We start from the raw sequence: 57,671 nt of genomic DNA on the forward strand, positions 1-57,671 counted from the left end.
TTTGTACGGGCGGCAACGGCAGACGAAATAAATAAAATAGGGAATCCAACCACAGCAGATGTTAAACCGACGGAAAATATTCCTTCACCGATATTGGTCGAAGATAAATATACCGAGGAAACGTATTCTCGCCCTGACGTAAATTTTAAAGAAGATGGCTCGCAAGGGAACCTTTCTTACACTGCAACCCGAGTTTGCGCCCCGATGTACAATCATTATGTTGGTGATAAAACAAAACCGAAGCTGTCGGCTTATATTACCGACTGGTGCCAATATGATGCTCGTCTAGACGGCGGTGGTAGTAAAGAAGAAGAACGCGGGCGTGGTTTTGATTTAGCGACGTTGATGCAAAATCCCGCTACCTATGATCGACTGATTTTCAGTTTCCTCGGTATTTGCGGTGATATCGGCAATAAAAGTAAAAAAGTGCAGGAAGTCTGGGACGGATGGAATGCTCAGGCGCCGAGTTTAGGTTTACCTCAGATTGGTAAAGGGCATATTGTTCCGTTGGATCCCTATGGTGATTTAGGCACTGCTCGTAACGTGGGGTTGCCGCCTGAAAGCGCCGATACCAGTATTGAATCTGGCACATTTTTACCTTATTACCAGCAAAACCGTGCTGCTGGCCTATTGGGTGGATTGCGTGAACTGCAAAAGAAAGCTCATGCGATGGGCCATAAACTCGATCTGGCCTTCAGTATTGGTGGTTGGAGTTTATCCAGCTATTTCTCCGCTTTAGCGGAGAACCCGGATGAGCGCCGCGTTTTTGTTGCCAGCGTGGTTGATTTCTTTGTGCGTTTCCCAATGTTCAGCTGCGTGGATATCGACTGGGAATACCCCGGTGGCGGTGGCGATGAGGGAAATATCAGCAGTGATAAAGATGGCGAAAACTATGTATTGCTGATTAAAGAGCTACGCAGCGCATTGGATAGCCGTTTTGGTTACAGTAACAGAAAAGAGATCTCAATCGCTTGTAGCGGCGTCAAAGCGAAATTAAAGAAATCCAATATTGATCAGTTGGTTGCTAATGGTCTAGATAATATTTATCTGATGAGCTACGACTTCTTTGGCACCATCTGGGCCGATTATATTGGTCATCATACAAACCTGTATTCACCAAAAGATCCCGGCGAACAAGAGTTATTTGATTTATCGGCCGAAGCAGCGATTGATTATTTGCATAATGAACTTGGTATTCCGATGGAGAAAATTCATTTGGGGTACGCTAACTATGGGCGCTCAGCGGTAGGGGGGGATCTGACAACCCGTCAGTATACCAAGAATGGCCCAGCGTTAGGCACGATGGAAAATGGTGCTCCGGAATTCTTCGATATCGTTAAAAACTATATGGATGCCGAGCACAGCTTAAGTATGGGTAAAAATGGTTTTGTGCTGATGACTGACACGAATGCCGATGCTGATTTTCTGTTTAGCGAAGCTAAAGGCCACTTTATTTCATTAGATACCCCTAGAACGGTAAAACAAAAAGGTGAATATGCCGCGAAAAATAAATTAGGCGGCGTATTTTCCTGGTCTGGCGATCAGGATTGCGGGTTATTAGCCAATGCAGCCAGAGAGGGACTGGGTTACGTTGCCGATTCTAATCAGGAAACGATTGATATGGGGCCGCTGTATAATCCAGGCAAAGAGATTTACTTAAAATCAATTTCTGAAATTAAGAGCAAGTAAGCGTTTACAGCGCCAATTGTTATTTAATCGCGATTGATTTCTATTAATTATCTAGCCTATTAATTTAAATTAATTGAAAAATCAGATAGCGGAACGTGGCGGGTTGTTTTATTGCTTATTTAAAATGGCGTTATTTATAACCTGTCACGGTCTGGCAATGTTCGGCTATTGATTAATAGCTGACAGGAGTCTTTATGCAAAATTCACAGGAAATGGCTATCACGACCCTTTCATTGCCGAAGGGCGGAGGGGCAATTAATGGGATGGGCGAATCAGTGGGTCAAGCAGGGCCTGATGGAATGGTGACCTTTTCCATACCATTACCCTTCTCCGCAGGTCGTGGCGTAGCCCCGGCGCTTTCGTTGAGTTATAGCAGCGGTGCAGGGAATGGCCCTTTTGGTATGGGATGGCAATGTAGTGCGATGAGTATTAGCCGTCGTACTCAAAAAGGGGTTCCCCAATATAACGAAGATGACGAGTTTCTTAGCCCTTCCGGGGAAGTGATGGCTATCGCTTTAAATGATAGTGGTTTTGAAGATGTGAGAACGGCTAACCGTCTACAAGGTATCCCATTACCTTTCAGCTATAAGGTCACTCGTTACCAGCCGCGCCTTATTCAAGACTTCATCAAAATAGAATATTGGCAACCCGTTAAACAAACTGATGGCACGCCATTCTGGATAATTTATTCTCCCGATGGACAAACGCATATTCTGGGGAAAAATTCCCATAGTCGGGTGGCTAATGCTGAAAACCCATCGCAGATTGCTAGCTGGCTGTTGGAAGAAACGGTTACGCCTACCGGCGAGCATATTTACTATCAATATAGCGGCGAGAATCAAGTCAATTGTACTGATGCGGAAATAGCGCTTCATCCACAGGATAGTGCCCAGCGTTATTTAGCGCGGATTGACTACGGTAATATTTCCCCTCAAGCCAGTTTATTTGTTTTAGATGAAGAACTACCTAATCTCACCCAGTGGTTATTCCATTTAGTGTTTGATTACGGCGAGCGAGATATCTCTATTAATAAAATTCCTACTTTCGAGGGAGGAACCACCGGTTGGTTAGCCCGGCCAGATATGTTTAGCCGCTACGACTTTGGAATTGAAATTCGAAATCGCCGCTTATGCCACCAAGTATTGGGGTTCCATCGGCTGGAGGCCTTGAATGATCGAGATGTGACTGACGAAATTCCCGTTTTGGTGAATCGACTCACGCTAGATTACGACCTGAATAACAGCGTCAGCACCTTGGTAGCTGTCCGTCAGGTGGCGTATGAAACGGACGGCAGCCCAATCACTCAGCCGCCGTTAGAATTCGACTATCAGCGTTTTGATACAGGGAGTATTCCCGGCTGGCAGGAAATGCCGCAGCTTGAGGCTTTTAACGGCTATCAACCATACCAAATGATTGATCTGTATGGTGAAGGTACACCAGGCATTCTGTATCAGGAAACGCCGGGTGCCTGGTGGTACAAATCGCCGCAACGCCAAATTGGGGGCGATTCTAATGCCGTGACCTATGGGGCAATGAAAGCGTTGCCCAAAATCCCTCGCTTGCAAGAGGGAGCGACGCTGATGGATATCAACGGTGACGGTCGTTTGGATTGGGTGATCACTTCAGCGGGAGTACGAGGTTTTCATAGTATTCATTCGACAGGTGAATGGACACATTTTACACCATTGAACACCTTACCCACCGAGTATTTTCACCCGAAGGCACAATTAGCAGATCTGGTTGGCGCGGGATTATCTGATTTGGTGCTTATCGGGCCTAAAAGCGTGCGGTTGTATGCCAATCAGCAGGGGAACTGGGCTCCGGCGCAGGATGTCACGCAGGCAGAAAACGTCAGCTTACCGGTCATTGGAATCGATTCCCGTCAATTAGTCGCTTTTGCCGATATGTTAGGTTCGGGTCAGCAGCATCTGGTCGAGATCACGGCAGATAGCGTGAAATGCTGGCCAAATATGGGACACGGCCGTTTTGGCCAACCTTTGACTTTGGAAGGATTTAGTCAGCCGCAGACCAGTTTCAACCCCGATCGGGTGTTTCTGGCTGATATTGATGGTTCTGGCACTAACGACATTATTTATGCTCATTCGGAATGTCTAGAGATCTACCTAAACGAAAGCGGTAATCGCTTTAGTAAACCAATCTCTTTATTACTGCCGGACGGTGTGAATTTTGATAACACCTGCCAACTGCAAGCAGCTGATATTCAAGGATTAGGCATCGCCAGTTTGGTGATGACGGTGCCGCATATGTCACCGACTCATTGGCGCTGCGATCTGGCGTTGAATAAGCCTTGGTTATTGAATGTGATGAATAATAATCGGGGGGCGGAAACCTGCTTGTTTTACCGCAGTTCGGCTCAATTCTGGCTGGATGAAAAACAGTTGGTTGAGGCGGCGGGGCAGCAACCTGAATGTCATTTGCCATTTCCTATGCATTTACACTGGCGTAGCGAGATTTTTGATGAGATTACAGGTAACCGTCTCACTCAAGAACAAGAATATGCCCACGGTTCCTGGGATGGCCAAGAGCGGGAATTTCGTGGCTTTGGCCGGTTGATTCAGCGCGATACGGATGGTTTTGCCCAGGGAACGGTCGACATTCCTACTCATCCTTCCCGAACTGTTAGCTGGTTTGCTACGGGAATCCCTGAGATTGACACCACGCTATCCGCAGAGTTTTGGCGCGGAGATGATCAGGCATTCAGCCCTTTCTCACCTCGGTTTACTCGTTGGGAAAACGATTCAGAGGCTGGTTCCGATGTTGCTTTTATACCTTCAGAGCATGATGCCTTTTGGCTGAATCGCGCGATGAAAGGGCAACTTTTGCGCAGCGAACTGTATGGTGATGATGGCACTCCCGAAGCCGAGATTCCTTATTCGGTCACAGAAATGCGTCATCAGGTGCGGGCGTTGCCCACAACCGACGCCACAGTACCTTCGGCATGGTGTTCCACCATTGAAACCCGAAGTTATCAATACCAACGGGTGGCCGCTGATCCTCAATGTAGCCAACAAGTAGTCATAAAAGCGGATCGCTATGGTTCGCCATTATTAAGTGTGGCAATCAATTACCCGCGACGTAAAAAACCGGAAAAGTCGCCCTATCCTGATGATTTACCGGAAACGCTGTTTGATAGCAGCTACGACACGCAGCAGCAGCAACTGCATCTGACCAAACAACAGCAAAATTATTTTCATTTGACCAATGACGATAACTGGCTGTTAGGGCTGCCAAAAGAGCAACGAAACGATGGCTATCAGTACGATCAGGAACGCGCTCCGGCTAACGGATTTACGCTAGAAACGCTCATCGCGTCCAATAGCCTGATCGGTTCGAATCAGCCGTTTACCTATTTGGGCCAAAGTCGGGTGGCTTATCAGGGCGGTGTGGATGAACAACCGTCTTTGCAGGCGCTGGTGGCCTACGGCGAAACCGCTATTCTGGACGAGAAAACCCTACAGGCCTTTGTCGGCGTGCTGGACAGCAAAACACGCGATGAATTGCTGTTTTCCGCCGGTTATCAGTTGGCTCCGCGCTTGTTTAGGGTTGAGTCAGAGCCGGATGTTTGGGTTGCCCGTCAGGGTTACAGCGAATTCGGTGACTATTCGCAATTTTGGCGTCCTCTCAGCCAGCGTAGTACGTTGTTAACAGGGAAAACTACGTTGAAGTGGGATAAGCATTATTGCGTAGTGATAGAAACCCAGGATGCGGCTCAACTGGTGACACAGGCGCGCTACGATTACCGATTCCTTACCCCATATAGCCTGACGGATGCCAATGATAACCAGCACTACGTGGTTTTGAATCCGTTTGGGGAGGTGATTGCCAGCCGGTTTTGGGGAACGGAAGCGGGTAAAGACGCGGGATACAGCACTCCTCAAGCCAAACCTTTTGTGGTACCTGCCACGATTGAGGCAGCACTGGCGTTAAGCCCCGGAATTCCGGTGGCTCACTGCGCCATTTTTGAACCTGAAAGCTGGATGCAAAAACTGACGCAGCACGATGTTTCCGAACGAATGGCGGATAACGGTACTCTTTGGAACGCATTGCTGCAGGCGCGTTTTGTCACCGAAGATGGTTATGTCTGCGCGCTGGGTCGGCGGCGCTGGATGGCGCGCCATGGTTTATCGGTGCTGATGTTGACGCTACTGGCCGAGATTCCGCGTACGCCGCCTCATTCCCTTACTATTACTACCGATCGCTACGATAGCGATGACCAACAACAATTACGGCAACGTATTCTATTCAGTGATGGTTTTGGCCGCCTGCTACAAAGCGCTCAGCGTGTTGAAGCCGGTGAGAGCTGGCAACGCAGCGAAGACTCCTCGCTGGTGGTCAATGTTTCCGGCACACCAGCCTTAGTGGTGACGGATAATCGTTGGGCGGTTTCCGGACGTACGGAATACGACGGGAAAGGGCAAGGAATACGCGTTTATCAGCCTTATTTTCTGGATGATTGGCGTTATCTCAGCGATGACAGTGCACGCACTGACCTGTTTGCCGACACGCATATTTACGATCCTTTAGGGCGCGAATATCAGGTCATTACCGCGAAAGGTTACCGGCGTGAACGCCAGTATACCCCGTGGTTTGTGGTGAATCAGGATGAGAACGATACGGCAGCAAATCTGGCGATTTAGTTCCCATAAGAAAATTCGCCCTACATTGTCGTGGGGCGGATGAAAACGAGGAAATATGGTGTTGAAAGCCATTCCCTATCAAAAGGATAACCGAGATGAACCAGTTTGATTCTGCGCTCCATCAGGGCACGCCGGGGGTTAGCGTGCTGGATAATCGTGGCCACGTTATACGGGAGTTACGGTATTATCGCCATCCAGATACACCGCAGGAAATTGCTGAGCGTATAGCTTTTCATCAATATGATAGTTATGGGTTTATTTCTCAAAGTATCGATCCGCGTCTGGCGGAAAGACGAAAGCAGGATAGTTCGGTTAAGCCGAATTTGTCTTACTTTACGGCCCTTAGCGGCGAAGTTTTGCGTACTGACGGCGTTGATGCAGGCACAATCTTTTCCCTGAATGATATTGCCGCTCGTCCTGCCATTAGCATTTCCGCCACCGGCGTGTCACATACCTGGCAATATGAAGGTGAAAATCGGCCGGGGCGGGTACTCAGTCGCAGTGAAAGGGAGAAAGATCGAGAAGAGCGAATTATTGAGCGCTTTTACTGGGCTGGCAGTGATGCATCGCAAAAAGCGAACAATCTGGCGGGGCAATGCTTACGCCATTATAACAGCGCCGGGCTGAATCAAACGCTGAGTATTGCGCTCACTGGCACGCCGATATCGGCGTGCTTTCAGCCACTGCTGGAGAGCGCAGAGCCGGAATGGCAGGGGACGAATGAATCGGCGTGGCTGGAATTATTGACGCCGGAAATTTTCACCACTTACAACCGCGCCGACGCCAATGGGGAAACCTTGGTACAAACGGACGCCATGGGGAATATCCAACGGTTGGCCTACGATGTAGCCGGTTTTCTTAAAAGCAGCTGGCTGAGTTTAAAGGGCGGGCAAGAGCAGATCATAGTCAAATCGTTGACCTATTCGGCCGCCGGACAAAAGCTGCAAGAAGAGCACGGTAACGGTGTGCTCACCACTTATAGCTATGAGGCGGAAACTCAGCGTTTAATCGGTATCAGAACCGAGCGTCCAGCGGGGCATTTATCGGGAGCCAGAGTGTTTCAGGATCTGCGTTATACCTACGATCCCGTAGGTAACGTGCTGCGTATTACCAATGACGCGGAAGCGACTCGTTTCTGGCGTAATCAGAAAGTGGTGCCAGAAAATACCTACATCTACGACACTTTGTACCAATTAGTCAGCGCCAACGGGCGCGAAATGGCAAACATTCCGCAACAGAGTAGCCAACTTCCCACACTGTCTCCGATTGATAACAATGCATATACCAATTACATCCGCAATTATCACTATGATTCTGCTGGTAATTTGATGCAAATTCGCCATACATCGGCCGCAGCCAATAATAGTTACACCACCAATATAACTGTTTCAAAATACAGCAATCGTGCGGTATTAAGCTCACTAACCGACGATGTCGATAAAGTGGAGGCGTTCTTTGACGCCGCGGGACGGCAGAACCAACTATTGCCTGGTCAAACGTTAAGCTGGAATGCTCGCGGTGAACTGGCGAAGGTCACGCCGGTTGCGCGCGATGGGCAGGAATCTGACAGTGAAACATACCGTTATGATGCTAATAGTCAGCGCGTTAGCAAAATGGCTATTCAGCAGTCCAATAACAATACCCAAACTCGGCGAGTGCTCTATCTGGCAGGTCTGGAACGAAGAACAATTCATCAAGGTAATACGTTGTTTGAAACGTTACTGGTGGTGAAAATTGGCGAAGCTGGCCGGGCGCAGGTACAGGCAATGCACTGGGAGCTTGGGCAACCTACTGAAGTGGCTAACGACGAACTGCGTTACAGTTACGATAATCTGATTGGCAGCAGTGGGTTAGAGGTGGATGGAACCGGGCAATTGATCAGTCAGGAGGAATATTACCCCTATGGTGGTACTGCCGTGTGGATGGCGCGCAGTCAACGAGAAGCGAGTGATAAAGCCTATGGCTATTCAGGCAAGGAACGGGACGCCACGGGGTTGTATTACTACGGTTTCCGCTACTATCAGCCGTGGGCTGGCCGCTGGCTGAGTGCCGATCCGGCGGGTACGATAGATGGGCTGAATCTATTTAGAATGGTCAGGAATAACCCGATTGTACTCCATGATCCTGACGGCTTGGCTCCGGGTTTTTTTGAGCGCATCAGTTCATTTCGGAAGAAAGACACATTAACGATTTCATCCCTCAAAGGAACCGGGCCGTTTTATACCCGTTCAGAAAGCGAGATTGACATCGATTTTCTGTTCTCCAGACAGGATAGGGATAAAGACTTTCCGCCACAGAACCACAAGGAACTTTCTGCGGAAGATCGTCGAGAGGTGTTAGAAGTTTCCTCAGGTGAGAATATCACATCAGCCAATAAATCCTCTAAATGGTATGCAGGAACACATTGGGAAACTAAACCATTAAAAAATAATACTGATCTGGTGGTTCTTCACAACGGTGTGCAGGGTGCCGCAGGGATTAATATTAATCTGAATGATATAAAACCTGGCCGCTCCGTGCTGGTGACGGCTGGGACATTAACCGGATGTACGATGATTACCGGTGTTAAAGGGAATAATTTTTATGCTTTGCATGCCGGAACCGGAACCCCATCCGAAAATTGGGTAACCGGTGAACACGGAGTGACGGATAATTTCCGAATGCTGAATAAGTTAATTCCGGATGCCGGTATTGACCTGAATCCAGAAGCCGTGAATGACAGCTTATTAACGATATTGGATTATTTTGATAATGGAACTATCGCTTACAACGGTAAGAAAGGCAGTGAAATACATAGAGATGCAGATAATATTCTAAATTACCGAACCACAGGTTACGAAAATACCGTTGGTGTATCTTTCAGTCTATTAACAAAAGACAAAAATGGTGAGGTGTCGGCATCAACGTTATTAGAGCTTGGTGAGCTAAAACCGCATAAGAAACATAGAACAAGAGGCCAGTTTGGAATGACTGAACTGAAATACGAGGCCAGAAAGAATACCGTCGTTAAATTACGCTGAAGCACTAGCCTGCCTGATTTAATCATTTATTTAATAAGGCAGGCTATTTTTTCATCCTCACTATGTTGTTTTTATATTTTCAAACTGCGCTATCAAAAATAGCCATAAATAATATGGGGTGTCGAGCAACATTCTTTTAGTACGTAATCGTATAGTTCACATCTATCGAACGTATTCCCATTCATGTGCTCGTTTTTTTCATGTTTAACCAGGAGATATTTATGGACATACAGCTGTTTAGTAAAACCCCATCGGTCACGGTGTTTGATAACCGGGGCCTAAGCGTTCGCGATATCGCGTATCGCCGTCATCCTGATACACCTAAAGTGACGGAGGAATGTATCACCTATCATCAATTCGATTTTCGCGGTTTTCTGGCTCAAAGTTTAGATCCAAGACTAAATCATAAAGAGGTTACTAATTTTTCTTATCTAACTGATTTAAATGGAAATATCATATATACGCAAAGCGTTGATGCGGGTAACACGCTAGTTCTGAACGATACTGAAGGAAGATCCGTTATAGCGATGACCAATATTAGCAGAGGGGAGAATGGTAAGGACGACCTCAGTCTGGCCGTCACCCGAACCTTTCAGTATGAAAATGCCCCGTTGCCAGGCCGTCCACTGAGTGTAACCGAGCAGGTGAACGGCGAAAACGCGCGGATTACAGAGCATTTTGTGTATGCGGGCAATACGCCGCAGGAGAAGAATCTGAACCTCGCCGGGCAGTGCGTCAGTTATTATGATGCGGCCGGCCTGATACAGACAGACAGCGTGTCATTAACGGGTAAACCGTTATCGGTTAGCCGTAAGCTGCTGAAAAATTTGGATGATACGAACATCTTGGCCGATTGGCAGGGGAACGATACTTCCGCCTGGAATAGTCTGCTGGCGACAGAAATCTATACTACTGTGACTCGCACGGATGCGGCGGGTGCGGTGCTGACAACCATTGACGCAGTGGGCAATCAGCAACGCGTGGCGTTCGATATTGCGGGCCAACTGTCAGCGAGCTGGCTGACGCTAAAAGGAGGGCAGGAGCAGGTTATCATAAAGGTGTTGACGTACTCTGCCGCTGGACAGAAGCTTCGAGAGGAAGGCGGTAACGGTGTGGTAACCACTTATACTTACGAGGCGGAAACTCAGCGTTTGATCGGTATTAAAACCGAGCGTCCGAACGGCCATGCCGCCGGTGCGAAGGTGCTACAGGATTTACGTTATGAATACGATCCGGTAGGAAATGTTCTCAGCATCACTAATGACGCAGAGGAAACGCGTTTTTGGCGCAATCAAAAAGTGGTGCCTGAAAATGCCTACCGTTACGACAGCTTATATCAATTGGTCAGCGCCAGCGGACGGGAAGTGGCGGGAGCTGGCCAGCAAGGCAGTGATTTACCTTCCCCTCTCGTTCCTCTTCCCTCTGATTCTTCGGTATATACGAACTATACCCGCACTTATACCTATGATTCCGCCGGTAATCTAATGCGCATCAGACACAGTGCGCCCGCGACCAATAATAATTACACCCTAAACATCACCGTGAGTGAGCGTAGCAACCGTGGCGTAATGAGTTCGCTAACGGAAAACCCTGCTGATGTGGATGCGCTCTTTACCGCAAGTGGAAGCCAAAAGTGCCTACAGCAAGGGCAGAGCCTGATTTGGACACCGCGTGGTGAGTTACGCACTGTGCTTTTAGTGGCTCGCGGCGAAACGGCGGATGACAGTGAAAGCTACCGTTATGACGGCAGCAGCCAGCGTATTTTGAAAATCAGTTCGCAGCAAACGAATCACAGTGCGCGGGTGCAACGGGCGCTATATTTGCCGGGGTTGGAATGGCGAACTATGACTGGCGGCGTGGCGGAAGCGGAAAACTTACAGGTTATCTGCATAGGTGAGGCGGGGCGTGCTCAGGTGCGTGTACTACATTGGGAGAGCGGAAAACCAGATGGAATAATCAACGACCAGATACGCTGGAGCTACGATAACCTCACCTGTAGCAGCGGTCTGGAAGTGGATGGCGATGGGCTGGTCATCAGTATGGAAGAATATTATCCCTATGGCGGAACCGCCGTGTGGGCAGCACGGAGTCATATAGAAACGGCATATAAAACAGTCCGATACTCAGGCAAAGAACGGGATGCAACCGGGCTGTATTATTACGGTTTCCGCTACTATCAACCTTGGGCGGGTCGTTGGCTCTCCGCCGATCCTGCGGGTACGGTTGATGGGTTAAATCTGTATAGAATGGTGAGAAATAATCCACTGCGGCTCACCGATCCGGATGGAATGGCTCCATTAGATTGGCTGGATTTGGATACGACTAATGCGTCTAGGGATATTGTTAAGGCCATTTACCAACTAAACCAGATAGACGGGCCTCATAGAGGCGTTAGAGATACTTATCAACGTATGACTGAAAGTACCGGAATGATTTTACAGGAGACCTTAAATAATGAGGCGGTGCTAAAAGGTATAAAACAGAAAGACAAAGAAAAAAAATCAAGAGGAATGAAATTTACCAATTCAAAATTAAAAACCTACGCCGCTCATGCGGGTGTTTTAAATACGCTGCAACCGGATCCGGTTTATAAAGATGGTTTTCTGAATCTTCCCGGAAGCTTGGGTAATAAAAATACCTTTCCCGGTGTGGAACTGATTGAGGATAAAGTGAAACCGTCACTGAGTCAGTATCATCCTGATAAACTAGGTAAAAGTCAAAGATGGAAGCCAGAATCGAGCCTGGGGTATTACCGAGTCGCAGATACAGAAGCATTTATCACTGGCATCCGTAGCCAATATAAATCATCGGGAACAGATCTTCATGCGGTGGTTGAAGGGCGAATTCGGGATCATCTTTTAGCAAATAATAATGTTTTACCTAAAATGGCCGGGATCGCCGGTTTACATGCAGAAGTACAGGCGCTGAATTATATTATTTCTAATCCTGATATTGAAGGTGGAAACGCCGAAAGGCTCAACGGCAGTTATATCTTTACCCAAAGGCTGGTTGGGGATGTGAATCAAGATTTCCCCGCCTGCTATAACTGTTCCGGAATTATATCCGGTCTGGAAAACGTCATGACCGGACGAGTCAACAATGATGTAAGACTAAAGCGTCGAAAGTCATTTTAGACCAGCGCGCAACGTTGAAATAGGGCCTGATGTGATAGGCATTATTTTTGTTCAAATCTGAATACGTAAGTTATACCGCTCCCAATATTGGGAGCGTTTAATTTTCGGGTATTATTATTCCCCTAAAAATGTAACGACCGTTGATATTTCTGGCGGCATGAGGGAGGGGGTAAACGTTTTACGAAGTCACCCAAGGTTAAATGGTGTTTTATTTGATCGGCCAGAAGTATTGGCAACGAATAGGATTGGGGGAATTAGGTGATGATTCTTGTTGGGAGTCGCAGCCAGTCTTTTGAATCCAGTCCTGCCGACGATATTTATTTGTGAAAATACATCGTGATAGATTGGCCTAACCAGCAGGTACGGAAAATATTAAAATGTTGCCGTAAGGCAATGCGAGCAGATCCTACAATTATTAATATTGAAGCTGTTATCGGTTAAAATAATGGTTCTAATTTTTGGTGGAGCCAAACCGTCTTGCTATATTAGGTTTTATGATTTTATGATTTTATGATTTTATGGTTTTATGGTTTTATGGTTTTATGGTTTTATGGCCGTATTTCTTATCGCCAGGCGTTACCACGACCAATATTAATGAATTTCGTAAATTTAAGGTGCCTAAAATATGTTCATTAGTTATTTTCATTAAAAATAACTACTACAATTAGAATCTCTCCTCACGGCAAAGTAGAGTTTATTCCCATCACTTCCCCGTAACCTTCAGTTACAACATTTGCGGAAAGTAAATAATTATATACCTCATGTCCATATTGGCCTACAAATTTGTAGAATGAAAAAATCGGATATTCTCAGGTGGTCGTAAAATTGGTGTGGCCGACGTATATTGCCGATTTTTGAAAGTATATTCCGCTTAAAAACGTTAGCTTCTTTCATGTTTATTACGAAGTTCGGGTTTATATTTTGGCAAGACCACCGCTATAAATATCTGTCTATTCATCTCATAATTTTCTTAGCCTTTTTTCAGGTACATATTATGCCTTTATACCCTTTAGTTCCCAATAATCGTCAGGTTTCAATTGAAACACAGTTAATTGCAAATGCCACTACGCCGGAAGAGCGCACCGAGGTTAAAAATCTGTTTGCCCAGATAAAGATGCTGCACAATGTTCCAGAATCGCAGACGGTGGTGTCATCAGGCCGGCCAAGTCTAAAAAATGTCTTGTTGCATGGATTGTTGGCACAAGGCGGTATGCCGTTAACATCCGAGCGGGCCGCTCCTGTGCTGATCGCAGGACACGGAGCTAATCCTATAGCCCAAACGCTGGGGCAGGTTCGAAATTTACAGCGGGAAATCGCAACCACTCCCACTCTTCTAACCGAAGAAACAAAGCTGCGTATGCCACGCTATGCGGTATTTCCACCTAAAACAACGCCTCAACCGCCGGTTCTGGATGACGTCAAAATTGTTAAGATGTTTGATTTTTCCTGTATGAATAACGGCGAAAATCTGACTTTTGCACAAATACTACGTCAAATTGGTAAAACTTTGAGGCAGCCAATTACCATGATGACGGTTGAAAGTAAGAATATAGATAGCTGGAATAAAGGCCAAGGGTGCCCTACGAATCAGGAAATAGAGAAAGCGACCAATATTACCGAGAAGATTGATTCTATTACTTCTCAGCTTTTAACTTTATTGCCCGGTAGCCAGCCTTTGGCTATTGCTCAATATATTGTCGGACCTTTGCTGGAACACGCGGCTAATGATCTTGAAGGAAAGCCTACTTCGCCAGAAGAGGAACTGAATTTATTACAGCAAGTGACTCAGCAAGCCAAATTCAGCATGAGTGCCAGCACGCATAGTGAACAGCAACGCTTATATACCAGGCCAATATCTGAACCGAAACTACCACAGGTAGAGCTGCCAAAGTTCTATCTGAAGAATGGAGTTAACCATATTAAACTGGCGCTCAATGGCAAACTTCATGATGTTCCTCTCGTTGAGCATAAAGGGAAAAGTTTCGCTGTGTTGCCTAAAGGAAAAAATGGCGGAGAACGCCGGCAGCAAGTCTATTTCAGCTACCTTTCGCAGGAGTGGAAAACGACTGGCGATGGTAAATTCATTCGCTTTAGTAAATTAGATCAGCGTGTGGCACATGAACTCTCCCTTCATTCTCGCCATCGCCATAAAACTGCCGACGGCAACGCCAACGTTTACAGCGTACGTAATCCTGTTTCATCTCAGCCTCAACGATTGCAGGCCATTGAACTCTATGGTCGATTGGTGCCTTATCGCTACGATTTGGCCAGTCATGAGCAATTTGTTTACGATGCTAGGCAGCCAGAATCCACGGGTCATAAAGTAGAATATGCGAATCAAGAATGGCACATTAAAGCACCGGTCTCTCTGGACGTGGTGCCTGAAGTGTCTACGGCCATGGGTAAATATGATATTCAACCGCTGCAGTTGAATGAAGCGAAGCTTTCTGCGCCAAACCATTTCGGTATTCAACGTACCCGTAACGGAAAGCAGGTGATTAAGATTGATGGAAAGCATTATTCAATTTCTCAACAAGGAAAGCAGTTGCTACTGGGACATAGAAATAATATTCCTATCGAGCTGACATCAGGGGAAGGGAGTAAGGTAAAGCTGGCATTGGCGAATACAGGAACGGCGGGTAATAAGGCATTTAATCTGGTAGATCTGCCAATAATTGGTAAATCCTTGAAGGTTCAAATGGCTCGTAAGGTTATTACCAAATCCTTGCCAATTGCTAAAGCTAAAATTGAACTGACTCTTGAAGCCATGGATAAGCCCGAACTCAGAGAACAGGTGAAATTAGCGCAAAAAGCGTATTTTGGCAGAGAGTTTCCGCTTAAACCACAGAATGAAATTATACTACGTAAGACGTTGAGTCATATCAAAAATGACTTAGAGCGTATTAGCCATCGTAATTTCAGTTTCGACAGTCAGGTAGGAGAGACAAATACGGTGGCCGAGTTGTCAAAAGATCAATACCGTCAGTTGGGTAGAAATCCTAATAGCAAAATAATCAATGTAGGTCGCGACGGTTTTCACACCTATTACAAAATGATGGGAAAAAGTAAGCAAGCGGTGGCCGATGTACTCATTCATGAGTTGTCTCACGGTGCGCCAAACTCACTTGATTTTGTGTATATAGGTACTCGGCAGCAGACGAAAGTCGGCAACGTTGATGTGTTCGAACTGATTAATCTCGGAAATAACAATCTCAATAACCCAGATGCGGGTCAGGCACCGCAAAGTGTATATGCGGGAAGCGATCTCAAGGATTTCAATAGTATTAATACTTCGGGTTCAAAAGGTTTGAAGAATGCTGACTCCATTGCACAATATGTTTCCTTTTTGAGTAAAGCAGAACGAAATCCTGACGCTTTTAATCAGGATTATCAGTCTCTGCTAACGGCAGCGGAAAAATCCAATGACTTCCAGCAGCGTGTAGAAGAAAGCGTGCCAGTCAGCCGCAGCCGTCGCGCGGTAGAGTCGATTCATCAGCCGCCGTCTGGTCTTCTGTTAGCTATAGAAAGAGATTCTGGGCGCTATCACCTCTATCGACCACTGTAGTGTTAATCCGAATGGCTAAGGTTATAATGCTGTCATGACTTCTCGCCGGATAATACATCATACTTTCTTGTTTATCCGGCGATGCCAAAAAATAAAGAGCTAAAAGATGACATTATTTATGTGGCAGATAATGAAGATGTATTGCCGATATTCAATAGTAAAAATACCTGCATAGCTTGATAAAGTCGAAAGTTTGAATTTTCGTGAATTAATACGACGAGAAGTCAGAGCTTTGCGGAGTATTTAACCCTATCGTTCGGTCTTTTCATTGTGAAGATTGAAATTAGAATGATTCCAATATAAGAAATAAAAAATGAATGGGAAATAGCAGGATTACTCACTATGGCGAAATTTTATTAGTTGGCTGCCGAAAATACGGCAGCACAATGTTAACTGATTAGATAAGACAAAATAGACATATATTTAATGGTTAGGCCTCTGGCATGGCCGAAGAGTGATGTGTTGATATTTTCCACTCATTGCCGTCCCAGGCATAAGTAAAGGTATAACGTGCTGAAACCGTTGATTTATCGGAAAAGGTAAAGGTATAGGTGCCAGTATCAACGGCTTTATTGCAGCCAATACGTATGGTTCGGCTATCAATTTTGCCAACGGGTTTTTTCTCCAGGAAATGCTCAAAATAATCGATACGTTCTGCGTCTGTCAGGCGTACCTTATTCGAAACCGTGGGCAGTAATACCGCATCGCTTAAGTAATTACCTGCCACTTTCTTAGCATCTCCGGTCTGCAAAGAGTCATTCCATTTATCAAATAACCGTTCAATTTGTACCGATTCAACCTTAGTGCAATTGGGAGCCGTTGTAGCCAAAGCGGAACCAGAAATCAGCAGCAGTGAGCCGAATAAGCCAAGTGATTTTTTCATATTTATTCCTTTCTTCAGTTAGTTTTTCCTCCTGTCAGAAGTAACAGTAATAACCTGAGTAAACAACATGGTTTTAATATAGTTACATTTATTTACTATAATTTAGGTAACTATGTAATTTTATATATTGAAGTGAAATAACATACTGATTAATTTACAGGGTATGAGTAAAAAAACAGGAATAAAAAACCTAATTATTTTTATTTCCGCCCATAAAACTCTATTGACATCGAGTTTTATGGTTCATTATCAATATATTTTTGATTGCCATGCTAGAATTCAATTTGGTTCGGTTAATCAATTGAGTTGCAGATTAATCATCATGATAATTAATGATTATTTTATTTGTTATACTCAGCATTTATAGAATGGAATATATATCTTTATTGGGCAGGCTAATTTGATGAGGGGGGTATTTTAGAATAAGACTTGATTGATTTCTTATATCGCTATCCTGTTTTTGCACTCTCTACAACCGAGTTACCTAGAAATTATGAAAAAAGTCATTATTGCTACTATTTTGATGCTGTTTTCATTCAGTGCATTGGATCAGGATGCGGATGTCAATAATTCAGGCGATGTATTATCTACATCAACAACGGCGGAGATAATCAAGAAAGACTGTTCTGGAAAAACGCTAAAGCCGTGGCCAGTTTTGCTTGACCACGACAAGGGAGACCTATGACGATGACGGAAGCGCTTGTCTAAGCTAAAACTGTGATGATTGATAAGGTGGTGTGGGAGTAGATAAAATAATGCGGTGAGTATCGGGAGCATGGATATTCAAGCTGTTGGGAATTGTTGTCGATTTGTGTATCTTCTTACTTGGTTAACTCGCAGCGTAGTTCAAGGATGATTTATATGAGTTTTAAAAATTTCTCTGTTTTAATGGTGTTGTATTTCAGTTTTATTTTCTCTCTGAACGCTGGTACGAATATCAGCCATGATTGGCACTATGTTCCTCCGGAACCCGCTTCTTCTTTGGCAAAGAGCGATCGATCGTCGCTAGATGAAGCGCTGGATAATCAAAAGAATAGAAAAGCGCTGAAGTGGGAGCTTAAAGAGCGATATCGAACGTATTCCGAGCAGAAAATCGATCGGGTAACAGGAGAAGTGGCAGAGGAAAAACAAGGGATAGTGTTTGAATAAATTTATTGAGATGAGATTGGCTCAAAATTTCACGATGAATTTTATCTTATCTAACTATAAATTATAGGTTTTTTTCTGATCTACGGTGTTTTGGCAACCGTTCGCAAGTTTTTAGCTGTGAATACTATTTACAGAGGGGTTCATGACTTTGAGAGCCTACGATAAGTCTTAAAGTAACCCTTGTTTATTGTACGTATATGTTTTGCCACATATACTGCCTGTCGCTAACCGCCATTAGCTCATTATGGAAGAGCGTACGACCATTTCAGTTGTAGGTTCGGGGTTCGAGACCTCGATGGCGGACCAAATAAATAAGCAAACTGGGTTTAAGTCGATGACGGGTACCCCTGAGATGTCCAGTTTGCTTACTCAGATTGATTTACGGCCTATTTATGGATTATTACCAACGGCTGTTTAAACAGTGCTCCGAATATTCATGCGGTCATCGTATAATGGCTATTACCTCAGCCTTCCAAGCTGATGATGCGGGTTCGATTCCCGCTGACCGCTCCAGCTTTAAATACCACTTCAGCCGTTTAACGGCTCCACGCAATCGAGAAACGGTAGGCCGTTAAACTCTGTTCTGACATCAGAGCGACATCTTCTTTATCACGGTGATAATGATCGACGGCGATATCGCCAGTGGTATTTTCAAATGTTTTTCCGAGAATTCGTACAAATTTATCCCAAACTGAAGCTCCTTTCACATCGAGATTCCAGGCTTCTTCTACCTGATTGGCAGCAGACGCAGAGACCCATAAAAAATGATTTGGAAAAACTTTAGTTTTTTTTCTCCATTATTTTTATACCTTTCGGCTGTCATTTTTAGTATTACAAGAATGGAGGCTAAACTACGTGGGTATGATTAAAATCGTAAATCCGAACACTTTATTTTATGCGCTACTGTGTTCACTTATCTCTCTCGCAAAAAACAACCTGCACAGCCTGTTTTTGATGACGAAGTTTATTTGTTATATAGAGAAAAATAGTATGGGTGAGACGTTAAAGCGGTGCGAAAGTGTTTTTTGCGGGTGTTGTTAAATGCCTTAGGGATCGAATTAACCTTTTGGAGTATAAAGTTGGTGATGTTTTCTCTTCAGAACAAAATGAGCTTTGGCGTGGAATATTTCACGTAATACCTTGCGTAAGATAATGATGGTTTTAGTGGAAAAAGGGCTGCTTGAAAAACATCATGGTTCCGGTATTTATATAAGAAAAAAATCTTCAGCCCAATGTTAATACGCTAAAAAATTTTTTGAGAATGCTCAGCAGGCGAGTAAAAGTTGTACCAATAAAGTGCTCTAGTTTATGGTGATAAAAGCCAATGCGGATATTGCTTCTCAGCTGAAAGTAAAAACGGGCGAGCAGGTTTATCACGCGATATTAAAACTATCGCTCCGATCATAATCCGTCAACTGGCTGTGAAAGTGAGCGATCTCCGCTGCTATTTTCATCATTGAAAATAGGAATGGCTTTCCCATGATCGATTATCTTAATTTTCTCCCTCCATGCCGGTTTTTCTGTTTTTAATCTATTCTCCTCTGTGTTTTTAATCCTGCTTTGATGGCAGGCTTAGTCATTTTTAACCTGATTGCACTGATTAAAGGAAAAACAGCTTATTAAATGGGTTTTGTGCACAAATAAAGTGCGACGAGGTACAGGGTTAATCTTTTTTTTGTATTTAAATTACTGATTTTTAAGCCAAATTATAATTGGCATTGTAATTGCTAAAACTATTTCATCTTGTATACCAGATGGGATACCAATCAATGCCTATATTAACTGTAGCGGAATGGGTCAGTTTTTATCATAAACAGCCTGAACGGCTGAACGCGGCGCTTCAGCACATGAGTAAAGAATGGCATAGCGATGATAATGCATGGATTTACTTGGCTAATGAGCAGGAAATTGGTTCGCAGGTCAATCGGCTGTTAAAGGAAATCAATTCCGGTGGAAAAAAGGCCAGTGATTTCCCCTTATTTGGCGTTCCCTTTGCGATAAAAGATAATATCGACGTTGCAGGTATGCCCACCAGCGCTGCTTGTCCCGCTTTTACTTATTTCCCCGAGGAGGACGCCACCGTAGTTACCCGCCTGAAAGCCGCAGGTGCGATAGCGATTGGAAAAACGAACCTCGATCAGTTCGCGACAGGATTGGTGGGAACCCGTTCCCCCTTTGGTACGGTTGCTAACGCTTTTAACGCGGACTATGTGAGCGGTGGTTCCAGTTCAGGCTCTGCCTCGGTGGTAGCTCGCGGTTTGGTCTGTTTTTCGTTAGGTACCGATACTGCTGGCTCTGGGCGTATTCCGGCTGGTTTCAACAATATCGTCGGGTTGAAGCCGACCAAAGGCTGGCTGTCTACGCGTGGTGTCGTCCCGGCCTGTCGGCTGAATGACTGTGTGTCTATTTTTGCTTTAAGCGTCGAAGATGCCTATTGCATTGCCGAACTGGCGGGAGGTTACGATCCGCTGGACGCCTATTCGCGCAGACATCCGCAAACTGCATCCGCTTGTTTCAACCCGATTCCGCGTTTTGCCGTGCCAGATAGACTGGAGTTTTTTGGCGACTTTCAGGCGGCAGTCGCATTTGACCGTTCGTTGACACGTTTAACCGAAATGGGGGCCGAGCTCGTTGCGATTGATTTCTCTGCGTTCCGGGCGTTGGCCGAACAGCTCTATCAAGGTGCCTGGGTAGCGGAGCGCACGCTGGCCGTTGGGGCGATTTTTCATGCGCAACCGGAAACCATGGATCCTCAGGTGCGCGCTATTGTCGCCAATGGCCTTAACTACAGTGCCTGCGATGCCTGGCAGGCGGAATATACTCGTGCGGAGCTGGCGTTACGCATCAATCAACAATTGAGTCACTTTGATGCGCTGGTTGTGCCGACGTCTCCCACCATTCGCACTCTTTCTGAAATAGCCGAACAGCCGGTGCGCTTCAACGCGCAGTTCGGCACTTACACTCATTTCGCTAATCTGGCGGATTTAAGCGCGCTGGCGTTGCCGGGATATTTTCGAGCCGATGGTCTCCCCGCCGGAATCACCTTGATCGCCCCAGCCTGGCAAGATCGGGCGCTGAGTCAGTTTGGCATTCTCTGGCAATCAGCGCTTTCGCAAAAAGTTGGTGCGATAGGGAAAGTGCTGGCCGCGGCTACGCCGCTAGCGGCCAGCTGTCACCATGTTCGCGTAGCGGTAGTGGGGGCGCATCTGCGCGGTCAGCCGCTCAATTCACAATTAACCCGTCGTGCGGCCACTTTTGTTGCAGAAACCCATACCGCCGCAGATTATCGCCTTTATGCCTTAGCCAATACTCAGCCTGCCAAGCCGGGGCTGGTGCGATCCCGTCATGGCCAGCGGATTGCGGTGGAGCTTTGGGATATTCCGCTGGCCCATTTTGGCGAATTTGTGGCGGAGATTCTGCCGCCTCTGGGGATAGGAACCCTTACGCTGGAAGATGGTTCCACGGCGAAGGGATTTATTTGCGAGCCTACGGCATTGAACGATGCCACGGATATCACTGCCTGGGGCGGCTGGAAAGCCTGGTTGGCCCGTGATCACCGAGCCTGAGGAGGCTATATGTTTAATTCGGTTTTAATTGCCAACCGTGGCGAAATAGCCGTTCGCGCGATTCGGACGCTAAAAAATATGGGAATAACCAGCGTGGCGGTGTATTCCGATCCTGATGCTAATGCCCAGCACGTTATCGATGCGGATATTGCCGTGGCGTTGGGTGGGGACAAAGCCAGCGACAGCTATCTGGATATCGACAAAATCCTTGCGGCGGCCAGACAAAGTGGCGCTGAAGCGATTTTCCCCGGATATGGCTTTTTGTCTGAACGTGCCGAGTTTGCTCAGGCCTGCGAAGACGCTGGCATTGTCTTTATCGGCCCCACTGCGGAACACATTGCCAGCTTTGGTTTGAAACATCGTGCTCGCGCCTTGGCCGCTGCGGTCGCCATGCCGATGACGCCCGGAACCTCATTACTCGCAACCCTGCGGGAAGCGCAAAGGGCGGCTGAGGACATCGGATATCCGGTGATGCTAAAAACCACCGCAGGGGGCGGAGGAATCGGGCTGATGCGCTGCGATAACGAGGGGGTTCTGGTAGAGGCGTGGGATAGCGTTAAGCGTATGGGGCAGCAGTTTTTCAGCGACGATGGTGTGTTTATCGAGCGTTTTATCGACCGGGCTCGTCATCTGGAAGTGCAAATTTTTGGCGATGGAAAAGGCAGGGTGGTGGCATTGGGAGAGCGGGATTGCTCGCTCCAGCGACGGAATCAGAAAGTTGTTGAGGAAACTCCGGCACCGAATTTACCGCAGGCTACGCGGGAAGCGTTGTATGCCTCTGCCATTGCCTTGGGGGAATCTGTTAATTATCGCAGCGTAGGAACGGTGGAGTTTATTTACGATGCGGCCAGCGATGCGTTTTATTTTCTGGAAGTGAATACCCGGTTACAGGTAGAACATCCGGTGACAGAAAGCGTCACCGGGCTGGATTTGATTGAATGCATGCTGAAAATCGCGGCGGGCGACGCGCTGGATTGGGAACGCATGGTTCAGCCACCGCGCGGCGCATCCATTGAAGTACGTTTGTATGCCGAAGACGCGCTGAAAAATTTCCAGCCCGCGCCAGGCGTACTGACCGAAGTCTGTTTCCCCGAAAATGTGCGCGTTGATAGCTGGGTTAGCAGCGGAAGTGAAGTCAGCGTGTTCTACGATCCCATGATCGCCAAAATTATTGTCCACGGTCAGGATCGCCATCAGGCGCTGGAGCGGCTGGTAATTGCCCTAAATACGACACGCTTGCATGGCATTCCGACCAATCTCGATTACCTGCGGCAGATTATCGGTCTTGCCGAATTTAAGGCTGGCGTGATGTGGACGCGTCTGCTGGATAGCGTGGTGTACCAGGCTCACAGTATCGAAGTGTTGGAACCGGGTACCTGGAGCAGCGTACAGGACTGTCCGGGGCGGTTGGGTTATTGGGATATCGGCGTACCGCCTTCTGGCCCGATGGATGATTTCGCTTTTCGTCTGGCCAATCGTATCGTCGGGAACCATCCATCATCGGCGGGAATGGAATTTACTCTGCAAGGCCCAACCCTGCGTTTTCATTGTGATGCCACCATTGCCTTGACCGGAGCCGACTGTCCAGCAGCGCTTGATGGTCGTGTCGTTCCCTATTGGCAGCCGCTGATCGTGAAAGCAGGGCAAATCCTGACGCTGGGGCGAGCCACTCGCGGCTGCCGTACTTATCTCGCGGTGCGTTACGGCCTGGATGTACCGGTCTATCTTGGTAGTCGCTCGACGTTTGCTCTGGGGCAGTTTGGTGGTCACGCCGGCCGTACCCTGCGCGTGGCGGACATACTGGCGATATCTCGGCCCGATCTGGCAGCCTGTACCACCCCTGCGCCGATTGCGCTGCCGCAAATACCGGAGCCAGCCCTGATCCCGCAGTACGGCGACTTGTGGGAGATTGGCGTGCTGAACGGGCCTCACGGTGCGCCAGATTTATTCACCGCCGCATCGATGGAAACCTTCTTTGCCAGCGAATGGCTGGTGCATTACAACTCAAATCGTTTAGGGGTGCGGCTGGTGGGGCCTAAGCCCGAATGGGCAAGAGCTGACGGTGGCGAAGCAGGGCTACATCCGTCCAATGTCCATGACTGCCAATATGCCATTGGTTCAGTGAATTTCACCGGTGATTTTCCGGTGATTTTGACTCAGGATGGCCCCAGTCTGGGGGGGTTTGTGTGTCCGGTGACCATTGCTAAAGCCGAACTGTGGAAAGTCGGGCAGGTTAAACCGGGCGACCGAATCCGTTTTCGCAGGGTGACGTTTGAGCAGGCGCAGTCTCTGGCGTCCGCGCAGGACGCGGCGTTGGCTGATTTACAGGCCATGTCGGCACCAGTCTCAACGGGAAAAGTATCACCCATTATTGAACCAATACATACGCGAAGTGCAGCGATACTGGCGGAATTACCGGCACACAATCAATGTCCTGCGGTGATTTATCGTCAGGCGGGCGATAACTACATTTTGATTGAATACGGCGATAACTTGCTAGATTTGGCGATGCGCCTGAGGATTTACCTGCTGATGCAGGCAATTACCCAAAGTGAAATAACGGGTATTGAAGAGTTGTCTCCGGGGGTACGTTCGCTCCAGGTGCGTTACGACAGTCAGCGTTTGACGCAAAGCCAATTAATGGCGCTGTTGCTGGGTTTGGAACAAACGTTGGAAGACGTCACTTCACTAAAAGTACCTTCCCGTATCGTGCATCTGCCTATGGCGTTTGAAGATAGTGCCACTCTGGCGGCCACCGAACGTTATCAACAAACCGTGCGGGCCGAAGCGCCGTGGTTGCCGAATAATGTTGATTTCATTCAACGTATCAATGGGTTATCCAGTCGTGAGAAAGTGAAGCAAATCCTGTTCGCCTCCAGCTATCTGATTCTGGGATTGGGAGATGTGTATCTCGGCGCCCCCTGCGCCGTTCCTCTTGATCCTCGTCATCGTTTACTCAGTTCCAAATATAACCCCGCGCGAACCTGGACGGCGGAAGGCGCCGTCGGTATCGGCGGGATGTATATGTGCATCTATGGCATAGATTCTCCCGGTGGCTATCAATTGGTTGGTCGTACGCTGCCTATCTGGAACAAATTCCTAAAAAATGAGCAATTTGGTGATGAACCCTGGCTGCTGAAATTCTTCGATCAGGTGCGTTTCTATCCGGTAACGGAAGAGGAACTCACCGCGTTTCGCCGCGCTTTTCGCGAGGGGCGAGCGCAGATACAAATTGAAGAGGTTGAATTCGATTTTGCCACTTATAGCCGATTTTTGATGGAAAACGCCGACGACATTGCGGCATTCCGCCAGCGTCAGCAGCAGGCATTCAACGGGGAAGTGGCTCACTGGCAGGCACAGGAAAGCGCAGCGGTCGAAAGCGCCATGCTGGCAGAGGCAGAGATAACCGAAGACCCGGATGGTCATTTGGTTAGCGCCGACCTGAACGGCAATATTTGGAAAATTCTGGTGGAACCGGGGCAATGGGTGAAGCAAGGAGAGCCGTTGATTGTCGTGGAGGCTATGAAGATGGAGCTGATGGTCGTCTCGCCCTACGACGGCACAGTGATGCGAATTCACTGCCAGCAAGGGCGGGCAGTCGAGCCGGGGGATGCGCTGCTGTGGCTGGATATTGCCAGTTGAAGATGCGTGTTATTGCCAAAATCGGAGACTCCAAATGATGTCGAATGCCAGAAATCAGCCACGGCCGGAAGGAATAGCTGAACGGGTTTACCGCTTACTGAAGCAGGAAATCTTCGATTTTCAGCTATTACCCGGCGATCGTTTTAGCGAAAACGAAGTGGCGGTGCGAATGAATGCCAGCCGGACGCCGGTACGTCAGGCGCTGTATGCGTTGGAACAAGAGGGCTACGTGGACGTTCAACCGCGCAGTGGATGGCAAATCAAAGCGGTGGATTTCGATTATCTGGAGGCGCTGTACGACCTGCGAATTGTGCTGGAGCTAGAGGCGGTGAAACGGCTGTGCGCCTTATCGTCGGCCGTTTGCCCGCCGCAGTTACAGCGCTTGACTGAATTCTGGATCGATGACCCACAGATGCCGAAAGGCAAAGATGTGGCGTCTCAGGATGAGGCTTTCCATATGACGCTACTGGATGCGGCGGGAAACCCTGAGATGGCGCGGGTTCATCGGGATATTACCGACAAGATTCGTATTGTGCGACGTCTGGATTTTACTCAGCGCTCGCGCATCAGTGCGACTTACGCCGAGCACGGTCAGATTCTGCTCGCTATTTTAAACCGCCAACTGCAAGAGGCGCAAAATCTGTTACACCGTCACATTTCCGTCAGTCAAAAAGAAGTTCGTCAAATCACGCTCCACATGCTGCATCAGGCGCGGCAGGAGAAATTGGGTTAATTAAGGCTCTCAGCAGACTTTTCAGGGGTGACTGCTATGCAACATCGTATCTTTATTAAAGCGTTGGCGTTATCCGCATCGGTTATCAGTCTCGGGCTGGCTTTTAGCGCTCACGCCGTCGACACCATCAAAGTGGGAATTATGCATTCCTTGTCCGGCACCATGGCCATTTCCGAGACGCCACTGAAAGACGTGGCTTTAATGACCATTGACGAGATCAATGCCAAAGGCGGCGTATTGGGTAAGAAACTGGAGCCAGTCGTGGTGGATCCCGCCTCCAACTGGCCGCTGTTCGCGGAAAAAGCCCGCCAGTTGCTGGCTCAGGACAAAGTGGCCGTAGTCTTTGGTGCCTGGACGTCGGTGTCACGAAAGTCAGTTCTGCCGGTATTTGAAGAACTGAACGGACTGCTGTTCTATCCGGTGCAATACGAGGGGGAGGAAATGTCGCCAAACGTATTCTATACCGGCGCAGCGCCTAACCAACAGGCTATTCCCGGGGTGGAATACATGATGAGCGAAGACGGCGGCGCGGCAAAACGTTTCTTCCTATTGGGTACCGACTACGTTTATCCGCGCACAACCAACAAAATTCTACGCGCCTTCCTGCATGCTAAAGGCGTTCAGGACAAAGATATTGCCGAGGTGTATACCCCGTTTGGCTACAGCGACTATCAGACCATAGTTTCAGATATCAAAAAATTCTCCGCCGGTGGCAAAACCGCGGTTATTTCGACCATTAACGGCGACTCGAACGTGCCTTTTTATAAAGAGCTGGCTAATCAAGGGCTGAAGGCGACGGAGGTGCCGGTGGTGGCCTTCTCGGTTGGCGAAGAGGAACTGCGAGGAATTGATACCAGGCCTTTGGTGGGGAATTTGGCGGTGTGGAACTACTTTGAGTCGGTGGACAATCCGATCAATAAAGCCTTTGTGTCCCAATGGAAAGCCTATGCCAAGGCGCGTAAATTGCCCAATGCGAGCACCGCAGTGACTAACGATCCGATGGAGGCGACATACGTAGGTATCCATATGTGGGCGCAGGCGGTAGACAAAGCGGGCAGCACCGATGTGGATAAAGTCCGTGCGGCAATGGCAGGGCAAACCTTCAAGGCGCCGTCGGGCTTTACGCTCACCATGGATGCCGGTAACCATCATCTGCATAAACCGGTCATGATCGGTGAAATCGAAAGTAACGGTCAGTTCAACGTGGTGTGGCAGACGGATAAACCCGTGCGAGCTCAGCCGTGGAGCCCGTTCATTCCCGGTAACGATAAAAAACCAGATACGCCGGTAAAAACCCGCGCCCACTGATTTTGTCACCGCCAAACTCGTCCCTCCCACTGTGGGAGAGGGTTATCCTTTCAGGGAGAACATAACCATGACACCTGCTCACGTGTTCCGATGTCTATTTTTGGTCATCTGGCTACTGCCCTGTTGCGCTAAAGCGGGAGACAGCGAGGATTTTGCGGTGGCGAACCGTACCCAGCAGGCGAAATTACTGCAAAGTTGGGCTGCGGCACCGCAGAAGGTTCGCATTCCGTTGCTGAAGGCGTTAGTACAGGAAAAACTGGTGGTCGATCGGCATCAGCGGCCCTTTAGCGAAACGGGTACGGCTTTGATTCCACTTGGTGAAGCCAAAACGCCGGTGGGGGAAACCCATAAAGTCCGTCTGACTAACCGCCTACGGGTATTGGCGAGGAGCGCGCTGGCAACTCATCAACTGATCAGTGACAGCGCCAATGACAGATTGAAAGCGGCGCTAGCCTTACAAAACCACGCCGATTCTGAATTATTGCCGCTATTGCAACAGCGTTTGCGTCTGGAAAGCGACGGCGGTGTGCGCGATGCGCTGGAGGCGGCGCTGGCTCGGTTGCAACTCGCCAGTCCGGATGCCGCAATACGACTCCATGCGGTAACTTTACTGGGATATTCCAGCGTTCCTTCTGCACAGGCATGGCTGGAACCTTTGGCTGATAAGCAGTGGGAAAGCGATCCGAAAGTGCGTGCCGCTGCCGCCGACAGCCTGACGAAAATACACTATCGGTTGAGGCTGGGAGATCTTCTCGGACAGGTCTTTATGGGGCTTTCGCTCGGCTCCATTCTACTGCTGGCTGCGTTGGGACTGGCCATTACCTACGGTTTGTTGGGCGTGATTAATATGGCCCACGGCGAAATGCTCATGCTAGGAGCCTACTCGGCCTGGCTGGTTCAGGGGTTCTTTCAACAATTTGCGCCCCACTGGCTGGCATATTATCCGTTGGTGGCGCTACCCGTGGCCTTTGTGATTACCGGCGGTATTGGCATGGTGTTGGAGCGCACCATTATTCGTCATTTATACGGTCGTCCACTGGAAACCCTGTTAGCGACCTGGGGTATCAGCCTGATATTGATTCAGGCTGTACGGATGCTGTTCGGCGCTCAGAACCTCGAAGTGGCCAATCCGGCTTGGCTGTCCGGCGGGATTCAGGTATTGCCGAACTTGGTTCTGCCGCTGAACCGACTGGCGGTATTGGTTTTTGTCATGCTGGTTTTACTGTTCACCTGGCTGCTGCTGAACAAAACCCGATTGGGCATGAATGTGCGAGCGGTGACACAGAATCGTGCGATGGCGGCCTGCTGTGGCGTTGCCACCGGACGAATAGATATGCTCGCTTTTGGGCTAGGTTCAGGCATCGCGGGTTTGGGCGGCGTAGCGCTTTCGCAGTTGGGCAACGTCGGGCCGGAGCTGGGGCAGGGCTATATCATTGACTCGTTTCTGGTGGTGGTGCTCGGTGGCGTGGGGCAACTGGCGGGTAGTGCGGTAGCCGCATTTGGGCTCGGGTTTTTCAATAAAATTCTGGAACCGCAGATTGGCGCGGTGCTCGGGAAAATACTGATTCTGGTGCTGATCATTCTGTTTATTCAGAAGCGTCCACAGGGGCTGTTTGCCGTGAAAGGGAGGGTTATCGACTAATGAGACAGCCAATCATGTCCGCCATTGCCCGTAAAGCGCCGCGGAGTATCAAATTACTGGGCAGTTTGATGGTTTTACTCATGGTGGCACTGCCGTTACTCGCACTGTTACCGAATATTCACCCAATGAATATTTCTACTTATACCCTGATGCTGGTGGGCAAAATTCTTTGCTACGCCATAGTGGCAATTGCGCTGGATTTGGTTTGGGGTTATGCGGGATTACTGTCCCTTGGCCACGGTATTTTCTTCGCTCTGGGGGGGTATGCCATGGGAATGTATCTGATGCGACAGGCGGCGGGGGAGGAATTACCGGCGTTTATGTCCTTTCTTTCCTGGGATCACTTGCCGTGGTTTTGGTGGGGAACTCAGCATTTTGCCTGGGCGATGGCGCTGATTGTTTTGGTGCCGGGATTACTGGCATTGGTTTTCGGATTCTTTGCCTTTCGCTCGAAAATCAAAGGCGTTTATTTCTCTATCATGACTCAGGCGCTGACCTACGCGGGCATGTTATTGTTTTTTCGCAATGAGACAGGTTTCGGGGGGAATAACGGGTTCACCGGGTTTACCACCTTACTCGGAATGCCAATCACCGCAACGGGCACCCGCATTGGGTTGTTTATTGCCACGGTATTGCTGTTGGTCGGCAGTTTAGGCATCGGTTTTATGCTGGCTCGCAGTAAGTATGGTCGGGTATTAACGGCGGTGCGTGATGCAGAGAATCGCCTGATATTTTGTGGTTACGATCCCCGAGGTTTCAAGCTGCTGGTGTGGACGCTTTCGGCAGTGCTATGTGGCCTGGCTGGTGCGCTTTACGTGCCACAGGTGGGCATCATTAATCCTAGTGAAATGTCACCCACTCATTCCATTGAAGCGGCGATTTGGGTTGCCTTGGGCGGGCGCGGCACGCTGATTGGCCCGGTTATCGGCGCAGGGTTGGTCAATGGAGCCAAAAGCTATTTCACCATGGCGGTACCTGAGTATTGGCAGTTATTCCTCGGTTTTATCTTTATCGCCGTCACGTTGTTTTTACCGCGCGGCGTGATGGGGTTATTCCGTAAAGGAGACAAATAATGCAACCCGACGAACCGCTGTTTACCCGCCAGCATTTGGCCGATCGCTATCGTGAGCAAACGGACCCGATTCTACAGCTGGAAAATATTAACGTCAGTTTTGATGGTTTTAAGGCCTTGACCAATTTGTCCCTCAACATTGGCGTGGGGGAGTTACGCTGCGTCATTGGCCCGAACGGCGCGGGGAAAACCACGCTTATGGATGTGATTAGCGGTCAAACCAAGCCTCAAAGCGGGCGTGCTTTTTACGATCAGTCTACCGATTTGACGAGTCTTGAACCGATAGATATTGCGCAAAAAGGTATCGGCCGCAAATTTCAGAAACCCACGGTGTTTGAGGCGCTGACGGTGTTTGAAAATCTGGAAATTGCACAGAAAAGCGATAAGTCGGTGTGGGCCTGCTTGCAGGCAAAACTCAGTGGCGAACAGCGGGATAGGATCGACGAAATGTTAATCACGCTGCGGCTATCCAGGGAGCGCATGCAACTGGCTGGTTTGTTATCTCATGGTCAAAAGCAGTTTCTGGAAATCGGCATGCTGTTGGTGCAAGAACCGCATTTATTGCTATTGGATGAACCGGTCGCCGGAATGACGGATGCAGAAACCGAATATACCGCAGAGTTGTTTCGCTCCCTGGCTGGGAAGCACTCATTGATGGTGGTGGAACACGACATGGGATTTGTGGAAAACATCGCCGATCATGTCACCGTGCTACATCAAGGGCAGGTTCTGGCTGAAGGTTCCCTGCGAGAAGTTCAGGCCAATGAACAGGTTATAGATGTTTATCTGGGGCGCTAAGGAGCAAATATGTTGCAGGTTAACGAACTGAATCAGTATTACGGCGGCAGTCATATTTTGCGCGGCGTCTCTTTTGAGGCACAAATCGGTGAAGTGACTTGCTTGCTGGGGCGCAACGGCGTGGGTAAAAGCACTCTATTGAAATGCCTGATGGGATTGCTGCCGGTTAAATCTGGCAGTATTAACTGGCAACAACGCAATATCACTCAGCGCAAACCTCACCAACGAGTTCAGGCAGGCATTGCTTATGTGCCGCAGGGGAGGGAAATTTTCCCACGTTTAACGGTAGAAGAAAATCTGCTAATGGGGCTATCTCGGTTTTCTGCCCGGGAGGCAAAGCAGGTACCCGAAGATATATATCGGCTGTTTCCAGTGCTGAAATCCATGCAATATCGGCGTGGCGGCGATCTTTCCGGAGGTCAGCAGCAACAACTCGCCATTGGTCGAGCGCTGGCCTGCAAACCGCAGTTGCTAATATTGGATGAACCGACGGAAGGTATTCAGCCTTCGGTGATTAAAGAAATTGGTGGGGTGATTAAACAGCTTTCATCTGAGGGCAATATGGCTATTTTACTGGTGGAACAGTTTTATGATTTTGCCGCCGAATTGGCGGATAGCTATCTGGTTATGTCGCGGGGATCGATTGTGCAACAGGGAATAGGCAGTGAAATGGCGCAGCAGGGCGTTCGAGGGCTGGTAGCGATTTAAATGTCTTCTTAATTGAATGCGAATATGTGAATCACAAAGGATTGAATCATTCCCAATGAGGGGGACGGAAAGTAAAGACAGTGAAGTATGAGTTCAGTTTAGTTATCTGATGAGTAAAACTATCATTTGCAGGCAAACCTGGCGATGGTCGATCTCTAATATAATATTACTGAGTTTAATTTACTATTCTGGCGCTAGTGTCCAATGACGCGCGTATCTCATACTGAGAATCAAATACAAACGCAGATACAATTCACCGGTTTACTGGAAATCAGATTATTGTGCGGGAAAATGTTGTTGCGCATTGCTACAACTATGAATACCAGATTACCTGATAATCATGCGGGTGAAGTGAGGTTACCCGGAAAAGTTGCAGCTATACGGATTGAGATGAAATTATATTAGCCCTAGCTGAAAATTTCTTATTGATGAATGGAGGATGAAAATCGAGCGGAATATGCGTTTTTTTTCGGCTAGAATGAATTGATATTGATAATATGGTTCGTTATTGCAACGATTAAGACGAAGCGATTAACAATTTATTTACATGTATTATTAAATGCTACAGAAGCCGAACTTGCACAAACGAATGTACTTCTGTAACATTTTTCTTTGTTATAGATATTTTTTTCCCTGGTGTTGGCTAATATTGCCCCCTGACTACGTACTACGTGTAGTCAGGTTTTTTTTATCACCCAATCACTAAGTTTCAAATTATACAGATGCAGACGCGATGCGATAGCTGTACTAAAGTGTGATCCGATACTGTACTTTTGGACAGAAAGACCACATGAAATTTAAAGGGATGCAGTTAGACTTTGGGAGAAGGAGAATGTTTTTTGGTGTAAAAAATGATGAAAGGATAATTGAGACTCTACGGGATTATATCGACAGAAAGCTAGCCAGCTACGATTCGCCCAGATATACCTACATGGTGATTGATAAAAAGAATCCCATTGATATATTCATGGTGTCAAGTTATCCAAATGAATGGGTTGATATCTACCGAACCCAAAACTACCAGCATATAGATCCCGTGGTTCTGACAGCGTTTAAACGCACCTCACCGTTTTCGTGGGATGAAAATATTACCATCCTCTCCGACTTGAAATCATCCAAGATTTTCGCTTTGTCGAAAAAATATAACATAGTCAATGGATTTACTTTCGTGCTGCACGATCACATGAATAACTTGGCTATGTTGTCGCTGATTATGGACCATAGTGATGGTAAAGAGCTAGAAGCTCAGATAATCAATGACTCAGAGCGGCTGCAAATGTGTCTGATTAATATTCACGAACAGATGCTGATGCTTGGACAAAGTACGGTGCGTACTACGAATGGGAAACCTGCGGACATCACGAGTAAAGCCATTTTCTCTCCGAGAGAAAATGAGGTGCTTCACTGGGCTAGTATGGGTAAAACCTATCAGGAAATTGCGCTGATTGCGGGCATTACGCCCCGAACAGTTAAACATCACATGGGCAATGTGGTGAAAAAGTTAGGGGTGATTAACGCCCGCCAGGCCATCAGGCTGGGAGTTGAACTGGAATTGATTAAGCCAGTTCTGAAATAACGGGCAGCGAAATTGGCCATGCTCGTAGCGCTGAGTCTGGCCCCTGTAAAAATGCATTTATCTGCGATGCCATCAATGCCTGATTGTGTAAGTCCGTTGGGAGATTGAGTAGATAAATACGTTCTTTTTCGCTGACGAATGCTTCTTTAATAATCTCTATCTGCCAGCCAGAGCGTTTAAGTATGGTTAGCATGGCGCGGCTAACTATAGTGTAAATACCCGTATGACCGTGGTGCCGGGTATAATTAATCATGGCAAGGAAGAGCACATAGCTTATAGGATAGCGGTTACCTAAAAGCAACTTTGCACGGGTTTTATCAACAAAAAATCGGCTTGATTCGATATAGTTATTGTCAGGTAAGGTAATATCGTCGAAGAGAGCGTTAAAAGTATGAGTTATCATATTCGGCCGGTTCAACTCAATAAAACGCACGCTGCAAATTAGCTGGCTTCCGTATATGCCGAGTAGATAACGAGTGTTTGGGTTATCATATTCGTCAAACTCCATGTCGTTGCTGCATTTTACAGCCCACTGTAGGCGATCTTTAAAGGTTTTTTTTCTCAGTCTGTAAAGATCCTCAGACCGCATATTCATCAGCTCTTCATAGCTGACATCGAAAATTTCTAACATTTAATTTCCTATTATTTAATACAGTTGAATTTCTATATAGGGTAATAAATTTTATCATCAGAAAAGCCGGTTGTCGCGATCAGGAATAGCGCTTTATCTATTTCTTGCTTATCGGCACAATCGGGTCAATATAATAATATTTTTTATTAGCGGAGCCGCAGTCGATGAACCATCGAGGCGATGCAAAAAACCGCGTGTTTACCTGTTTCACCGTTGATTTGTCGCCATACGGGCATTAATTCTGATGTTTATTTCATTGCCCAACGGCATGATGGTTACCCATATGGTTAAGTTTGGCATAGACAAATAGACCAAGGTTGATATCACCCTATTTCAGAGGTTATGGCAAAGCTTTACGGGCAGTACCATTACGACGTATCTGAAATATTAGATACGATTGGTTTATCTCACGTCCATCGCAAATACAATAACATTGGTCTGCGATGAGCTAAACGAATTTTACAAAGCTAGCTGCGAATAAAATTGTTACTGAAATTTGTTGCTACAATGTATCAAAATTTCTCCTGCGATAGGGAGCGGCACCGCCAATAATAAAATATTGGCCGGTATTATCGCTATTCCACCCAGACGATAATGAGAGTATATCTCACCCCATATTAACCAAAGCTATACCATTAGCGCACGCCATGCATAGGATAAAGGCACGACGAACAGTAATGCGGGTAAGAAATTAACTACGGAAAATATCTTGATCTGGGCAATACGTAATCCAACGGCGATCATTATAATACCGCCACAGGCTGAGAAATCAGCGAAGGCGATTTCATCCATATAGGGCATGATCCAAACGGCGAGGCCAAAAAGTAAGCTCTGAAGCAATAATTGTGGGACTGCGATAAATATCAGTGCCATTCCCAAAGAGATGGCAAAAATCATCGCTGTAAAGAAATCCATCATCGATTTGACCAAGAGTAATTGGTAATTCCCGCTTAATCCCTCGGTTAAAGCACCGACAATTCCCAGCCCGCTTGCACAAAACAGCACGATCATCGCGGTATAACTTTGCGCAAACTCCTCTGCGGGTAAGGGACTACGCGTTTTGATCACTTTGGAAAGTATGCGTTGTAAAAACTCTGCGCACTGTTTGACTCCACGTTCCAGACTAAACAGTTCGCCAAATGTTGTGCCCAGAATCAATGCCAGAACAACCGCTGGCATGTATTGCACCTTTATTATCATGACAACGCCGATGCAAATAGAAGAGAGAGCAAAAATTGCTGGTAACCCTTCTCGCAAACGTAATGGTACATGTCGTGCTAAAGCAACGCCCAGTAAGCCACCTAAAATTATTGCCGCACTATTAATCCAGGGTCCCAGCATGGTATGACACCTCTTCATTCTTATATTCGGATTTATTAATTCTAGCGGAAATAGGTGAGTAATGTGGGGATTGCTGTGCTACTTCGGGATAGATAGTTAATTTTTTATCAAAATTTAATTATCCGTTGGCGCAGAAAGCAAAAACATAAATAGTACTAAAGTAAACTTGGTTACAGCCGATATTTAGAACGCTTAGTTAAAACCGAATAGACAGTTCGTCTGTCGAGTTAGAAATTTAAGGATGAATGTAATATGAGCAATGTAGACATTGGAAGTAATGAGAAACCAGACCATTCGATTAAAAATAACCGATTTCGTGGATACAATAAATCTTGGGAACGTAAATTTTTGCTAATGGATAAGCTTGGCTTTCGCGACGATAAATACAGTGGCGATCAGACTCTTGCTAAACAGTTAGCCTTTGGAGATCGTTTTACGATCAATTTTAATGCTTGGGCGCTGCTGTTTGGATCGGTATATTACTTTATCAAGGGAATGTGGCAGAAGGGCTTAATCATTATGGCTGCCGGAATACTCTTTTCTGCTTTTGCAATTTTCCTAGGTTATGAGCGACAGGCGTACCTTATTCCATCAGTGGTGACGGCTTTGATGGCCAATGTTGATTTCTATCGCTTAAGCCGGTTTAACGAAAAGATATGGCCAAAATTCCCTGCTATATTCGGTAAGATTAAATTTTGCCTGCTGGTATTGGTTTTTTCATTAGTCATTGGCGTAATGACGGTGGTGGCCAGCGAACGAGCCGAGCTAGAAACATCGGCCTGCTCGGTTTTAACTGAAATTCTTCAATGGCAGTTAGATAGTAATGCAACCTGTAAGAAGGTAACGATCGATGAGGAAGTGACGGAAGGGTTCTATCGCGCTCACGCCGTGCTGGATAACGGTAATGAAATGCTTATCACGCTGGAGCAGCGTAACAACCAGATTTATGTGGTTGTGCCTGAGCAATAAGCCGTTTGATATCAGATGAATTCACTCACTCAGCGCTCAGTCAGTTATCTCGCTGAGTGAGGAACCGATTAGCTTTCCGTCAAAGGTCAAGCTCGTAGGTTTTTTCCAGATTAGACGACTGTATCAAATTAATTGGCATCGTAATCTTCCCTTTCCTGTCTCCTACCTGAACCAAAAATGTTATTGCCCAATGATTCTTTTAGTCAAAATGACCGTATTTTTAGGGATCAAATAAGTTTGGTTCTATGGCGCAGGTTTTATGGCTAACACTCCATTGAAATTTGCTAGCTGTGTACTGTTTCTTAATCTAAATACGTTGATAAAGATAAAAATCTACATAGTACTAATACCAACCCGACAGATAATCCCGTATCCCGTATCCCGTACCCACTGTACCAGTGCCACTATTATCAGCGCGACGACCATAAGTCAGAATCCGGCAGTTTTGCAACCTATTACGCAGGTGAGTTTATTTTCCCTGCTGCTAGCATATTGCAGTAATGACTCAAATCGAATGTTATTGGATATCATGGTATAGCCAGTAATACTGATAAAACTGGTAGGTAAAGATAAATCGACTCCCAACAGCCTTAAGACAAAAGCGAATTTTCTAAGTTGGGGAAATAAAAGCAGTGAGATAAACTGAATGAGTAGCGAGCAGGATACTGTCCAGCGGTTATCAGCATTAATTGAGTCATTTCTTGTGGTATAAGGCTGAGCTCATCAGCCTCCACATCAATAATTTTTTCTTCTAAAAATAGAAATATAAGCACGTACAGGTTTATCAACAGGCAAAACCACACTAAATATGTGTATTTTTCATGAACTAATTCCATTTAGATACAAAAGTATGAAGTGATTATCGAATAGATGAATAATAACGAAATTGACCTAACGTGTTTTTTTATTTTGTTGGTTCGGATCTTTATTAATACCATGGCAAGCCGGAATGGTTGCCACCACGAGCAAGATTATCCGATCGTTTTCGGGCACAAGGTTTTTGTAATGAGGAGATTTGGTTTGGCAATTCTTCTATGTAAGGGGACTTATTGCATAACTGTGCGGGATAGATGTGCTTTCCTTTACATTCATCAGTTTATACGCGAAAAGATAAACGATGGTGTTGTTGGGAATGATAATTTGATGAATAATGTGCCAGATAATCTTCCCTGATGAGATACGTGTAAATGTTACGCATTTTAGTGACCCGAATTGATTTCCTCGGGGATATGGTCTGCACCACAGCATTGATTCGCGCGCTTAAACAGCATTGGCCAGAAGCTGAAATTCATGTGCTGGCCAATAAATATAATGCCCCGGTACTGGATCGTAATCCGGATGTCGCTGCGGTACATACCTATGTGTACAGTAAACAATGTGAGCGTAATCAGCGCCTGGGAAAATTAAACGCTTTAATAGATCGCTTAGCGCTAATCTGGCGTTTACGTCGGTTGCGTTTTAATCTGGCGATTGTCCCCAATGGGGGCGTGAGTAAAAATAGTATCCAGTTTGTCCGACAGTTAAATGTTGCCGATTGTCGTTGGCATACAGCTGAGAGTGAATTTGACGATCGGGTTGCGTCCCACGCAGCTAGCCGGCCAATGAAGCATGAGTCATTATCTGGATTTACGCTGTTACCTGAGCTAGCATCCATTGATATCAATGCGCTACGGCTTTATGTCTATCCTGAGCCGCAGTTACAAGCTCAATGGCGAAATTGGTTTGGTGATAAAAATAAACCCAGGATTGGATTATTTATTTCAAATAAGTCGGTCGATCGTCGCTGGAGCTGGCAGAAATGGCACGATGTAATCATTGGCCTTGAGTCCAAAACCGAGCTATTTATTTTCCACGATCCTGCAGAAAAACCGACGGATGAACAATTGGCTCATTTACCCGCTCGTTGCCTTTCTACCCCTTCGGTACCCGATATGATAGCCGCCATGAGTCAATTAGATTTGGTGGTTTCGGCAGATAGCGCCCCTATTCATTTAAGTGCAGCATTACAGATTCCGGTTGTAGCATTATTTGAAAACCGGCCTGAAAAATATTTACGTTGGTATCCATTGGGTGTGCCGCATATTTTATTGCGAGAAGGGAGACAGGTTGAGGATATTCAAGCTCAATCGGTTATTGAAGCGGTTAGCTGTTTATTAGATAGTAAAATTCCGCCATTGGAAGAAAGCGGCTTTCATTAATCTGTCAGCAAACTTTTAGCCAGTAACTTCGACGCCTCGCATAATGCGGGGCGTTTTTATTGGTATCAGTGATTCCTAAAATGAGATAAGCAAAGGAAAACCTTTGGACTGACTAACGACTTGTAAGGTATTACCAATACTAACAGTGTGATTAATAGTTTGTTTTTTGCCAGTATTCACTCTTACGCCTAAGCTAGAAAGGTTCAACAGTGTCTTAAACATAAACATGGAGGAGTTACGTTTGATGCGTTTATCTACGTTGGTTTTAGCGATGAGTATGGCACTCGCCGGGCAGGTCCAATCCGCAGAAATAGCGGTAAAGGGGCAGTTAAATAAACCTCAGTTGGAAGATGAAGCTAATCGGGTCGGTCAAAATCCGTTCTTTAGCTCGAGTAAACTACCTTTCCAGGCACCGCCGTTTAATCTTATTAAGGAAAGCGACTATGCGCCGGCGATTGAATTTGGAATTGCCGAACGTTTGGCAGAGGTTAATGCTATTGCAAATAATCCTACACTGCCAACCTTTAAAAATACCTTTATAGCGTTGGAGAAATCAGGGGGAACTTTAACCCGAGTGATGAACGGATTTGGCGCAATGACATCGGCCAATTCAAGTGATGTCCTGCAAAAAATAGATGAAGAAACCTCGCCAAAACTGGCGGCTATGGAAGATGCTATCAAGCTGAATAGCACACTGTTTAATCGTATTAAAACAATATATGACCAGCGAGATAAACTCGGTCTGGACGATGAATCGAGACGTTTGGTGGAAGTGACTTACACTAACTTCATTCTGGCAGGCGCGAATCTTTCTGATGCGGATAAAACCAAACTTAAAGCTTTAAATCAGGAAGCGGCTGGTCTGAGCACTCAATTTACCAATAAACTTTTGGCTGCAACCAAAAACGGTGCGGTGGCAGTTAAAGACAAGTCTGTTTTAGCGGGGCTGTCAGAGGGGGAATTAGCCGCAGCGGCGCAGGCTGCCGGCGACCGTCAACTGGATAAACAATGGCTATTGGTATTGCAAAATACCACCCAGCAGCCGGTGCTAAAAAATCTTAGCGACCGAGATACGCGAAAATCGTTGTTTGATGCATCGTGGAATCGAGCCGAGCAGGGGGATGCCAATGACACTCGCCAGATAGTATCTCGTTTGGCAAAAATACGGGCTGAACAGGCTCAACTCCTTGGTTTCCCGAATTATGCTGCTTGGAAATTACAGAACCAAATGGCAAAAACCCCTGATACGGCACTGACTTTCATGCGTGATATCGTACCGGCTGCGACCGCACGTGCCGAGAGGGAAGCAAAAGATATTCAAGCGGTTATCGATCGTCAGAACGGTGGATTTAAGCTGGGGCCAGAAGATTGGAAATTCTATGCGGAACAGGTGAGAAAAGAAAAATATGATCTGGATGAATCACAAATAAACCCCTACTTTGAACTGGACAATGTACTGAATAACGGCGTGTTTTACGCGGCGAATCAACTGTTTGGTATTAGTTTTAAAGAAAGGACAGATTTGCCGGTTTATCATCCAGACGTTCGGGTTTATGACGTTATTGATAAAGACGGTCAGCCTTTGGCGTTGTTCTACACCGATTATTTCAAGCGTGACAACAAAGGTGGCGGTGCCTGGATGAGCAATTTTGTCGATCAGTCGAAATTGTTAGGTACCAAACCGGTTATTTATAATGTTGCTAACTTCACAAAACCGGCTCCTGGACAGCCAGCATTGCTGTCATATGACGATGTCATTACGCTGTTCCATGAGTTTGGTCATGCCCTGCATGGCATCTTTGCCGATCAGCAATACCCAAGCCTGTCTGGCACCGCGACGGCGCGAGATTTCGTCGAGTTTCCATCACAGTTAAACGAACATTGGGCCAGCGATCCAAAAGTGTTCGCCAACTATGCCAAACATTATAAAACCGGCGAGCCAATGCCGCAGGAGTTAGTCGATAAGATTCAGAAAGCCAAAAAATTCAATAAAGGTTATAGCATGACCGAGCTGCTTTCTGCGGCATTGCTGGATATGAACTGGCATATGCTAAACGCCAGTCAGCTGGAGCAGGATGTTGATAAATTTGAGAAAAAATCGTTACAGCGAGATAAAATTGATCTGAGTTATGTCCCTCCACGTTACCGTTCCAGTTATTTCCAACATATCTGGGGTAATGGTTATGCCGCAGGTTATTACGCATATTTATGGACTGAAATGCTGGCCGATGATGCTTTTGTTGGTTTATTAGAAAGCGGTGGGCTAACGCCGGAAAATGGTCAGCGCTTGCGTGATAAAATCCTATCTCGGGGTAACAGTCAGGATCTGGAAAAACTTTATATTGATTGGCGCGGCCAAGCTCCAAGTATTGAGCCAATGTTAATCAATCGTGGTTTGAAGGAACCCGCTAAATAAGCCAATCTTGTAAATAGCTAATTGGGGAATCAACATTCTTCGTTATAGCCAGTGATTTATGTTCCTACCGCGGGGCAGTTTGTATCAGATTGCCCCGTTCTATCTGTCAGTACATTTCATCCGCATATATCAGCCGTTGCATTGAACAATGAGATGCGGATCTCATAGCTCGAATCCGTCCATTGAATGAACAACCTCATTACCTTAATGTACACTCGTTTTCTATTTATTCTCTCATATTTAGTTGCTAACAAAACTACTCTCACGCTAATAGTATGTTTGTGGATGCTACTTTCCCCTAGCTATATTATTTTATAAATTCCACTTTGGTTAATATATTTACCTGCATTTATGCTTATTTGAAGCGTATGGCGTTAAATCGGGGAAATTAACTAAAGGAATACAATCTACCTCCGATAAGCACCTCATATTATTACTCTAGGGGTTTGTTTTTAATGTTTAAAAAAATGAGAATAAGTGTTGGCTTATCTTTGATTATTTGTGTGTTTAGCCTTGCGCTGCTTGGGGTGAGTGGTTTTAGCATGCAGGCTTTAACCAATAGTAAAGGTGCAACGTTTAGAATTGACCGTATTCAAGGCGATCAATTGGTGCCTTTATATTTAATCTATTCTGAGTTATTAAATACCCGTATTTACGCGCAAAATGCCGCATTACTGTTGGAAGCGAAGGCAGACGCCGGGGCCGATTTATTGAAGGCACAGGATTATCTTAAATCATCTGAAAAAAACATGGTCGCTTTAGGTAAAATTGTGTCATTGACCGCAGAAGGGCGGCGGTTACGTAAGAATATTGATACGACTTATGCTGATTACATTAACAATGGTATCAAACCAATGATGCAAACATTGCGTGATGGTAATGTGGCTGCTTATTACAATCTAGGACCGAGTGTTGTTCCTAAAAGTGAAGCTTTACGCAATAGTTTGTCTGAGTTCGAAACTTTTGCAAAAAATCTGGGCGAAAAAGAAATCGAGGGCGTAACCGCTTCTTATCGCCAAAATATGTGGATTATTGGCGGGGCATTGTTGTTGACGTTAGGCTTAATCCTTATGGCCATCAGATTTGCCAAACAGATTATTTTTTCCCCGATTAATGAAGCTCGCCAGCTATTTGGAAAGATATCCCGAGGTGATTTATCGAGTGTTATTCCGTTACAGCCCGCTACCGAAATGGGAGGGTTGCTAACCGCGTTAGACGATATGCAGCAATCGCTGAAGGGTATTGTTTCAGGAGTGAGAGAATCATCCGCCGTTATTACTATTGGGACGCGGCAGATATCCGCCGGTAATCAGGATTTCTCATCCAGAACGGAAGAGCAGGCGGCTTCGATTGAACAAACTGCCGCCAGCATGGAGCAACTGACTTCTTCGGTTAAACAGAATACCGACAACACCAGACTCGTCACGGCGATGGCGGATAATATGGCAGTGTTGGCGCGCAAAAATGGAGAAAATATTACCGATATCACGGCGAAAATCTCAGCGATTAACGAAAGCTCTGAGAAAATCTCCAATATTATTGGCGTGATTGACTCTATCTCTTTCCAAACCAATATTCTGGCGCTAAATGCCGCCGTTGAGGCGGCAAGAGCGGGTGAGGCAGGTAAAGGTTTTGCCGTTGTTGCCTCCGAGGTGCGTAACCTGGCGCAGCGGAGTGCAGTATCAGCAAAAGAAATAAAAGAGTTAATTGAAGACTCAGTCAGCAAAATCAAAGAGGGTTCTGATATGGCCTCACAGTCGGGTGACGATATGAAAACCCTGCTGAATGAGGTCGATCAGGTGAAGAGCTTGATCGACAGTATTGCTTTTGCGTCTGACGAACAAAGCCGTGGGATTGAGCAGGTCAATATTGCGATTGTGCAGCTGGAAGAAGTCGCCCAACAAAATGCAGCATTGGTTGAAGAAGCCTCCGCTGCCACGCTATCGCTCGCTGAACAGGCCGATACTTTAGACGCTTCGATGCAGGTTTTTACCTTAACCAAAGCGCATGAATAACCTTCGCTATTAGTTTTATCGAAAAATCTGACCGCCTTATGGCGGTCATGATCATTGAAATCGGCGGGCTGATCAGAGGGGCAGTTTTAATGAATCTCAAGTAGGGTTCCAATATTTTTTTGAAATTTATCTGTATTTTTTAATTGATTAACGTCAATGTAAAGTCTAATAATGATTTATAATATGTTGTTTATTTATTATTTCATGCTTGGTATATTGTTAGTTCATTACTTATTTCCCTCTATCATGCCATTTTAATTCCTGCCAGTAACTTTAATTACATAACGCCTAAATAACTTATTTAAACTAAACTTGTCGATTGTTTCACAATTACGTTACACGTTTATTTAAATGCTGTTCTTTTCGTTTTTTTAAAGTGTTAGTTTATCTGCAAGTTGACACCAGGGCTAAGTGGGATTTTATTGAGTGACTGTCCGTGAGATGTTTTATTGTCTGACAATATACGATGGGATGAAATGAAACCTCGTAGCCGTTTCCTATCTTATCCAGGAATTCTAATAATAGCAGGTTAAAATGAAAAGAATAAATCAGGATGTAATTTGTTCTAATAGTGAAGCAACTGAAAGCAATGGGACCAAAACACTTTCCATGAAGTTATTCGGTGGTATTTCAAACAGGGATATCAATGCGGTACCTTTGGCTTTATTCATTGCTATTGCTGCCATTGTCGTTACGTCATCTTATTCTAATCTTTTGCCAAAAAACATGATTGGCGGCCTAGCCATTATTATGACGCTTGGCTTTATTCTGTCTCACATTGGTCGCCGGATTCCAGTACTGAAAGATATTGGCGGGCCAGCTATTCTGTGTCTGATGGTACCTTCGGTTCTGGTCTATTTTGGCGTATTTCAGACCAATACCTTAGATACCGTACATCTGTTGATGAAAGAGGCCAATTTACTGTACTTCGTTATTGCCTGCCTGGTCGTGGGTAGTATTCTGGGGATGAATCGCGTAGTACTGATTCAGGGCATGATGCGGATGTTTATTCCCTTGGTAGTGGGAACTCTCGCTGCGGTGGCTTCCGGTCTGCTGGTTGGAAAACTGTTCGGCTATAGTTTCTATCACACATTCTTCTTTATTATCGTACCAATTATCGGTGGGGGTATTGGCGAAGGTATATTACCGCTGTCATTAGCTTACTCGGCAATTTTGGGTGAGTCTCCAGATGTGTATGTGGCGCAATTGGCTCCAGCGGCAGTTGTGGGTAATATTTTCGCCATTATTTGCGCCGGAGTATTGGCCAGAATAGGCTCTCGTCGTAAAGATCTGAATGGTGAGGGTATGCTGATTCGCAATGCAGAAGACAATGCAGTATTTACTTCACAAGAAGGGCCGCAACAAGCTGACTTCCAATTGATGGGCGGCGGGTTGTTAATGATTTGCGCCTTCTTTATCGTTGGCGGATTATTTGAAAAGCTGGTGCATATTCCAGGCCCCGTTTTAATGATTCTGATTGCAGTTCTGTGCAAATACTGTCAGGTCATTCCGGCTAAAATGGAACTGGGTGCGCACAGTTGCTACAAGTTTGTTTCAACCACTTTGGTTTGGCCGTTAATGATTGGTTTGGGTATGCTGTTTGTTCCGCTGGAAAGCGTCGTTGCGGTATTCTCGTTTGGTTATATCGTAGTGTGCGGTGCGGTGGTGCTTTCCATGGCAACCATTAGCTTCTTTATTGCTCCGTATCTGAATATGTATCCTGTGGAAGCATCCATTGTAACCAGTTGCCATAGTGGACTGGGCGGTACTGGCGATGTGGCTATTCTTTCGGCCTCTAACCGTATGTCATTGATGCCTTTTGCTCAAATAGCGACCCGGATTGGCGGGGCGTCAACGGTGATTGGTGCGACGTTATTATTAGGATGGATTGCCTGATTGCAGGAGTGAAAAAGCCACCGGTGCTCAATGTAACCGGTGGTTTTTGCTACATAGGGGTTATTCGCAGTATTGCTGCAATGCCGGAAGCTGGTCAGGCATTAATCGGTAAAGGTATACGGGGCGCCCTGTGGCACCGTAGAGAACGTGAATACTCAATACTGCCGTTTCTGACAAGAAGATGAGATATTTGCGACAGGATACTCGAGATACACCAATAGCATTGGCGAGTTGTTCTGTGGAGAATTCGCTGGTCTGGTTAGCCACAATCCATTCGCACACGGTACGTAAAGTCTGACTGGTCAATCCCTTAGGCAGTTTTTTCCGCTCACCGGTATTACGACTGTCTCGGCGCAATAGTTTATCTATATCTGATTGGGCATAGTTATCGCGCTGTTCCAGCAGGCGATGCTGACGTCGATAAACCGACAGCGCCTCTTCAAATCGGGCAAACTGGAAAGGTTTTATCAGGTAATCGACCACGCCGTACTGCAGGGCTTTCTTTATGGTATTGACGTCGCTCGCAGAGGAAATAACGATAACGTCGGTGTGCTCGCTAAATTCCCGCAGCGTGGGTAGCAAGTCTAACCCGTTATCTTGCCGCATGAAAACGTCTAAAAGTACCAAATGAATCGGCGTTTCGGATTGCATTAGCCTTTCTCGCGCCGCCTGTAGCGATGACACTACCCCGCAACAGGTAAATCCATTGACCTGACTTAAATAGCATTTATTCAGCTCGGCCACCATGGCGTCGTCGTCCACTATCAACACATTAATCATGATTTACCGCACTGATTTTATAAGGGATTTTAATAAAGAACTGAGTGTGACTTCCTGCCTCAGACTCGAATTCAAGTGTACCACCCACGGCTTCTAGGCTTCGTTGTACCAGTGTTAATCCAATACCGCGTCCATTTCCTTTTGTCGAAAAGCCTTCCTTCAGGATCTGGGATTGGCAATCAACCGTAATGCCTGGCCCATTATCACTCACTTCACAATGCAAGATATCGTCGACCAGATGAAAGCTAACGTTGATTTCTTTCTGCGGCATATCCGACATGGCATCTAACGCATTTTCAATCAAATTGCCAAGAACAGTTATTAGTGTGGTGGTGGTTTGTTCATCTGCAGTATCCGGCAGACGGCTATCTTCACTGACCAGCAATGTAATATCCATGTCCCGCGCCCGATTAATTTTCGCCAACAGGAAGCCTGCGATCACCGGGGATTTTATTTTAAATAGCAAAGAGCCGATCTCTTCCTGATAATTATCGGCCGTTTTAAGAATATAGTCTTCTAACTGCGGATAGTGTTTCATATGCAGCAGACCAAGAATAACATGAAGTTTATTCATAAATTCATGGGTTTGTGTTCTTAATGCGTCGGCATAATTGACCATGCCGGTTAAACGTTGCATCAAATGGCTAATTTCAGTTTTATCGCGGAAAGTTGCAATAGCGCCAATGATATCGCCATTCACCACCACTGGGACGGTATTGGCCAGCAGCATACTGCCGTTGAAATCTATTTCCTCATCGCGGCGAGCAATACCCGTGGTCAGCACCTGTTGTAGATTGAGGCGGTCTGGCCAATATTTGCTGGCATTATCCAACAGAAGGTTTTCCAACGGACCATTTTGCTTAAACAAGCGTTTGGCTTCGTGATTGACCAGAGTGATGCGGCAATCAGTATCAACGGCGATAACTCCTTCTTTGATCGATTGCAGCATGGCATCACGCTGTTCAAACAAATTGGATATTTCGTAGGGCTCAAAACCAAACATAATTCTTTTTAAGGCTTTGACTAAAAACCAGGTGCCGAGGCTGCCAACAAATATTCCGAATAGAATCGTCCAGGGAACGCTCCAAAGATTTTCATGAATAACTGATTGGATGTTGAGCAACGAAATGCCGACGGCGACTACGCCAATTTGCTGATGATTTGCATCATAAACAGGGGTGAAAATACGTAGGGCTGGCACTAAGGTTCCACGATTAATCGCGCTGCTTTCTTCCCCAAGCAATGCGGGTTGCAGATCGTCCCCAATAAAATGTCGTCCGATCATTTTAGTATTAGGGTGCGAGTAACGAATGCCGTCCATATCGGTGACGACGATAAATAATAGTTCGTTGCTCTTACTGACGCTTTCAGCAAAGGGTTGAATTTTATCCTTATCCTCAGTGTGACTTAATCCATTGATCACAATAGGGGATAATGCGAGAGTACGAGCAACCGCAAAGGATTTTTCTTTGAGATTATTCTGCGCAATATGGCTGATTTGGATAAAAAACAGCGTGTGTACTGCCAATAGAACCGAAATTATAACCACAGAAACCATAAGTGTTACTGAGGTGCCAAGCCGCAGCGGTTTTTTTTGCCTGCGCGCCGGTTTTACAACGTCCATGCCATGCTCCAGAGATATCCATCAGAAAAACCCTTCTAGAGTTGATAGATATTTTATGAATTAGTTCAAACTATTAGATTAATACCAACGAGAAAAATAAGCTGTGATGCAACACGAGATAAAGCGGGGATGAGAAAAAAGGTGAAGGATATAAACCGCGATCTGACCATAACTAGCCATCTTCCGTGACGCTCTGAATCCACTGCTGTAATAAGGTTAATGATTTTTCAAGATTATATCACATGAAATATGTGATGATGAATTAATTTACTTACTTAACCGAATTATTGCTTAGATATCGTCATTTGCATTATAAAAACAGCGGCTTGTCAGTTTTGGGCTAAAAAGTCAGGGGCGTGAATACACTCAGCGTTTAATTATTATTACTTACTCATATTCGCCAGACTTAAATTTATTATATTTCATTAGTTTTATAGTGATAAAAATTTATTAAATAAATTAGGTATGATAATTATTATATAGAAGTGGTATTTAGCTATCATGCGCCATGAGAGCTTTTTGAACAACAGAGACTAGATGGATGTGTATATGGTTTTCCCCATTAATTGTAGTGACGCTGGATTACTCTTAAGCAGGTTTTCTGAGTGTAAAAGAGTGACTGAAAAGAGTAGCAACCAAGCAGAACCCACGGCCCAGCGGATAGTTGTTGGCGTTTTGTTTTATCCTCCTGTTCCTGTTTACCCCTGACCGTTGGCAAAAAAGTACCGCCGTCTGAAACATTTCATGGAATGACTCTGGCTGAGAAACCATTCATTTAAACAAGATTTAGAAGAATCCAATTCATAAAAATAAATTGGGTCTTTACGCTTCACCATGATGAAAATCTATAAGGAACCCTTTTCTACTTAATATCTGCAACGTGCCCGTAAGATAAATCACATGAATTTTTGGAGCAATAATGACTTTTATGAAAGGACGCTTAGGGAAAATAAATTTAATTTTACTTATTGGATTATCTATTTGGTTTTATCCCACACCCGCAACGGTAGACCCTAAAGCCTGGGGGTTAATGGCTATATTTACCAGCACCGTCATTGGATTGATTATTTCTCCTTATCCTTTAGGTGCGATGGCGATATTCAGTTTGACACTATCGGTTGCGACCGGGCTAGTTGGAATTAAAGATATTCTAGCCGGTTTTGGTGAGCCGATTATCTGGATGATTGCCTGTGCTTTCTTTATTTCACGAGGGTTTATTAAAACCGGTTTTGGCAGACGAGTGGGCTATTTCTTTATCAGTAAATTTGGTCACAGTTCACTGGGCCTGGCTTACGGACTGGTGCTGACCGATCTGATATTCGCTCCAGCCATGCCGTCAACGTCGGCAAGAAGTGGCGGCATTGTCACGCCGATATTTCGCTCAATTTCTGAAGCTTACGGTTCGACGCCAGAAAATGGCACCGAACGGCAAATCGGCGCTTTTCTCATTCAATGTGTCTTCCAATGCAATGCGATAACCTGCGCGATGTTTTTGACGTCGATGGCTGGGAATCCGATGATCGCCAAATTAGCCAGCGAAATGGGAGTCACAATCACATGGGGAGGATGGGCGTTGGCCGCCAGCGTACCAGGGCTAATTTCTTTAGTGATTATCCCATTGTTACTTTACCGTTTTTACCCGCCGGTATTAAAAAAGACGCCGGAAATGAGAGCCATTGCCTGTGAGAAATTAAAAGAAATGGGGGCGATGAGCCGCCATGAATGGATTGTTTTGTGCGTGTTTATTTGTCTGGTTGCTTTGTGGGTTAGCGGCGCTACGCTGAATATCGATGCCACTTTAACTGCGTTTATTGGATTAACCGCGTTACTGTTGACCGGAACTTTAACCTGGGATGATGTCGTGGCAGAAAAAGAAGCCTGGCATGCCATGATCTGGTTCTCGGTATTATTAACCTTGGCCAGCCAACTGAATAAGTTAGGGTTGATTAAATGGTTTGGTGGAATCGCGGCTACCTGGGTGGATGGCATGAATTGGGTTCCCATGCTGGGAGTCTTATTGCTGGTTTACTATTATATCCACTATTTTATGGCGAGTGCGATTGCTCATATCAGCGCGATGTACGCCGTGTTTGTTTCTATTGCTATCTCTGCGGGCGCTCCGCCAATGTTGAGCGTACTGGTCTTTGGTATTTTTAGTAATTTATATATGGCTACAACGCATTATTCCGGCGGGCCTGCGCCGATCCTCTTTGGCTGTAATTATGTGCCATTGAGTACCTGGTGGAAGATTGGATTCCTGCTCAGTCTGGCCATTATTCCTATTTGGTTGATTATTGGCAGTTTATGGTGGAAAACCATCGGCTACTGGTAATCCGATTATGGTGGAAAACCATCGGCTACTGGTAATCCGATAGGTTTTATACGTTCAGGGCCGATATTGATCAATAAAGGCCCTCAACCAGCGAAAAATATGGCGCACAGGGTATCGGCTACTCGGTTATGTGGCCCGGAGCACGATCGCCAGTCTTCAGGCAATTCTGGTATCCTTCATTACTGAAACGGTTGGCATCAAGGTTAAGGGAGTATTCGCAGGGGAGGCAATGAGATGTTGGCGCGGAAGGGGATTCCGTCGCCATAGCCGGTGGAGAGAAACGGGCCAAAACTGCGGCCAACATTTGATAGAGTCTTTTCATTCTTGTTACCCTCATGATGATCTCGGTGAATGATAGGTTAGTTACGTCCTGTAATGATAACCATTATCAATAATAATCATAGAGCATCATTTATCCACCTTCAAACCCTAATAAGGAATCGTAATGGAATGGAATATTGCGCGTTCCTGATGATGTTTCCTTTCTCAGTTGGGACATAAAACTTACCAGAGCGCCACCGACGTGCCGCGTCATCTTCTGGTAAACGTTCTTTTCTACGGATTAACCATTCGGTTTTTCACACTGTATTAGCGATTAATTGACGTTATTTCAGAATGTATCCAGAGATTTCATCTTCAGTCTTGGAGAAAAAAATACCCCTGAAATAAATGTATATAAAAGGTATTCCATTCCAAATGAGAATTGTATTGATAATCATTACTGTTATGTATAATAATGCATTCAACATCTATTAGGTTGGAGGTAGAAGGTGTCAAATACAGAGAATTTAATTACACCTTCACCTGTAGGGGTAATAGCAGATATCGCGCAGCTCTTTGAGCAAACCTTTGCTCATTTTTCTGTAACGTTTAAAGTGAATTCCGATAATATCCCTTCCAAAAGTATGAGTTTCAATCATTGGTCAAATGAAGATAATTTTCCGTCACTGATGGAAATTTATCAAAATGAGTATTACGGCATCAATAATATAAAGCCGAATCAGAAGGCACTTTATTCACTATGGACACAATGGTATTTCGGTTTGGTTATTCCTCCAATGATGTTGTTATTAATGGAATATCCGCAGGAAATTGACTCCGACTGTCGAAACTTTAAAGTGGAATTTCATGATAGTGGCAGGCCAGATATTATTTACTATCAGCTAAAATGGAAAGGTCAGAGCGCGGAAAATTTACTAGAACGCTATTATGCACTGATTAATAACCATGTTATTCCAATAGCTAATAAAATTGAGTCCTATCAGGGTATAAACGGGAGATTACTGTGGAATAACATCGGATACCTGATGTATTGGTATCTGGGTGAGTTTAAAAAACGCATGAAAGAAGATGTTTATCAGTCTGTTATTCAAGGTCTTTTTATGACTATGACCTTGCCAGACGGCCGCGAAAATCCGCTTTATCGCACGGTTATACTACGTAATGACACCCTGCAGCGCCGTAGCTGTTGCCAGCGTAATAAGCTACCGGGCGTGGGTAATTGTCATGATTGTCCGCTCGAAATAACGCTATAAAGGTATTATTTATTCTGAAATAACCTCTTGCTTCTGGCCGGTGGTTTTTGTAGTGACTATTTAACTCTCTCTTAGAGTTGTCGACTATATACCCAGTTATCATTGCTTATAATAAAAATATCATGGAACAGTAATCTGAGCGCATCTATATATATTATAAGGATATATCATGTACGGAGTAGCCCATACTGAAACCCCTTTTTTATCGGAAAGTGGTGATATAAGTGAGGTGCTTTATTTGGGGAGCTTTCTAAATAAACAAAGTGCCGATAATTATCAGGAAGGAGTTAATAATGTCACTGAAAGAATTAAGGGCATATTAAACGTTGTTGATAAACCCTTTAGCGGGATATTACCGAATGAATTGTCACCGCTTATTTCTGGAATAAACCTGGATAATCCGCTGCCCTCACTCGATTCTGCGCTGGATGAATTACAACAGCTGTATATTAAAGATGCTGTTTATTTTCATCATCCTAAATATGTAGCGCATTTGAATTGCCCTGTGGTGCTGCCGGCGGTGTTTGGGGAAAGTATTATTGGTGCGATTAACTCCTCTTTAGATACCTGGGATCAGAGCGCAGGTGGTACGCTGATTGAACAGAAAGTGCTGGATTGGACCCGAGATAAAATAGGGTTAGGTGAAGAGGGGGATGGGATTTTCACCAGCGGCGGAACTCAATCGAACTTAATGGCTATGTTACTGGCTCGCGATCATTTTTGCCATCAGCGAGACCCGGCCCATAAAAATCAATTGCAGGGACTCCCAGCCGATTTTCACAAATTCCGCATTTTCACATCGGCGGTTAGCCACTTCAGCACGCAAAAAGCGGCCGCATTATTAGGCTTGGGTTACAACGCAGTGGTTCCTATTCCATACGACAGTGAATTTAGAATGGATACTCACGCCTTGGAGTTAAGTATCGAACGCTGTCTGGCACAGGGAAATATCCCTTTAGCGGTGGTGGCGACCACGGGAACCACTGATTTTGGCAGCATCGATCCTCTACGTCCTATTGCAGCGTTAGCTCAGCACTATGGTCTTTGGCTGCATGTTGACGCGGCCTACGGTTGCGGCTTACTGGTTTCTTCCCAGCATCGGCAACTGCTCGCCGGTATTGAGATGGCGAACTCGGTGACCGTGGATTACCATAAATCCTTTTTCCAGCCGGTGAGCTGTAGCGCCTTCTTTGTTAAGGATAAACAGCATTTTTCCTATTTGACCTATCACGCCGAGTATCTCAATCCGTTAAGCGCATTACAGGAAGGAACACCCAACCTGGTGAATAAAAGTATCCAGACCACGCGGCGATTTGATGCCCTAAAGATGTGGCTGACGCTGCGTATTATGGGTGCAAAGCAATTGGGGCTGGCTTTTGAGCGATTAATGGAGACCGCGCAGGTCGCTTATCAATTAATGCAGCCTAACCCGTATTTTGAACTGTTGCATCGACCCACGTTGAGCACGCTGGTATTCCGTTTTATACCGCTGGATTCCCGCAGTGATGCAGAAATCGATCTCACCAATGCATATATTCGTAAGGCGTTATTCCGAGAGGGAAATTCGGTCATTGCCGGGACCAAAGTCAATGGCCGTCAGTATTTAAAATTTACCTTTCTGAATCCGACTACGGGGATTCAGCATTTAAATGAAATTATCGATGCCATTATGACCCACGGGCAGAACTATGCGGATCAGCATCACGTCGCCGCGCTAAACAAGGAATGATTATGTCCATGCGACCTTATGATTTTATTGCCATCGGCATTGGTCCTTTTAATCTTGGATTGGCATGTTTAACCCAACCGCTGAACGATGTTCATAGTTTATTCATCGATCAAAATCCGGGTTTTGACTGGCATCCAGGGATGATGCTGGAAAGTGCAACTCTACAAACGCCCTTTATGTCGGATCTGGTGACGTTAGCGTCGCCAACGCACCCGTTGAGCTTTTTAAATTACATCAAACAGCAGGGCAGAATTTATTCCTTCTATATTCGGGAAAATTTCTTTCTGATGCGTAAGGAATATAACCAATATTGCCAATGGGCTGCCGCGCAATTGCCTAACCTGCGTTTCAATACTCGGGTTGAAACTCTGGAGTATGATGAGGAAACCGCACTGTATAAGCTGCGTTGTCTGGATTTGCGCACCGGCGATTATTACGAATGTCAGTGTAAAAAATTGGTATTAGGCACTGGGCCATCGCCGTGTATTCCAGAATGCTGCCAACCTTTTATCGCGAAAATGGTGACTTCTGGCGATTATCTGGATAACAAAGCGGCCTTGCAGAAGAAGGCCTCTATTACCTTGTTAGGCAGCGGACAGAGTGCGGCGGAGATTTTTTACGATCTACTCAGTGATATAGATCGCTTTGGTTATCAACTCAACTGGCTCACACGTTCCCCCCGTTTCTTCCCACTGGAATACACCAAGCTAACGTTGGAAATGACATCACCGGAATACGTCGATTACTTTTATAACCTCCCGGCAGAAAAGCGCGATGAGCTGAATCTGACTCACAAACAATTGTACAAAGGCATTAATAGCTCGTTGATCAATGACATTTTCGATCTGCTGTACACCAAGCGTTTGGACGGTGTCCTAAATGTGAATTTGTATACCAATAGCGAATTACAGCTGGTGGAGGAAAATAGTAATGGCAAAGGACTGAGTCTGTCTTTATTACAGCATGAACAGAATCAGCCGTTCACTTTGGCGTCCGAAAGCGTGGTATTGGCGACTGGGTATCAATATCAGCCGCCGTCGTTTATTGAAGGTATTCGCCAGTTAATCCGTTGGGATAATAAAGGCCGATACGACGTTCAGCGCAATTACAGTATTGATCGCCGCAACAGTATTTTTGTGCAAAACGTCGAGCTGCATACCCATGGTTTTGTTACGCCGGATTTGGGAATGGCCTGCTACCGTAATTCCTGTTTAATCCGCGAAATAACCGGAGTTGAACATTATCCTATTGAAGAAAGCATTGCTTTCCAGCGTTTCAGCGTGCCAGAACAGGGAGTCACACAATGACGCAGGCGACGGCGAAAATGAACCCACTGACGCCAGTGGAAAGCGGCGATTTCACACTGCGACCTTTAGATTTGATGCAGGATATTGGCTGGCTGAGTCATTGGGTCAGTCGCGAATATGCCCAGTACTGGGGAATGCAAAATCATAGCGAGTCACAGGTATTGGCGTTTTATCAGGAATTACTCGACCGGAAGCCGGGCAGCGTATTGGTTGGGATGAAACACCAGCAGCCTGCCTTTTTGCTGGAACGTTATCTCGCCAAAGAAGATGTCATTGCTGAATATTATCCGGCGCTGCCGGACGATGTCGGCATGCATATTTTAGTCGCTCCGCCGGTAAATAAAGTGGCAGGTTTCACTTGGCGTGTATTTCAAAGCATTATGGCGTTTATTTTCAGCGATCCACTGGTGGCGCGTATTGTAGTGGAGCCGGATGTACGAAATGAGAAAATTCATCGCCTGAATAAACTCGCCGGTTTTGTTTATCAGCAACGGTTAGAAATGCCTCACAAGACGGCATGGCTGGCTTTTTGCACCAGAGAACAACATCAACTTGCGCTTCAGTCTGCGCGTCAACTGGAGCGTCAATGATGATAGCCAACTCCGTCGTTGCCATTCAGCCCCACGGGTTAGCCGTGGCGCATTTGCAGCCGTCACTATGGCAAAAAGTGAATCGTTTGCACTTGTGTAAAGCTATTTCCGAGTTTTCCCACGAGCGCATATTCGCTCCTGAGATATTAATGAGTCGACAGGACGGTGAGGGTTACCACTCTTACCAACTGGCTACGTCAGATAACCGGATTCGTTACGTTTTCCGCGCCCGCCGGTTGGCACTGGATCACTGGCTACTGGATCCTTCGTCTTTGCAGAAAACCGTTGATGGGCAGCTGGCCGATTTGGATTCGCTGTTATTTATCATTGAATTTAAACAGGAACTTGGCATTAGCGATGCGGTGTTACCGACTTATCTTGAGGAGATTACCAGTACCTTATACAGCAGTGCGTATAAACACAGTCGGGTGGGTATTAGCGCGTCTGAACTGGTCAACGCCAACTTCCAGTTATTAGAACAGGAAATGATGGAAGGTCATCCTTCCTTTGTCGCCAATAATGGACGCATTGGTTTTAATGGGCAGGATTTCCAGCAGTTCAGCCCGGAGGCCGCTTCGGACATTCATTTGGTCTGGCTGGCCGCGCATAAAAGCAAAGCGCATTTTGCCAGCATCGAACAGCTAGATTATCGGCAACTGATGCTGCAAGAGTTGGGCGAGGAAGCGCTGGCGGAATTTGAACAACGGCTGATCGCCAAAGATCTCAATCCGCAGGATTATCTGCTGATGCCGGTGCATCCATGGCAGTGGCTGAGCAAGGTGTCTTCGGTATTTGCTGCGGATATTGCTAACCAAATGCTGGTGTTCTTAGGGACGGGGAAAGATGTCTATCAGGCTCAGCAATCGATTCGGACTTTTTTCAATCGGAGCGAACCGTTACGATATTACGTAAAAATGGCGCTATCTATCCTGAATATGGGCTTTATGCGCGGATTGTCGCCTTATTATATGGCTACCACGCCGGGCATTAATGAATGGCTGTTTGAGCTGGTGGAAAATGATGAGACGCTGCGCTGCTACGGTTTTAAAATTTTACGTGAAGTCGCCAGCGTGGGTTTCCGCAACAGTTATTACGAACAGGCGGTGACCGGGGATACGCCGTACAAAAAAATGGCCGCAGCCTTATGGCGAGAAAACCCGCTGCAATTGATTCAGTCGGGTCAGCAGGTGATGACCATGGCGGCATTGCTGCATCTGGATCAGCAGGGCAAGGCGTTTTTGCCTGAGCTCATTACTGCCTCCGGATTGTCCACAGAGCAATGGATAGCTCGTTATTTACAATGTTATTTATCACCGCTATTGCACTGTTTGTATGCCTACGATCTGATGTTTATGCCCCATGGGGAAAATATCATTCTCGTGCTGGAGAACGCCGTCCCTCAGCATATCTTTATGAAAGATCTGGCAGAGGAAATTCTGGTGATGAATCCCGTCGCAGATTTACCGGAAAAGGCGCAGCGGGTCAAAGTGGATATGCCGGAGGATATGAAAACTCTGACCATTCTTTCCGATGTATTTGACGGCGTATTTCGCTATCTGGCGGCGATCCTCGATCAGCAGGGGAATTATTCAGAAGGGCGTTTTTGGGCTGCGGTGGCGAACTGCATTTGGGAATATCAACGGCAACATCCTGAACTGGCCGGGCAATTTGCACGTTATGAACTGTTTACACCCAAAATTAAGCGTTGTTGTCTCAATCGGTTACAGTTGGCCAATAATCGCCAAATGCTGGATTTAGCCGATCCGGCTCAGAGTCTGAAATTTGCCGACGATTTGATCAACCCATTAGTTGCTTTTGGAATACCTGCCGTCTAGTTATAAGTTACATCAATACTACTGTGCCCCGGAGGCAATTTTCCGGGGCGTTAAGTCTTGGTTTAGGGTCGGACTAGCGCGGGTGATAGCGAGGAATAACTAAGGGTTTACCTGATTCAGGATCGGTAATAATTCGGCAACGTAGGCCGAATACTGCCTCAATACTTTCTTCAGTCACTATGGTTTCTGGCCATCCTTCGGCAAAAATCTTCCCTTCTTTTAGCATGATAAGATGAGTGGCATAGCGTAGCGCCTGATTAATGTCGTGCAAGACCAGCACCAGCGTTTTGCCCTGCTGATGCAATTGCTGACATAAATCCAGCATTTCAATCTGATGGGCGATATCCAGATAGGTAGTCGGCTCATCCAGTAACACGATTGGAGTATGCTGTGCCAAAGTCATGGCAAACCACGCCCGCTGGCGTTGCCCACCGGATAATTCACTGACCATCTGTTGCGCTAATGGCTCCAGGTTGACCGCCTTTATAGCTGCGCGAACGATATTATCGTCTGCGGCAGACCATTGACGAAAAAAGGATTGGTGGGCATAGCGACCCCGCGAAACCAAATCGAAGACCGTCAGGGCTTCGGAGACGCCAGCGCCTTGGGAAAGTAGCGATAGCTGGCGGGCTAAGGCTTTAGCTCTGAAATGCTGAATATTTTGCCGATCCAGTTTGATACAGCCACTTTGTGGCGATAAACCGCGACTTAACGCGCGTAATAGCGTCGATTTTCCACAACCATTTGGCCCAATAATTACGCTAAAAGCTCCGTTTTTAATGCCTACGCTGAGTTTATCGACGACAGTCCGCGGGCCGTAGCTTAAAGACAATAATTGAGTCGTTAAGCGTGGCTCATCGGTGTGGTACTGCGTTGCGGCCAATGACTCCGAGGATAATAGCGTAGAAGGGCAGTCTAACTCGCGTGGGGACGTCATTTTATTCTCCTGACTTCAGCGTACAGCAAATACATCAAATAGATACCGCCAACGGCTGCGGTGATTACGCCGACCGGAAGCCGGGAAGGCGTGGGCAGCAGCAGAGTGATAATATCTGACGCCAGCAGCAGTAGTGCGCCCATCAACGCGGTGCACAGCAGGGCAATTCCTTTGGAGCGGAGCAGATGGCGGGTAATTTGCGGCGCAGATAAAGCGATAAATGCCACCGGGCCAACCACCAATACCGCTGCGGTAGCCAAAGTTATTGCCAGTAACAGACTCAACAAATGTGTCAGACCAATATTGACGCCCAATGACTGGGCAACTCCGCTCCCCAGACTTAGAAAGTTGAGTTGACGACTGAGATACACCAACCCCGGTGTCACTACGCTT

At 46.2% G+C, this 57,671-nt stretch carries 34 protein-coding genes, 2 tRNA genes and 3 pseudogenes (2 of these 39 cut by a window edge); 31 read left to right on the forward strand and 8 right to left on the reverse strand.

What is annotated here, in order from left to right; genetic code table 11:
- The 7 genes and pseudogenes from chi2 to PL78_RS03795 all read left to right on the forward strand — a co-directional run.
- A protein-coding gene (gene chi2, locus PL78_RS03775) for an insecticidal toxin complex chitinase Chi2 (RefSeq protein ID WP_064513229.1) crosses the window boundary here: on the forward strand, nucleotides 1-1,689 show its 3' portion. The gene continues 213 nt to the left of window position 1, outside the view; only the last 1,689 of its 1,902 coding nucleotides appear in the window; its start codon lies beyond the left edge, outside the window; its stop codon occupies nucleotides 1,687-1,689.
- A gap of 194 nt (nucleotides 1,690-1,883) precedes the next feature.
- Nucleotides 1,884-6,347, forward strand: coding sequence for an insecticidal toxin complex toxin subunit YenB (gene yenB, locus PL78_RS03780; protein ID WP_064513231.1), 4,464 nt, complete (start codon nucleotides 1,884-1,886; stop codon nucleotides 6,345-6,347).
- A 95-nt stretch (nucleotides 6,348-6,442) separates the two neighbouring features.
- Nucleotides 6,443-9,367 carry an insecticidal toxin complex toxin subunit YenC1 gene (yenC1, locus tag PL78_RS03785; RefSeq protein ID WP_064513233.1) on the forward strand — a complete coding sequence of 975 codons (2,925 nt, stop codon included), beginning with the start codon at nucleotides 6,443-6,445 and terminating at the stop codon, nucleotides 9,365-9,367.
- A gap of 221 nt (nucleotides 9,368-9,588) precedes the next feature.
- Nucleotides 9,589-11,658 (forward strand): annotated as a pseudogene (gene yenC2 / locus PL78_RS03790) (insecticidal toxin complex toxin subunit YenC2); the annotation flags it as partial.
- 498 nt (nucleotides 11,659-12,156) lie between these two features.
- Nucleotides 12,157-12,501 (forward strand): annotated as a pseudogene (locus PL78_RS20970) (YwqJ-related putative deaminase); the annotation flags it as partial.
- Nucleotides 12,502-12,837: 336 nt separating this feature from the next.
- Nucleotides 12,838-12,942 carry a hypothetical protein gene (locus PL78_RS21050; RefSeq protein ID WP_371112906.1) on the forward strand — a complete coding sequence of 35 codons (105 nt, stop codon included), beginning with the start codon at nucleotides 12,838-12,840 and terminating at the stop codon, nucleotides 12,940-12,942.
- A 451-nt stretch (nucleotides 12,943-13,393) separates the two neighbouring features.
- Entirely contained in the window at nucleotides 13,394-16,066 is a 2,673-nt protein-coding gene (locus PL78_RS03795) for a hypothetical protein (RefSeq protein WP_145933946.1), read from the forward strand.
- Between the two features lie 430 nt (nucleotides 16,067-16,496).
- Here PL78_RS03795 and PL78_RS03800 read toward each other — a convergent pair whose 3' ends face one another.
- The gene (locus PL78_RS03800; protein ID WP_064513237.1) at nucleotides 16,497-16,949 is read right to left on the reverse strand and encodes an SgcJ/EcaC family oxidoreductase; all 453 of its coding nucleotides are present in this window, start codon (nucleotides 16,947-16,949) and stop codon (nucleotides 16,497-16,499) included.
- A 493-nt stretch (nucleotides 16,950-17,442) separates the two neighbouring features.
- Between PL78_RS03800 and PL78_RS03805 the strand changes: the two genes are divergently transcribed.
- From PL78_RS03805 to PL78_RS03820, 4 genes are all read left to right on the forward strand, one after another.
- Complete coding sequence (locus tag PL78_RS03805; RefSeq protein WP_064513239.1) at nucleotides 17,443-17,634, forward strand: hypothetical protein; 192 nt, start codon at nucleotides 17,443-17,445, stop codon at nucleotides 17,632-17,634.
- Nucleotides 17,635-17,810: 176 nt separating this feature from the next.
- Nucleotides 17,811-18,098: a hypothetical protein gene (locus PL78_RS03810; protein ID WP_064513242.1), complete on the forward strand. Its 288-nt coding sequence runs from the start codon at nucleotides 17,811-17,813 to the stop codon at nucleotides 18,096-18,098.
- 228 nt (nucleotides 18,099-18,326) lie between these two features.
- Nucleotides 18,327-18,404 (forward strand) — tRNA-OTHER (locus tag PL78_RS03815).
- Nucleotides 18,405-18,536: 132 nt separating this feature from the next.
- Nucleotides 18,537-18,611: transfer RNA gene (locus PL78_RS03820), tRNA-Gly, on the forward strand.
- 26 nt (nucleotides 18,612-18,637) lie between these two features.
- Here PL78_RS03820 and PL78_RS19455 read toward each other — a convergent pair.
- Nucleotides 18,638-18,874 (reverse strand): annotated as a pseudogene (locus PL78_RS19455) (family 1 glycosylhydrolase); the annotation flags it as partial.
- Between the two features lie 993 nt (nucleotides 18,875-19,867).
- Between PL78_RS19455 and atzF the strand changes: the two are divergent.
- The 9 genes from atzF to PL78_RS03870 all read left to right on the forward strand — a co-directional run bounded on the left by atzF (nucleotide 19,868) and on the right by PL78_RS03870 (nucleotide 33,143).
- On the forward strand, nucleotides 19,868-21,664 hold the full coding sequence (gene atzF / locus PL78_RS03825) for an allophanate hydrolase (RefSeq protein ID WP_145933949.1): 1,797 nt from the start codon (nucleotides 19,868-19,870) through the stop codon (nucleotides 21,662-21,664).
- A 9-nt stretch (nucleotides 21,665-21,673) separates the two neighbouring features.
- A complete protein-coding gene (gene uca / locus PL78_RS03830; protein WP_064513245.1) occupies nucleotides 21,674-25,306 on the forward strand; it encodes an urea carboxylase in 3,633 nt (1,210 codons plus the stop codon).
- A 34-nt stretch (nucleotides 25,307-25,340) separates the two neighbouring features.
- Nucleotides 25,341-26,039 carry a GntR family transcriptional regulator gene (locus tag PL78_RS03835; RefSeq protein WP_064513247.1) on the forward strand — a complete coding sequence of 233 codons (699 nt, stop codon included), beginning with the start codon at nucleotides 25,341-25,343 and terminating at the stop codon, nucleotides 26,037-26,039.
- A gap of 36 nt (nucleotides 26,040-26,075) precedes the next feature.
- Complete coding sequence (urtA, locus tag PL78_RS03840) at nucleotides 26,076-27,347, forward strand: urea ABC transporter substrate-binding protein (protein WP_064513249.1); 1,272 nt, start codon at nucleotides 26,076-26,078, stop codon at nucleotides 27,345-27,347.
- A gap of 67 nt (nucleotides 27,348-27,414) precedes the next feature.
- Nucleotides 27,415-28,989 carry an urea ABC transporter permease subunit UrtB gene (gene urtB, locus PL78_RS03845; RefSeq protein WP_064513251.1) on the forward strand — a complete coding sequence of 525 codons (1,575 nt, stop codon included), beginning with the start codon at nucleotides 27,415-27,417 and terminating at the stop codon, nucleotides 28,987-28,989.
- Complete coding sequence (gene urtC, locus PL78_RS03850; protein WP_064513253.1) at nucleotides 28,989-30,062, forward strand: urea ABC transporter permease subunit UrtC; 1,074 nt, start codon at nucleotides 28,989-28,991, stop codon at nucleotides 30,060-30,062. The genes urtB and urtC overlap by 1 nt, the downstream gene beginning before the upstream one ends.
- Nucleotides 30,062-30,859, forward strand: coding sequence for an urea ABC transporter ATP-binding protein UrtD (gene urtD, locus PL78_RS03855; protein WP_064513256.1), 798 nt, complete (start codon nucleotides 30,062-30,064; stop codon nucleotides 30,857-30,859). Before urtC ends, urtD begins: the two co-directional genes overlap by 1 nt.
- Before the next feature lie 9 nt (nucleotides 30,860-30,868).
- Nucleotides 30,869-31,567 (forward strand): urea ABC transporter ATP-binding subunit UrtE, encoded by a 699-nt coding sequence (gene urtE / locus PL78_RS03860; RefSeq protein WP_064513257.1) that lies wholly within the window; start codon nucleotides 30,869-30,871, stop codon nucleotides 31,565-31,567.
- Between the two features lie 832 nt (nucleotides 31,568-32,399).
- Nucleotides 32,400-33,143: a LuxR family transcriptional regulator gene (locus tag PL78_RS03870; protein ID WP_064518240.1), complete on the forward strand. Its 744-nt coding sequence runs from the start codon at nucleotides 32,400-32,402 to the stop codon at nucleotides 33,141-33,143.
- Here PL78_RS03870 and PL78_RS03875 read toward each other — a convergent pair.
- Both PL78_RS03875 and PL78_RS03880 read right to left on the reverse strand, forming a co-directional pair.
- Nucleotides 33,124-33,774, reverse strand: a complete 651-nt coding sequence (locus PL78_RS03875) for an acyl-homoserine-lactone synthase (protein WP_064513261.1) — start codon at nucleotides 33,772-33,774, stop codon at nucleotides 33,124-33,126. The two genes, PL78_RS03870 and PL78_RS03875, sit on opposite strands and share 20 nt — an antisense overlap.
- Before the next feature lie 627 nt (nucleotides 33,775-34,401).
- Complete coding sequence (locus PL78_RS03880; RefSeq protein ID WP_064513263.1) at nucleotides 34,402-35,115, reverse strand: DUF554 domain-containing protein; 714 nt, start codon at nucleotides 35,113-35,115, stop codon at nucleotides 34,402-34,404.
- A gap of 252 nt (nucleotides 35,116-35,367) precedes the next feature.
- Here PL78_RS03880 and PL78_RS03885 point away from each other — a divergent pair, with 252 nt between their 5' ends.
- The 5 genes from PL78_RS03885 (at nucleotide 35,368) to PL78_RS03910 (ending at nucleotide 44,609) form a co-directional block, all read left to right on the forward strand.
- Nucleotides 35,368-36,084: a DUF2628 domain-containing protein gene (locus tag PL78_RS03885; protein ID WP_064513265.1), complete on the forward strand. Its 717-nt coding sequence runs from the start codon at nucleotides 35,368-35,370 to the stop codon at nucleotides 36,082-36,084.
- Between the two features lie 1,187 nt (nucleotides 36,085-37,271).
- A complete protein-coding gene (locus tag PL78_RS03895; protein ID WP_064513269.1) occupies nucleotides 37,272-38,282 on the forward strand; it encodes a glycosyltransferase family 9 protein in 1,011 nt (336 codons plus the stop codon).
- A 244-nt stretch (nucleotides 38,283-38,526) separates the two neighbouring features.
- Nucleotides 38,527-40,698, forward strand: coding sequence for a peptidyl-dipeptidase Dcp (dcp, locus tag PL78_RS03900; protein WP_064513272.1), 2,172 nt, complete (start codon nucleotides 38,527-38,529; stop codon nucleotides 40,696-40,698).
- A gap of 455 nt (nucleotides 40,699-41,153) precedes the next feature.
- Nucleotides 41,154-42,713, forward strand: a complete 1,560-nt coding sequence (locus tag PL78_RS03905) for a methyl-accepting chemotaxis protein (RefSeq protein WP_064513274.1) — start codon at nucleotides 41,154-41,156, stop codon at nucleotides 42,711-42,713.
- 609 nt (nucleotides 42,714-43,322) lie between these two features.
- Nucleotides 43,323-44,609 carry a 2-hydroxycarboxylate transporter family protein gene (locus PL78_RS03910; protein WP_371112907.1) on the forward strand — a complete coding sequence of 429 codons (1,287 nt, stop codon included), beginning with the start codon at nucleotides 43,323-43,325 and terminating at the stop codon, nucleotides 44,607-44,609.
- 60 nt (nucleotides 44,610-44,669) lie between these two features.
- On the opposite strand, the gene dcuR is transcribed toward PL78_RS03910, so the two are convergent.
- Nucleotides 44,670-45,389, reverse strand: a complete 720-nt coding sequence (gene dcuR / locus PL78_RS03915) for a two-component system response regulator DcuR (RefSeq protein ID WP_064513279.1) — start codon at nucleotides 45,387-45,389, stop codon at nucleotides 44,670-44,672.
- Nucleotides 45,382-47,013: a sensor histidine kinase gene (locus PL78_RS03920; RefSeq protein ID WP_064513281.1), complete on the reverse strand. Its 1,632-nt coding sequence runs from the start codon at nucleotides 47,011-47,013 to the stop codon at nucleotides 45,382-45,384. Before PL78_RS03920 ends, dcuR begins: the two co-directional genes overlap by 8 nt.
- Before the next feature lie 919 nt (nucleotides 47,014-47,932).
- Between PL78_RS03920 and PL78_RS03925 the strand changes: the two genes are divergently transcribed.
- The 6 genes from PL78_RS03925 (at nucleotide 47,933) to PL78_RS03950 (ending at nucleotide 56,341) form a co-directional block, all read left to right on the forward strand.
- The gene (locus PL78_RS03925) at nucleotides 47,933-49,345 is read left to right on the forward strand and encodes a DASS family sodium-coupled anion symporter (RefSeq protein WP_064513283.1); all 1,413 of its coding nucleotides are present in this window, start codon (nucleotides 47,933-47,935) and stop codon (nucleotides 49,343-49,345) included.
- A gap of 770 nt (nucleotides 49,346-50,115) precedes the next feature.
- Nucleotides 50,116-50,880, forward strand: a complete 765-nt coding sequence (fhuF, locus tag PL78_RS03930) for a siderophore-iron reductase FhuF (RefSeq protein ID WP_064513285.1) — start codon at nucleotides 50,116-50,118, stop codon at nucleotides 50,878-50,880.
- A gap of 169 nt (nucleotides 50,881-51,049) precedes the next feature.
- Nucleotides 51,050-52,609 carry a pyridoxal phosphate-dependent decarboxylase family protein gene (locus PL78_RS03935; protein ID WP_064513287.1) on the forward strand — a complete coding sequence of 520 codons (1,560 nt, stop codon included), beginning with the start codon at nucleotides 51,050-51,052 and terminating at the stop codon, nucleotides 52,607-52,609.
- An 8-nt stretch (nucleotides 52,610-52,617) separates the two neighbouring features.
- The gene (locus PL78_RS03940) at nucleotides 52,618-53,916 is read left to right on the forward strand and encodes a lysine N(6)-hydroxylase/L-ornithine N(5)-oxygenase family protein (protein WP_084414374.1); all 1,299 of its coding nucleotides are present in this window, start codon (nucleotides 52,618-52,620) and stop codon (nucleotides 53,914-53,916) included.
- Complete coding sequence (locus tag PL78_RS03945; protein ID WP_064513291.1) at nucleotides 53,913-54,506, forward strand: GNAT family N-acetyltransferase; 594 nt, start codon at nucleotides 53,913-53,915, stop codon at nucleotides 54,504-54,506. The genes PL78_RS03940 and PL78_RS03945 overlap by 4 nt, the downstream gene beginning before the upstream one ends.
- Complete coding sequence (locus tag PL78_RS03950; RefSeq protein WP_167349939.1) at nucleotides 54,503-56,341, forward strand: IucA/IucC family protein; 1,839 nt, start codon at nucleotides 54,503-54,505, stop codon at nucleotides 56,339-56,341. Before PL78_RS03945 ends, PL78_RS03950 begins: the two co-directional genes overlap by 4 nt.
- Before the next feature lie 73 nt (nucleotides 56,342-56,414).
- On the opposite strand, the gene PL78_RS03955 is transcribed toward PL78_RS03950, so the two are convergent.
- Nucleotides 56,415-57,278 carry an ABC transporter ATP-binding protein gene (locus PL78_RS03955; RefSeq protein WP_235601003.1) on the reverse strand — a complete coding sequence of 288 codons (864 nt, stop codon included), beginning with the start codon at nucleotides 57,276-57,278 and terminating at the stop codon, nucleotides 56,415-56,417.
- On the reverse strand, nucleotides 57,275-57,671 hold the end of the coding sequence (locus tag PL78_RS03960) for a FecCD family ABC transporter permease (RefSeq protein ID WP_064513293.1). It continues 644 nt past the right edge of the window; only the last 397 of its 1,041 coding nucleotides appear in the window; the start codon falls outside the window, past its right edge — the gene reads right to left on this strand; the stop codon is at nucleotides 57,275-57,277. Before PL78_RS03960 ends, PL78_RS03955 begins: the two co-directional genes overlap by 4 nt.

The organism is Yersinia entomophaga, assembly GCF_001656035.1.
In the GTDB taxonomy this organism is placed as follows: domain Bacteria; phylum Pseudomonadota; class Gammaproteobacteria; order Enterobacterales; family Enterobacteriaceae; genus Yersinia; species Yersinia entomophaga.

What these genes read in the sequence shown, in the direction of transcription:
- PL78_RS03800 (WP_064513237.1), bottom strand. Translation starts at nt 16,949, where the DNA reads ATGAAAAAATCACTTGGCTTATTCGGCTCACTGCTGCTGATTTCTGGT.
- PL78_RS03940 (WP_084414374.1), top strand. Translation starts at nt 52,618, where the DNA reads ATGCGACCTTATGATTTTATTGCCATCGGCATTGGTCCTTTTAATCTT.
- PL78_RS03880 (WP_064513263.1), bottom strand. Translation starts at nt 35,115, where the DNA reads ATGCTGGGACCCTGGATTAATAGTGCGGCAATAATTTTAGGTGGCTTA.
- PL78_RS03945 (WP_064513291.1), top strand. Translation starts at nt 53,913, where the DNA reads ATGACGCAGGCGACGGCGAAAATGAACCCACTGACGCCAGTGGAAAGC.
- PL78_RS03950 (WP_167349939.1), top strand. Translation starts at nt 54,503, where the DNA reads ATGATGATAGCCAACTCCGTCGTTGCCATTCAGCCCCACGGGTTAGCC.
- PL78_RS03870 (WP_064518240.1), top strand. Translation starts at nt 32,400, where the DNA reads ATGTTTTTTGGTGTAAAAAATGATGAAAGGATAATTGAGACTCTACGG.
- urtC (WP_064513253.1), top strand. Translation starts at nt 28,989, where the DNA reads ATGAGACAGCCAATCATGTCCGCCATTGCCCGTAAAGCGCCGCGGAGT.
- urtA (WP_064513249.1), top strand. Translation starts at nt 26,076, where the DNA reads ATGCAACATCGTATCTTTATTAAAGCGTTGGCGTTATCCGCATCGGTT.
- PL78_RS03895 (WP_064513269.1), top strand. Translation starts at nt 37,272, where the DNA reads ATGTTACGCATTTTAGTGACCCGAATTGATTTCCTCGGGGATATGGTC.
- PL78_RS03835 (WP_064513247.1), top strand. Translation starts at nt 25,341, where the DNA reads ATGATGTCGAATGCCAGAAATCAGCCACGGCCGGAAGGAATAGCTGAA.
- dcuR (WP_064513279.1), bottom strand. Translation starts at nt 45,389, where the DNA reads ATGATTAATGTGTTGATAGTGGACGACGACGCCATGGTGGCCGAGCTG.
- yenB (WP_064513231.1), top strand. Translation starts at nt 1,884, where the DNA reads ATGCAAAATTCACAGGAAATGGCTATCACGACCCTTTCATTGCCGAAG.
- PL78_RS03875 (WP_064513261.1), bottom strand. Translation starts at nt 33,774, where the DNA reads ATGTTAGAAATTTTCGATGTCAGCTATGAAGAGCTGATGAATATGCGG.
- urtD (WP_064513256.1), top strand. Translation starts at nt 30,062, where the DNA reads ATGCAACCCGACGAACCGCTGTTTACCCGCCAGCATTTGGCCGATCGC.
- PL78_RS03920 (WP_064513281.1), bottom strand. Translation starts at nt 47,013, where the DNA reads ATGGACGTTGTAAAACCGGCGCGCAGGCAAAAAAAACCGCTGCGGCTT.
- PL78_RS03925 (WP_064513283.1), top strand. Translation starts at nt 47,933, where the DNA reads ATGACTTTTATGAAAGGACGCTTAGGGAAAATAAATTTAATTTTACTT.
- dcp (WP_064513272.1), top strand. Translation starts at nt 38,527, where the DNA reads ATGCGTTTATCTACGTTGGTTTTAGCGATGAGTATGGCACTCGCCGGG.
- urtB (WP_064513251.1), top strand. Translation starts at nt 27,415, where the DNA reads ATGACACCTGCTCACGTGTTCCGATGTCTATTTTTGGTCATCTGGCTA.
- PL78_RS03910 (WP_371112907.1), top strand. Translation starts at nt 43,323, where the DNA reads ATGAAGTTATTCGGTGGTATTTCAAACAGGGATATCAATGCGGTACCT.
- PL78_RS03905 (WP_064513274.1), top strand. Translation starts at nt 41,154, where the DNA reads ATGTTTAAAAAAATGAGAATAAGTGTTGGCTTATCTTTGATTATTTGT.
- atzF (WP_145933949.1), top strand. Translation starts at nt 19,868, where the DNA reads ATGCCTATATTAACTGTAGCGGAATGGGTCAGTTTTTATCATAAACAG.
- PL78_RS03810 (WP_064513242.1), top strand. Translation starts at nt 17,811, where the DNA reads ATGAGTTTTAAAAATTTCTCTGTTTTAATGGTGTTGTATTTCAGTTTT.
- PL78_RS03805 (WP_064513239.1), top strand. Translation starts at nt 17,443, where the DNA reads ATGAAAAAAGTCATTATTGCTACTATTTTGATGCTGTTTTCATTCAGT.
- yenC1 (WP_064513233.1), top strand. Translation starts at nt 6,443, where the DNA reads ATGAACCAGTTTGATTCTGCGCTCCATCAGGGCACGCCGGGGGTTAGC.
- PL78_RS03935 (WP_064513287.1), top strand. Translation starts at nt 51,050, where the DNA reads ATGTACGGAGTAGCCCATACTGAAACCCCTTTTTTATCGGAAAGTGGT.
- uca (WP_064513245.1), top strand. Translation starts at nt 21,674, where the DNA reads ATGTTTAATTCGGTTTTAATTGCCAACCGTGGCGAAATAGCCGTTCGC.
- PL78_RS03885 (WP_064513265.1), top strand. Translation starts at nt 35,368, where the DNA reads ATGAGCAATGTAGACATTGGAAGTAATGAGAAACCAGACCATTCGATT.
- urtE (WP_064513257.1), top strand. Translation starts at nt 30,869, where the DNA reads ATGTTGCAGGTTAACGAACTGAATCAGTATTACGGCGGCAGTCATATT.
- PL78_RS03795 (WP_145933946.1), top strand. Translation starts at nt 13,394, where the DNA reads ATGTTTATTACGAAGTTCGGGTTTATATTTTGGCAAGACCACCGCTAT.
- PL78_RS03955 (WP_235601003.1), bottom strand. Translation starts at nt 57,278, where the DNA reads ATGACGTCCCCACGCGAGTTAGACTGCCCTTCTACGCTATTATCCTCG.